At 71.0% G+C, this 57,671-nt stretch carries 47 protein-coding genes and 1 tRNA gene (1 of these 48 running past the window's edge); 25 read left to right on the forward strand and 23 right to left on the reverse strand.

Features of this window, described 5'->3' with window-relative positions; genetic code table 11:
• Positions 1-910 precede the first annotated feature (910 nt).
• From FB455_RS20115 to FB455_RS20135, 5 genes are all read left to right on the forward strand, one after another.
• Positions 911-5,617, forward strand: a complete 4,707-nt coding sequence (locus tag FB455_RS20115) for a DEAD/DEAH box helicase (protein WP_013284933.1) — start codon at positions 911-913, stop codon at positions 5,615-5,617.
• Positions 5,614-7,134 (forward strand): nuclease-related domain-containing DEAD/DEAH box helicase, encoded by a 1,521-nt coding sequence (locus FB455_RS20120; RefSeq protein ID WP_013284932.1) that lies wholly within the window; start codon positions 5,614-5,616, stop codon positions 7,132-7,134. Before FB455_RS20115 ends, FB455_RS20120 begins: the two co-directional genes overlap by 4 nt.
• Positions 7,131-10,298, forward strand: coding sequence for a helicase-related protein (locus tag FB455_RS20125; RefSeq protein ID WP_013284931.1), 3,168 nt, complete (start codon positions 7,131-7,133; stop codon positions 10,296-10,298). Before FB455_RS20120 ends, FB455_RS20125 begins: the two co-directional genes overlap by 4 nt.
• On the forward strand, positions 10,279-12,135 hold the full coding sequence (drmB, locus tag FB455_RS20130; RefSeq protein ID WP_013284930.1) for a DUF1998 domain-containing protein: 1,857 nt from the start codon (positions 10,279-10,281) through the stop codon (positions 12,133-12,135). Before FB455_RS20125 ends, drmB begins: the two co-directional genes overlap by 20 nt.
• Positions 12,136-12,367: 232 nt before the next feature.
• Complete coding sequence (locus FB455_RS20135) at positions 12,368-13,675, forward strand: restriction endonuclease (protein ID WP_205413695.1); 1,308 nt, start codon at positions 12,368-12,370, stop codon at positions 13,673-13,675.
• Between the two features lie 411 nt (positions 13,676-14,086).
• Here the strand turns inward: FB455_RS20135 and FB455_RS20145 are convergent.
• Together FB455_RS20145 and FB455_RS20150 are read right to left on the reverse strand one after the other, a co-directional pair.
• A tRNA-Val gene (locus FB455_RS20145) sits at positions 14,087-14,161 on the reverse strand.
• Between the two features lie 50 nt (positions 14,162-14,211).
• The gene (locus tag FB455_RS20150) at positions 14,212-14,751 is read right to left on the reverse strand and encodes a TIGR02611 family protein (protein ID WP_174361703.1); all 540 of its coding nucleotides are present in this window, start codon (positions 14,749-14,751) and stop codon (positions 14,212-14,214) included.
• 273 nt (positions 14,752-15,024) lie between these two features.
• On the opposite strand from FB455_RS20150, the gene FB455_RS20155 reads away from it, so the two are divergent.
• Positions 15,025-15,456 (forward strand): SsgA family sporulation/cell division regulator, encoded by a 432-nt coding sequence (locus tag FB455_RS20155; RefSeq protein WP_007457244.1) that lies wholly within the window; start codon positions 15,025-15,027, stop codon positions 15,454-15,456.
• A gap of 76 nt (positions 15,457-15,532) precedes the next feature.
• On the opposite strand, the gene FB455_RS20160 is transcribed toward FB455_RS20155, so the two are convergent.
• A complete protein-coding gene (locus FB455_RS20160; RefSeq protein WP_030275212.1) occupies positions 15,533-16,309 on the reverse strand; it encodes a glucose 1-dehydrogenase in 777 nt (258 codons plus the stop codon).
• Between the two features lie 187 nt (positions 16,310-16,496).
• Here FB455_RS20160 and FB455_RS20165 point away from each other — a divergent pair, with 187 nt between their 5' ends.
• Both FB455_RS20165 and FB455_RS20170 read left to right on the forward strand, forming a co-directional pair.
• Complete coding sequence (locus FB455_RS20165; protein WP_013284926.1) at positions 16,497-17,414, forward strand: helix-turn-helix transcriptional regulator; 918 nt, start codon at positions 16,497-16,499, stop codon at positions 17,412-17,414.
• Positions 17,415-17,421: 7 nt separating this feature from the next.
• The gene (locus FB455_RS20170; protein ID WP_013284925.1) at positions 17,422-17,877 is read left to right on the forward strand and encodes an RrF2 family transcriptional regulator; all 456 of its coding nucleotides are present in this window, start codon (positions 17,422-17,424) and stop codon (positions 17,875-17,877) included.
• A gap of 1 nt (position 17,878) precedes the next feature.
• Here FB455_RS20170 and FB455_RS20175 read toward each other — a convergent pair whose 3' ends face one another.
• Positions 17,879-18,490: a malonic semialdehyde reductase gene (locus FB455_RS20175; protein ID WP_013284924.1), complete on the reverse strand. Its 612-nt coding sequence runs from the start codon at positions 18,488-18,490 to the stop codon at positions 17,879-17,881.
• Entirely contained in the window at positions 18,487-19,050 is a 564-nt protein-coding gene (locus FB455_RS20180; RefSeq protein WP_013284923.1) for a flavin reductase family protein, read from the reverse strand. Before FB455_RS20180 ends, FB455_RS20175 begins: the two co-directional genes overlap by 4 nt.
• A 373-nt stretch (positions 19,051-19,423) precedes the next feature.
• Between FB455_RS20180 and FB455_RS20185 the strand changes: the two genes are divergently transcribed.
• Positions 19,424-19,603 carry a DUF4236 domain-containing protein gene (locus tag FB455_RS20185; RefSeq protein WP_013284922.1) on the forward strand — a complete coding sequence of 60 codons (180 nt, stop codon included), beginning with the start codon at positions 19,424-19,426 and terminating at the stop codon, positions 19,601-19,603.
• A 112-nt stretch (positions 19,604-19,715) separates the two neighbouring features.
• A complete protein-coding gene (locus tag FB455_RS20190) occupies positions 19,716-20,234 on the forward strand; it encodes a potassium channel family protein (RefSeq protein WP_145754577.1) in 519 nt (172 codons plus the stop codon).
• Here FB455_RS20190 and FB455_RS20195 read toward each other — a convergent pair.
• Together FB455_RS20195 and FB455_RS20200 are read right to left on the reverse strand one after the other, a co-directional pair.
• Positions 20,200-21,102 (reverse strand): hypothetical protein, encoded by a 903-nt coding sequence (locus FB455_RS20195; protein WP_145754580.1) that lies wholly within the window; start codon positions 21,100-21,102, stop codon positions 20,200-20,202. The two genes, FB455_RS20190 and FB455_RS20195, sit on opposite strands and share 35 nt — an antisense overlap.
• A gap of 48 nt (positions 21,103-21,150) precedes the next feature.
• On the reverse strand, positions 21,151-21,672 hold the full coding sequence (locus FB455_RS20200; protein WP_013284919.1) for a VOC family protein: 522 nt from the start codon (positions 21,670-21,672) through the stop codon (positions 21,151-21,153).
• 50 nt (positions 21,673-21,722) lie between these two features.
• Here FB455_RS20200 and FB455_RS20205 point away from each other — a divergent pair, with 50 nt between their 5' ends.
• A complete protein-coding gene (locus FB455_RS20205) occupies positions 21,723-22,193 on the forward strand; it encodes a MarR family winged helix-turn-helix transcriptional regulator (protein ID WP_013284918.1) in 471 nt (156 codons plus the stop codon).
• 48 nt (positions 22,194-22,241) lie between these two features.
• Entirely contained in the window at positions 22,242-23,804 is a 1,563-nt protein-coding gene (locus tag FB455_RS20210) for a tetratricopeptide repeat protein (protein ID WP_145754582.1), read from the forward strand.
• A gap of 4 nt (positions 23,805-23,808) precedes the next feature.
• On the opposite strand, the gene FB455_RS20215 is transcribed toward FB455_RS20210, so the two are convergent.
• Both FB455_RS20215 and FB455_RS20220 read right to left on the reverse strand, forming a co-directional pair.
• Positions 23,809-25,212: a sensor histidine kinase gene (locus FB455_RS20215; protein ID WP_145754585.1), complete on the reverse strand. Its 1,404-nt coding sequence runs from the start codon at positions 25,210-25,212 to the stop codon at positions 23,809-23,811.
• Positions 25,209-25,865, reverse strand: coding sequence for a response regulator transcription factor (locus tag FB455_RS20220; RefSeq protein WP_013284915.1), 657 nt, complete (start codon positions 25,863-25,865; stop codon positions 25,209-25,211). Before FB455_RS20220 ends, FB455_RS20215 begins: the two co-directional genes overlap by 4 nt.
• 95 nt (positions 25,866-25,960) lie before the next feature.
• On the opposite strand from FB455_RS20220, the gene FB455_RS20225 reads away from it, so the two are divergent.
• Positions 25,961-27,070, forward strand: coding sequence for a LolA family protein (locus FB455_RS20225; protein WP_145754588.1), 1,110 nt, complete (start codon positions 25,961-25,963; stop codon positions 27,068-27,070).
• 241 nt (positions 27,071-27,311) lie between these two features.
• Complete coding sequence (locus FB455_RS20230; protein ID WP_486481560.1) at positions 27,312-29,531, forward strand: HelD family protein; 2,220 nt, start codon at positions 27,312-27,314, stop codon at positions 29,529-29,531.
• An 855-nt stretch (positions 29,532-30,386) separates the two neighbouring features.
• Here the strand turns inward: FB455_RS20230 and FB455_RS20235 are convergent.
• Positions 30,387-30,809 (reverse strand): hypothetical protein, encoded by a 423-nt coding sequence (locus tag FB455_RS20235; protein WP_041784166.1) that lies wholly within the window; start codon positions 30,807-30,809, stop codon positions 30,387-30,389.
• A gap of 285 nt (positions 30,810-31,094) precedes the next feature.
• Here FB455_RS20235 and FB455_RS20245 point away from each other — a divergent pair, with 285 nt between their 5' ends.
• Complete coding sequence (locus FB455_RS20245; protein ID WP_013284911.1) at positions 31,095-31,469, forward strand: hypothetical protein; 375 nt, start codon at positions 31,095-31,097, stop codon at positions 31,467-31,469.
• Between the two features lie 61 nt (positions 31,470-31,530).
• Here FB455_RS20245 and FB455_RS20250 read toward each other — a convergent pair whose 3' ends face one another.
• The 3 genes from FB455_RS20250 to FB455_RS20260 form a co-directional block, all read right to left on the reverse strand.
• Positions 31,531-32,511 (reverse strand): sporulation protein, encoded by a 981-nt coding sequence (locus FB455_RS20250; protein ID WP_013284910.1) that lies wholly within the window; start codon positions 32,509-32,511, stop codon positions 31,531-31,533.
• A gap of 103 nt (positions 32,512-32,614) precedes the next feature.
• Positions 32,615-33,391: a DeoR/GlpR family DNA-binding transcription regulator gene (locus FB455_RS20255; protein ID WP_047894228.1), complete on the reverse strand. Its 777-nt coding sequence runs from the start codon at positions 33,389-33,391 to the stop codon at positions 32,615-32,617.
• A gap of 34 nt (positions 33,392-33,425) precedes the next feature.
• The gene (locus FB455_RS20260) at positions 33,426-35,435 is read right to left on the reverse strand and encodes a beta-galactosidase (protein WP_013284908.1); all 2,010 of its coding nucleotides are present in this window, start codon (positions 35,433-35,435) and stop codon (positions 33,426-33,428) included.
• Positions 35,436-35,678: 243 nt separating this feature from the next.
• Here FB455_RS20260 and FB455_RS20265 point away from each other — a divergent pair, with 243 nt between their 5' ends.
• Genes FB455_RS20265 through FB455_RS20280 form a run of 4 tightly spaced genes read left to right on the forward strand, consistent with a single transcriptional unit; the run spans position 35,679 to position 41,113 of the window.
• Positions 35,679-37,046, forward strand: coding sequence for an ABC transporter substrate-binding protein (locus FB455_RS20265; RefSeq protein ID WP_255368090.1), 1,368 nt, complete (start codon positions 35,679-35,681; stop codon positions 37,044-37,046).
• Between the two features lie 22 nt (positions 37,047-37,068).
• Positions 37,069-38,025: a carbohydrate ABC transporter permease gene (locus FB455_RS20270; protein WP_071096136.1), complete on the forward strand. Its 957-nt coding sequence runs from the start codon at positions 37,069-37,071 to the stop codon at positions 38,023-38,025.
• Positions 38,022-38,903, forward strand: coding sequence for a carbohydrate ABC transporter permease (locus FB455_RS20275; protein ID WP_013284905.1), 882 nt, complete (start codon positions 38,022-38,024; stop codon positions 38,901-38,903). The genes FB455_RS20270 and FB455_RS20275 overlap by 4 nt, the downstream gene beginning before the upstream one ends.
• The gene (locus tag FB455_RS20280; protein WP_145754594.1) at positions 38,900-41,113 is read left to right on the forward strand and encodes an alpha-galactosidase; all 2,214 of its coding nucleotides are present in this window, start codon (positions 38,900-38,902) and stop codon (positions 41,111-41,113) included. Before FB455_RS20275 ends, FB455_RS20280 begins: the two co-directional genes overlap by 4 nt.
• Before the next feature lie 65 nt (positions 41,114-41,178).
• Here FB455_RS20280 and FB455_RS20285 read toward each other — a convergent pair whose 3' ends face one another.
• The 3 genes from FB455_RS20285 to FB455_RS20295 form a co-directional block, all read right to left on the reverse strand.
• A complete protein-coding gene (locus FB455_RS20285; protein WP_145754598.1) occupies positions 41,179-41,712 on the reverse strand; it encodes a hypothetical protein in 534 nt (177 codons plus the stop codon).
• Positions 41,713-41,826: 114 nt separating this feature from the next.
• On the reverse strand, positions 41,827-42,393 hold the full coding sequence (locus FB455_RS20290) for a hypothetical protein (RefSeq protein ID WP_145754601.1): 567 nt from the start codon (positions 42,391-42,393) through the stop codon (positions 41,827-41,829).
• Positions 42,394-42,540: 147 nt separating this feature from the next.
• A complete protein-coding gene (locus FB455_RS20295) occupies positions 42,541-43,929 on the reverse strand; it encodes a cellulase family glycosylhydrolase (protein ID WP_145754603.1) in 1,389 nt (462 codons plus the stop codon).
• Between the two features lie 307 nt (positions 43,930-44,236).
• Between FB455_RS20295 and FB455_RS20300 the strand changes: the two genes are divergently transcribed.
• Positions 44,237-45,199 (forward strand): TIGR03557 family F420-dependent LLM class oxidoreductase, encoded by a 963-nt coding sequence (locus tag FB455_RS20300; RefSeq protein WP_013284900.1) that lies wholly within the window; start codon positions 44,237-44,239, stop codon positions 45,197-45,199.
• A gap of 200 nt (positions 45,200-45,399) precedes the next feature.
• The gene (locus tag FB455_RS20305; protein WP_071096147.1) at positions 45,400-46,053 is read left to right on the forward strand and encodes a GAP family protein; all 654 of its coding nucleotides are present in this window, start codon (positions 45,400-45,402) and stop codon (positions 46,051-46,053) included.
• Here FB455_RS20305 and FB455_RS20310 read toward each other — a convergent pair.
• The 6 genes from FB455_RS20310 to FB455_RS20335 all read right to left on the reverse strand — a co-directional run bounded on the left by FB455_RS20310 (position 46,040) and on the right by FB455_RS20335 (position 51,314).
• Positions 46,040-46,837 carry an endonuclease/exonuclease/phosphatase family protein gene (locus tag FB455_RS20310; protein WP_047893575.1) on the reverse strand — a complete coding sequence of 266 codons (798 nt, stop codon included), beginning with the start codon at positions 46,835-46,837 and terminating at the stop codon, positions 46,040-46,042. The two genes, FB455_RS20305 and FB455_RS20310, sit on opposite strands and share 14 nt — an antisense overlap.
• Positions 46,838-46,841: 4 nt before the next feature.
• Positions 46,842-48,332 carry a phosphatase PAP2 family protein gene (locus FB455_RS20315; RefSeq protein ID WP_123111185.1) on the reverse strand — a complete coding sequence of 497 codons (1,491 nt, stop codon included), beginning with the start codon at positions 48,330-48,332 and terminating at the stop codon, positions 46,842-46,844.
• A 77-nt stretch (positions 48,333-48,409) separates the two neighbouring features.
• Positions 48,410-49,411, reverse strand: a complete 1,002-nt coding sequence (locus tag FB455_RS20320) for a YihY/virulence factor BrkB family protein (RefSeq protein ID WP_013284895.1) — start codon at positions 49,409-49,411, stop codon at positions 48,410-48,412.
• Entirely contained in the window at positions 49,404-50,411 is a 1,008-nt protein-coding gene (locus FB455_RS20325; protein ID WP_013474571.1) for a diacylglycerol/lipid kinase family protein, read from the reverse strand. Before FB455_RS20325 ends, FB455_RS20320 begins: the two co-directional genes overlap by 8 nt.
• 91 nt (positions 50,412-50,502) lie before the next feature.
• Positions 50,503-51,078 (reverse strand): Clp protease N-terminal domain-containing protein, encoded by a 576-nt coding sequence (locus FB455_RS20330; protein WP_013474570.1) that lies wholly within the window; start codon positions 51,076-51,078, stop codon positions 50,503-50,505.
• A complete protein-coding gene (locus FB455_RS20335; protein ID WP_030275209.1) occupies positions 51,078-51,314 on the reverse strand; it encodes an HTH domain-containing protein in 237 nt (78 codons plus the stop codon). The genes FB455_RS20330 and FB455_RS20335 overlap by 1 nt, the downstream gene beginning before the upstream one ends.
• 98 nt (positions 51,315-51,412) lie before the next feature.
• On the opposite strand from FB455_RS20335, the gene FB455_RS20340 reads away from it, so the two are divergent.
• The 4 genes from FB455_RS20340 to FB455_RS20355 all read left to right on the forward strand — a co-directional run bounded on the left by FB455_RS20340 (position 51,413) and on the right by FB455_RS20355 (position 56,520).
• Positions 51,413-52,213, forward strand: a complete 801-nt coding sequence (locus FB455_RS20340; RefSeq protein WP_013284891.1) for a PP2C family protein-serine/threonine phosphatase — start codon at positions 51,413-51,415, stop codon at positions 52,211-52,213.
• Positions 52,214-52,296: 83 nt separating this feature from the next.
• On the forward strand, positions 52,297-53,127 hold the full coding sequence (locus FB455_RS20345; protein ID WP_013474567.1) for a universal stress protein: 831 nt from the start codon (positions 52,297-52,299) through the stop codon (positions 53,125-53,127).
• 127 nt (positions 53,128-53,254) lie between these two features.
• Positions 53,255-55,657, forward strand: coding sequence for a phosphoketolase family protein (locus FB455_RS20350; protein ID WP_013474566.1), 2,403 nt, complete (start codon positions 53,255-53,257; stop codon positions 55,655-55,657).
• Complete coding sequence (locus FB455_RS20355) at positions 55,654-56,520, forward strand: universal stress protein (protein WP_036311903.1); 867 nt, start codon at positions 55,654-55,656, stop codon at positions 56,518-56,520. The genes FB455_RS20350 and FB455_RS20355 overlap by 4 nt, the downstream gene beginning before the upstream one ends.
• Position 56,521: 1 nt before the next feature.
• Here FB455_RS20355 and FB455_RS20360 read toward each other — a convergent pair whose 3' ends face one another.
• A protein-coding gene (locus FB455_RS20360; RefSeq protein WP_013284887.1) for a heavy metal translocating P-type ATPase crosses the window boundary here: on the reverse strand, positions 56,522-57,671 show its final stretch. Its footprint extends 1,199 nt past the window's final position; only the last 1,150 of its 2,349 coding nucleotides appear in the window; its start codon lies off the right edge, out of view; it ends in the stop codon at positions 56,522-56,524.

The raw sequence follows: 57,671 nt of genomic DNA on the forward strand, positions 1-57,671 counted from the left end.
CTTGGTCGTCTTGAAGGATCGACGCGATGGCCGTCTCTCATCTACGCAACACGCCCATCACGGGCAAGTCGTACACCACTCCCGTGGACGCAACCTGATCATCACGCCGCCGGGCGAACCACCAATACATCGTTCCTGGTGGCGGGAAGTCTCGCGGTAAGGCGCGGTAGTCCTCGAAGCGCTCAGTAGCATGCAGCCGCAGCGCACCCCCGGGTGACTCATCGATCCGACAGAAGGCTTCTGTCGTGCCTGGGGCCGCTGGCTCCCGATCTGCGCGGCGAGTTCCTTCGGCACGACAATCAGCCACGAGGAGCCGCGCAGCAGGCGACGGCACTCATTCACTGCGCTCACGTTTCCGCTGCTCCGGTGGACAGTTTTACAGGAGTACGCAGTCCTCGACGATATTGTCGTCGCCGGTTCGCGGCTTTCGCGTCCTGCCGAGCAGACGCCACCGGACCGGCAACCCAGGCTACCTAGAGGTGCCATTCGATCGGGCACTATTCCTGGAGACACTGCATCAAACGCAGAATTCTTTAATCGCAGATGACTCTCAACCGAAGCAGAACCTCAATGAGCCATCGACAAGACTGTCGGGTCAAATCATCACCGAGCAATGACACGTAGGAGAATTGTCCGCATCGCCGCTATTGTGGCGATAAGTATAACCATGGTCCAGAAAGATCAGCCGAACGGCTGAAGTGCTGCTCACTATCGCAACGATTAACCTCTTGCGGTCGGATACCATGCTTTGGCTGTAAGAACGGGGTGAAGCCATCGTGCGCACTGTCCTCAATCCGCGCGTTCACCGGTCGGTTGGCTTCGTCACCACGTTGGGTGCGGGCGTGAAAGCGGATACCACCGGTCTGAGTGGGTGCGGGTGGCACCACAGCCTGGGGAGTGCTAGTCAATCGTGATCGAGCAGCTTTGGGCGCCTGAACCAGCGCTGGCGCAGGAAGTGAAGACCCTGTTTGACAGCACTATCGAGTCCTACCGGGTCAAGCCAGACTTACTGACGGAGCACGCCAATCACGAGGAGTCTATCCGAGTCGGCGGATACGCCAATCGGACTCTCCTCGAACTCGTCCAGAACGCCGCAGATGCCATGGCGGGGAACACCGACTCGGACGAGAATACGGGCCGGGTCGAGATCGTCCTGGATTCGGTAGGGGGTGCCCTCTATTGCGCTAACGGCGGACGCCCGTTCTCCAAGAGAGGGCTCACCGCCATCACGCATGCCCACTTGAGCGGCAAACGTGGGGACGAGATCGGGCGATTCGGCCTTGGGTTCAAGTCCGTCTTGGCGGTTTCGAACACGCCGCAGGTCTTCAGCCGTTCCGTGTCGTTCGAGTTCAACTCGCCTGAAGCGCGCTCCGCCATCGCTGAAGTCGGCTCCGGTGCGAAGCGTTACCCTGCGCTGCGTACAGCCACCACGATCGACGCGATGGCAGCGTTCGGCCACGATCCTGTGCTCCGCGGCTTGGCCGAGTGGGCCGCCACCATCGTCAAGCTTCCCAACGTGTCGAGCATTCCTCGCCTTCGCAAGGAGATCATAGAGTTCTCGTCGCACTTCCTTCTGTTTGTCGGGGCCGTCAGGGAGGTGCGCCTCCGGATCCTCGGTGCCGATCATTTCGAGGCGACTCACACCTCCCGTAACCTCGGTGACGGCCTCTTCAAGATCGAGCGCTCCGGCGGCGAGTACGAGGAGTGGTACGTCGAGGACCGGATGCATGCGCCGTCCGCGGAAGCTCGACGCCAGGTCGGCGAGGCGGTCTCGCGATCGGAGGTCAAAGTTACCGTCGCGATCCCTAAGAGGCGCGGCAGACGGTATCAGATTGGCCAATTCTGGTCCTACTTCCCGCTGAAGGACAAGACGTCGGCCTCCGCCCTGTTCAACGCGCCGTGGAGCGTGAACGACGACCGGACGACGTTGCTCCGAAACGATTACAACCGCGAGATGCTCGTAACGCTTGCGGAAATGTTCGTGCAGATGGTGACACGCGTGCGCACGGTGGAGGATCCGGCCGCGCATCTTGATTATCTGCCCGCACGGGGTCAGGAAGAGCTCTCGTTCGGTGACGAGGTCCTCTGCAGGCAGGTCCCTCACAAGTCGATTGGACGGGAACTCGTTCCTGACGCGTCGGGACGCTTGACTCGGGCCGAGACCCTGAAGCCCTTGGACTTCACGATCGGCGTCTCCGAGACTGTTCACGAGGCATGGATCATCTCTCCGAACACTGGATCCGACGTTCCGCACTGGAAGTGCTACAGCTTGCAGCAGCGGATCACACGTCTGCGCCAGCTGTTCGCGGCCGCGCACGGCAATCAGCTGGACGCCACCGAGAACGACATGAAGCGGACGTTGGCGGCCATGCCGAAGCGTGGGATCCTATCTTGGCTGCGGGAGTGGGCGGAGGGGGCCGATCCAGTGTCGGCTGCCAACGCCTTCAGGTTCGTATGCAAGCAGCGCAACATCGAAGGCGTCGAGAACGCCAAAGTGATCCCGACCACCGGCGGCCTGCGAGCGCTGAACGACAGCACGGCGGTCTTCCTGCGCCGGGAGGAGGGCCTCGAATTCGAGAGGTCCGTCTTCGTCCTCCCTGGCTTCCTCTCCCAACCCGGCGTTGAGGCACTGCTGCGGCAGGCGGGGTTCCGAGACCTCGACCCTCTGGCCATTCTCACCGCGCGTATCGCGCAGCTCCCTGCGACCGCCGGCGATCGGGAGTACACGGAGCTCTGGGATTCCGTGACCGCACTGCCCGTCAACGTCGCGGTGAAGACTCTCGAAGGTCACTCGGACACGGTCAAGGTGCCGACGCGTGACGGAGCTTGGGCATGGGCGAGCCAGGTGATCGACGTCGATGTCGACGTGTCCGACGTGCCGGGCGTCAGGGCGTTGGACCGCAAGCGCTGTCTGCCACAGGCGGCCCATGCTCTCGGCGTCGTCCGTGATCCGGTAAAGAGCTACCCCGTCGAGGACGAATCGCGCCTGGAGGACTACCTCGGATGGTTGTTGGAGCAGGTCAACGCGTTACAGGGTCCGGGTGAGCGTCCTGTCGAACGTGTCGAACTGCTCCACGGCGCCGGGCCGGGACCGTTCTCCATGCTGTTCGTCCTGCGAGACGCCAGCGCCTCGGCCCAACTGCGTGCGCACTGGACCACCGCGCTGCTGCAGGCCGGGGATCTCACCTGGACGTGCGAGGACGTCGACTCGGGCGTCACCTACACCGTGCACTCGCCCGTGCGATGGGCGGCAGACAACGCTGGACTCGTCCACACGACCCGTGGCTACCTGCCGCCCTGCGAGGTCGCCGCGCCGTCACTGGTCCGTTACGAGAGACTGCTTCCGCTGTTCCGGGGACCGTCACAGGTCGCCGACACGCTGGAACTGCCGAATGAACTCGCGACGGTGCCCGGTCCTGTACTGAAGAAGGCGCTCGCCGAGCCGCTGTTCCCGCCGGGCATCTCCGACGACGTGCTCGTCGACTTCACCCTCGCCGTGTCACGGATCGCCTATCCCGGTGCGCATGCCCCGACGATCCCCGCCAAGATCGGACGCCGAACCGAGTCAAGGCCCCCCGGTGCGGTGTACCTCGCGACGTCGGACGAGCAGGAGGCGTTCCTCTCCTCGCGTCAGCGTCCCTACCTTCGCGCTCGGCCCGAGCAGACCTCGGAATTGGTAGAGGTGGTCGGATGTCGCCGGTTCGAAGACAGCTTCGCCTTCTCGATCATGGTCGAGGGCGAGCAGGACGCGGTGCCGATCGTCGACGTCTTCACTGGATTGCGCACGACGACCGTAGCGAGGAAGGTCGAAAACGCGACTCTGACCCGAGCAGTCCAGATCATCAAGAGGGTGACCACGGAAGACGGCGTCGAGGACCAGGCTCTGGACTGGCATCTCGACGGGTTGAATCTCACTGCTCGCAGTGATGCCGATCAGCCGCGGCTGCTCTCGTTCGTCAACGACGCGTTCGACCTGCGCTTGACCAGCGCCGAACGTGAGCAGGTCCTCAAGACCGGTCTAAATCACAAACTCGAAGAGCTGCGTCAGCGTGCCAAGGCCGCCCGGGACGACGCCGAACGGCTCGACATCTACTTCGGTCCGGACGACCTGCAGGAGGCGTTGCCGACCGGCTTGTGGCAGGCACTCGAGGCTCAGGAATTGATCCACGACGAAACCTCCGTCGCCGAGCTGTTCCTGACGGTCTACGGCTCGGACTCCATCAAACAGCTCGCGGAGAACTTCCGACGGGAGGGCTTCACCGACGTACCGACCGAGTGGGCGGGCCGTTCTACCACGATCTCCTGGTTGCGCAAGATGGGGTTCGGTCCCGAGTACGCGGGACGCCGGAATCAACGTCAACCCCAGGAGTTCGTCGTCCCCGGTGCGGTGAAGCTCAACGAACTGCACCCCTTCCAAAAAAAGATCAGCGCCCAACTCCGCGACGTCCTCACGCTGCGGGAGGCGAGCGGTCGTCACCTCAAGGCGATGGTGGAACTCCCGACCGGGGCAGGAAAAACGCGCGTCGCGACGGAGACCGTGCTGCGCCTGTTCATGGAGGGCCGCCTCCAGGGTCCCGTCCTGTGGATCGCGCAGTCGCAGGAGCTCTGCGAGCAGGCGGTGCAGACGACCAGCCTGGTCTGGCGGGGCCTGGGGGACGAGCGTCCACTGACAATCGGACGCCTATGGGAGGGCAACGACGTTCACGAGCCGGACACGGAGTTCAGCTTCATCGTCGCCACCGACGCCGAACTCGACGTCGGCGTTATCCGTGACCCCGACTACGACTGGCTGAGGCAGGCCTCCGCCGTGATCATTGACGAGGGGCACCGGGCCGGTGGATCCGAGCGGTACACCCGGATTCTGAACTGGCTGGGCGTGGCCGGCCGTGGCTGGGAACGCCCGTTGGTCGGACTCTCCGCGACACCGTTTAAGGGCGCCTCCGAGTCCGCCACCAAGGCGCTCGTGAGTCGTTTCGGTGGCCGCAAACTCGAGGCGTTCGAGCAGGACAACGCCTACCGCAGGCTCGCCGAACTCGGTGTGCTGGCGCGGGTCCGACACCGCGTACTGCCGGGCATCCACGTCGATCTGCAGCCGGACGAGCGCAAGGACGCCACGAGCCTGCGCAGGCTCAAGCAGTCCGTCATGGATCGCATCGGCCGGGACCAGGCCCGCATGTCGGTACTCGTCGATCACATTCTGAGCCTGGACCCGGATTGGCCGGTACTGGTATTCACCCCGAACGTCCTTTCAGCACAGGTGCTAGCGGCGACCCTGCGGTATCGCGACGTCACCGCTGCGGCCGTTAGCGGGCAGACCGGTAGGCAGGAGCGCCGCGACATCATCGAGAAGTTCAAGAACGGTCAGATCAGAGTTCTCGCCAACTGCGACCTTCTGATTCAGGGTTTCGACGCCCCCGGGGTCCGAGCGCTGTACATCGCGCGTCCGACGTTCAGTCCCAACGCCTACATCCAGATGGCCGGGCGCGGTCTGCGGGGACCAAAGAACGGCGGGAAGGAAGAGTGCCTCATCGTGGACATGGCAGACAACTTCGGTGATCTCACCGAGATGCTTGGATACCGCGAGTACGAGGCTCTCTGGCAGGAGCATCAGCCGTGATCCTCGTTCCCGACCTGACCGACATCGTCAAGAACGCCGAGAGCGACGCCGAACGTCGGGTGGCGCGCCTACTACGAGAGGCGACCGGTGATCTGGACGCAGTCGCCTTCTACTCCGTGAAGTTGCGCTCGCACGCCTACAAGCAGCAGGCCGAGGCGGACTTCGTCGTGCTGTGGAAGAAATGCTTGATCGTCGTCGAGGTCAAAGGCGGTGGGGTCAGGAGGCACGACGGCGTCTGGTACAGCGTCGACCGCCGCAACGACTGGCACAAGCTGTCGAGCTCGCCGATGGAGCAGGCGCAGTCGGCGATGTACGCCCTGCGCGACATCCTGCGGGAGGAGGGAGTCGGTTGGTTCGCGCATGAGGCCGTTGTCATCACCCCGGACATCGATACACCGCCACACTCGGTGGAGTGGCAGCCGAGCCACTGGTTGGCCAAGGACGAAATGACGGTCGAGGGGTTGACTCAGGCTCTCGACACGATCACAGGTGCCGCCCGCAGGCCACCCGCTGGCCAACGGATCGCCCGTGCCGATGATCTGCGTACACGTCTGTTCGGCGAGTTCACCAGGATGCCGGTGATCGACGCGCAGCGGGGTGCGGTCATCGAGGAGCAGAACCGTGCCACCGCCGGCCAGGCACGGGTGTTGGCCGCGTTGGCCCGCAACCCCCGGGTCATGGTGTTCGGTGGTGCCGGCACGGGTAAATCCCTGGTGCTGGTCGAGGCCGCGAAGCAGGAGTCCGGTGAAGGCCGATCCGTGCTGATCACCTTCCACTCGCCGGAGCTGCTGCAATTCTTCGCGCCGCACGTCGCCAGCCGTGACATCGCGGTCCTGCCATTCGTGCAACTGACGTCCGACCAGGTGTACGACGTCGTCTTCATCGACGAGGCACAGGATCTGATGGATGCCGAGATGATGGACCGGCTCGACGCGGTCGTCGTCGGCGGACGCGACCGCGGCCGTTGGCGGATGTTCCTCGACTCGAACAACCAGTCACACGTCGACGGCGGCTTCGACGACGACGTGTTCGAGCTCGTCGCCTCCGAGGCCCTCTCGGTCGACCTCGAACTCAACGTCCGGAACACGCAAGCAATCGTGCACATGGTTCAGGAATACCTCGGCGCGGATGTCGGCGATCCAGGCATCGTCCACGGCGAGAAGGTCCGGTGGCACACCTCTGACGGTGCGGCCGCTGTCGCCGCCGCCGAGACCGTGGCGGAACAACTGGTGGCCGACGGTGTCCGACGCAAGGACATCTGGATCATCAAGACCGATTCCACGGCGGCGCCGACCGTGACGCCGCAAGGCTTCACTCTGACGAGCCCTCGGTACGCCAAGGGCCTCGAGGCGGAGAGCGTCGTGCTGTGCGACCTGCCCGAGTCCTTCGACGATGCGGGCACCGCCGCCTTCTACGTGGCAGTGACCCGGGCGCGTGTCTCGCTGGACATATTGGTGACCAAGGACGACCGGCGGCGCCTCCAACAATTGGTCCGACAGCGTTTGGTGAAGAAGTGACCCTGACCAAGGCACAAGACGCGGCACTGACGCATCTACGCCACGCATACGTCGGTCCGGACTCCGGTGAGGAGGAGATCCTCACCAACCGGCCCGACCGGCAGTACGCCGTCGGGATGCTGTTCCCGATCGCCTCGGCGGCGCCGGTCGCGGATCAACCGCCGTTCGGCGCGCCGCTCGAATCGGATGTGCCCGCCGGAGACGTGGAGGAGGACGGCGCCGGTGTGCCGCTCGCCGAGGAATGGCGGCCGTCCTCGGTTGCGATCTCTTTCGTCACCGACCGGTCCGCTGTGACCTGTGATCTGTCCGGTGGCACCTATCAGCCCGTCACCGGTGACGGGCCCCCGCGTTGGCAGCGCAAGCCGTTCCGACTCGACGCGATCGAACTCGGCCCTCAAAGGCCACTGCACGAGCTTCAGGCGGGCGAGGTTCCGATTGAGGTCGGGTCCCGGTGGCGCCGGTACGGCGACGCTCATCTGGTGACGGTGCACGTTCGGATACGCAAGCAGTCCACCGGGAACGACCGGCTCGACATCGAATCGATGCTGTTCCAGGTGGCGCTCAGGGTCGAACCCGCGGTCGACGGTCGGATCTTGGAGTATCGGGGGTCGACCGCGGTCAGCCTTGACAGTGAGGCGGCGGAGCTACGGCTGCGGTTCAGGGACAAGAAGGTTTACGCCGTCGGACACGGAATGGCCGCGGACTGGGACTTGTCCGGGAACGGCTGTACGGCGGTCCGCCTCGAGGCCGTGCCCGCGTTCGTGGTGCCCGCAGTCGCGACGACCGGGTTCGCAGCGGGGACCGCGGAGGCCGAGGCTCTGGGTCTCGACCATCTCGCACGGATCGACACACACCCCGACGAGGTCCTACCGTCGCTCGACGCCTTCGTCACCGCATTCGAGGTATGGGTCCAGCAGCAGGAGAACTCTACGAGCGCGTTCGGCGCGGACGCCCACGTCGCACGAGCGATCACCGACCGCGCCCGCGCGGCTCTTCACCGGATGCGGGCCGGTGTCGACCTGCTCCGCGACGCCCGGCAGGAGACGCTGAGAACGGCCTTCTCGCTCGGCATGGCGGCCATGCGACTACAAATGCGTCAGACGGCGCTGCGTGACGACAGAGATCCGAGCGAGCCGCAATGGCGCCCGTTTCAACTCGGCTTTCTGCTGGTGGCTCTGGCATCGACCGTGGACGAAACCCACGACGACCGGGAAGTGGTCGACTTGATCTGGTTCCCCACCGGCGGAGGCAAGACGGAGGCATACCTGGGCTTGGCAGCGATCGAGATCTTCCGTCGACGGCTCGCGCACGGTGTCGCAGGAGGCGGCACCGCGGTGATCACCCGCTACACGCTGCGGCTGCTCACCGCCCAGCAGTTCCAACGGGCGGCGTCGCTGATCTGCGCGATGGAACTGCTGCGCCGTGACGGCGGCCGAGCTAAGGGCATGGCCCGCTTCTCCATCGGCCTGTGGGTGGGTAACGAGGTGACACCGGGCACGAGGACCGATGCGAAGGCCGCACTCAACCGATTGCACAAGGCCGCACGGCCGGAGGAGGCGAACAGCTTTCAGGTCGAGGGCTGCCCGTGGTGTGGCGCCGCGCTGGTGCCGAGGAAACAGTCCGCGGACAAGACCCTGTACGGGATGCGGCTCGTCGGCAGGGACGTCGTCATCCACTGCACCGATGGGAGCTGTCCGTTCCACGACGAGCTCCCCGTCGCCGTCGTCGACGAGGTCCTCTACGACGAACCGCCCACCATCCTGCTCGCCACCGTCGACAAGTTCGCACGCCTGCAGTTCCGACCCAACGCTGGAACACTGCTCGGCCTGGACACACCGTTCCGGCAGCCGTCGATGATCATCCAGGACGAGCTGCACTTGCTGTCGGGACCACTCGGTACCACGGTTGCCGTCTTCGACGCCGTCATCCAGATGCTGCTGAGCAGATCCGGCACGCCACCAAAGGTCATCGCATCGACCGCGACCATCCGCGCGTCACAGGAACAGGTGCAGGGACTGTACGGGCGTGCCGTCGCCCTCTACCCACCGGCAGGCCTCGACGGGGATCAGACCTTCTTCTCCAAACCGGTTGAGAGCGGTGAAGGGCGCCTCTACGTCGGTCTCATGCCGCAGTCGCTGTCTCAGGTGTCCGCAGTCATCTCCACGGCCGCTCCGCTGATCGAGATTCCGGAGGTCCTCGCCCAAAGGCAGGACACGGGCGCGACGCGCGACTCCTACTGGACCGCAGTGATGTATCACAACAGCCTGCGCGAGCTCGGCCGCACGGGAACCCTGATCGTCGACGACGTCAACGGACGACTCGAACCACGGGCCGACCGTTTGAAGCTGCCGTTCCGGCGGGTGCGCGCCGACCGCGTTCTCGAACTGACCAGTCGCCGCGGACCGGAGGAGCTTCCCAACGACCTGCGGGAACTCGCGCAGAGCATCGACAAGACCGATCAGGCCGTCGACGTCGTGCTGTCATCCAACATGTTGTCGGTGGGTATCGACATCCCTCGCCTCGCGCTGATGCTGATGGTCGGCCAACCGAAGACCACCGCCGAATACATCCAGGCCACCAGCCGCGTCGGTCGTGGCCGCAACAACGGCATAGTCACGACGTTGTTCCGGTCGAACCGGGCACGCGACCGATCGCATTTCGAGACGTTCCGCGGCTACCACGAAGCCCTCTATCGCAACGTCGAACCGACGAGCGTGACACCCTGGTCGCTGGCCTCTCGTGCTCGCTCCATACGTGGCGCCCTGGTGGCGCTCCTACGGCACTCCATCAAGGCTCTGGCAGCCAACGACGCGGCATCTCGCCTCGACCTCGACGACGAGGACATGTGCCACACGATCGAACACCTGGTTGACACCTTCGTCTCTCTTGTCAGCCGATCGGATCGCCTCGAGGCCGACGAGACCGAAGAGGAGCTGTGGCGGCTGCTGCGTGATTGGGACCGCCGCGCCAGATCCGCGCGAGAAGAAGGCACGAGTTTGCGATACGAACGTGGCAAGGCGGACGAGCCGGCCCTTCTCAGACGGTTTGAGCAGAGCGGCGAGGGCTGGCTGGTCGCCGACTCGATGCGCTCGGTCGAACCGAACGTCGCCGTCCATGTACGCGAGCCGATGGAGGAGGTGCGGTATGGAACCCATCGTGCATGACCTACGGCTGTCCGAGACGATCAGCCCCTTCGGCGTGGGCGCAGTCGTCGACGTGCGCGGTGAGTCCCTGATCGCACCCGACACCTCCTGGTGGGACCGCAAACGCGCTCCCAAGATCAGCTGCGAGCGCCTCTCGGCGAAACTGCATGGGGCTGTCCTGCGGCAGCCACCGGCACACGCCGGACGAGCGGCCAAGGAGACGGCGAGTCTGCTGTACTTCCGGTTCCCCGAATGGCGGTTCTGCGAGCGTTGCACGAAGCTGTCCATGCTCACCGGCAAGCACAAGGGCCGCTGGACCAACAAGTGTGACTGCGGCGGCACCCTCGTACCGATGCGGTACGTCGCGGTCTGCGAGCAGGGCAGCCACCTGCAAGACATCCACTGGTTCAAGTGGGCGCACCGTGGGCACGACGCCGGCATGACCGAGGCAGTGCGGCACTGCCGCGCCTACAAGGAACTCCGGTTCGTCCGCTCTTCGCGTCACGGCGAAGGCCTGACATCACTCCGCGTCGTCTGCAACGGCTGCAAACGAGACCGCGCCCTGTCCGATCTGACAGGGAAGGACTCGTTACACCGCGACGGCCTCCGATGCGACGGCAAGCAACCATGGGAGAACGAGAACACCGGAGACCCGTGCGAGCACCACCTTAAGGCCGTCCAGCGCGGCGCCACCGGTAACTACATGGCGGAGCGGCTCTCGGCGCTCGATATACCTGAGGAGGTACCGCAATTCATTGGCAAGAAGGACGAGATCCGCAGCCACGTCTACTTCGAGAAGGTCGTCGCGGACAATGGCGGCCCGCAGGCGGACATGGTGGCCGGTTGGATCGCCGACGAGCTCGGCGTCTCGAAGGACGACGTGCTGCGACTGGCCGCGGGTGACGACGAGCCCGACGACGCCCCGCTCCTGGAGCTGAAGGACGGCGAATGGGCCGCGTTCCTGAAAAAGCTCGACAACGGAAGAGACCACAGCGGCGGCGACTTCATCGTCGACGGCTGGAGGATCCGATCTGATAGCGCATGGCCCCCCGCCCTCACTGACGGGCTGGTAGCCGTCGGCCAGGTTCGGCGCGTACGCGAGGTACGCGCGCTCAAAGGCTTCAGACGCCACACGGCCCAAGCCGACTTCATCAGCGCGGACCTCGGCCCAGACCGCAAGAGAAGACCGGTGTTTCCCGCCGTCGAGATGTTCGGTGAAGGAATCTTCCTCCGCTTCGACGAGGCCCGCATCGCCGCATGGGAGAGCCGACCCGAAGTGCAAGCCCGCGCGAGGATCCTGATCGATCGGCGCGAAAGCAGCCCCTGGGCGGACCGACTCGACGTCCCGGAGCCGCGATACATAGCGCTGCACACCATCGCGCACCTGCTGATCCGACGGCTCGCCTTCGCCAGCGGCTACTCCTCCGCCTCCCTCCAGGAACGCATCTACGCCAACACCGATCGTCCCGATCACACCGCTGGCATCCTCATCTACACGGCCGCCGGCGACGCACAGGGCACACTCGGCGGCCTCGTTCGCCTCGGCGAACCCGATCGGATCCTTCCGCTGTTGCTGGCGGCTCTCGGGGACGCGGACGTTTGCTCGAACGACCCCGTATGCATCGAAAGCGACCGGCAAGGCGTATCCCAGCTGAACCTGTCCGCCTGCCACGGATGCGCGCTCGTCAGCGAGACATCATGCGAGACCGCCAACCGGCTGCTGGACCGTCAGCTCGTCCTCGGCGGCGGGGACGTCCGCGGCCTGCTCGACGACGTCCTGGATCAGGTAAGAGGACTGGTGGACCAGCAAGCCACCAAGGCGCTGAACCGGGCCGGGTCCTGGCATCGTGCACACTGATCACCGGACAGCCCTTGGTTTGCGATCTTCTCCCCTCGACAAGAGGAATGATCGATCAAGGGCTGTCCTCATGATCAGCCGGGGTCGATGCCGCCGCCCAGCGGGTTGAAGCTCAAGTTAGCTGAGGACCCGGAACTGCCATTGATTACGGCGATCCGACTGCTGGCCAGGAGCTGTCGGGGACGCGAGCCCGTTGTTCCTCGGCCACGTAACACGCGGCAGAATACATGGCGTGATCACGTCTCTCCCCCGCCTGATGCGAATGAACGCGGTGCTCAGGTACGGGCGCGTAGCTATCGATCTGCCTATCGCCGATGGCTACCCGAACCTGCATTACCTGTCGACCGGACCGATCGGGACGCGTGTCCTACTGGAGAGCGGGATCAACCCGGTGCGATCGATCGGCGCTCAGGGGCGACAGCGGCGCCCCGTCATCGCGCTGCGGTCTAGTCCATGGAAGGCCGGCGGTGAAGACACGCCGTGGCACGACGTCTTTGACCTAGACCACGGGCATGTTCGCTACTTCGGCGACCACAAGGTCAGCACCGACGGCCCTCTGGGAAGCACGACGGGAAACAAGGCGCTCTTGGAGGCGTGGCCGCAGCATCGAGGCAGCACGCCCGAGACCCGTGCTGCCGCCCCGCCCCTGCTGCTATTCCGTTCCGTCTCCGTGGGTCGCGCCCTGAAGGGGTACATCGAATTCTGCGGCGTCGCCGTGCTCGACCGACTGGAACACGTCGTCCAACGCGACCCGTCCACCGGCCAAAGCTTCGCCAACTACGCTTTCGACCTGACGGTGCTCAGTCTGGCAGAAGAAGCAGAAGCGATCGACTGGCGCTGGATTGACGACAGGCGCGACCCAGGGCTGTCCCTACAGGAGACACACCGGCACGCGCCCCGCTCTTGGCGACGCTGGGTCGAGCACGGCGATCCGATCCTGCCTCGCCTCCGTCGTCGGGTCGCGACGTCGAGAGTGCGCTCCAAGTCTGACCAGCGGCCTGAGGCGGGCAGCGTCGAGGCACAGATCCTCCGACGCATCTACGAGTTCTACCAAGGCCGGCAGCATCGCTTCGAACTGCTGGCTGCCCGGGTCGCCGCCCGTGTCTTCCGCGGCCAGGGAGCCGTCTATCACGAGGGCTGGCTAACACGGGGAAGCGGAGACAGGGGGGTGGACTTCGTTGGGCGGCTAGACGTAGGCAGCGAAGATGCCATTACCTCGCTCGTCGTCCTCGGACAAGCCAAATGCCGTCTCGACAAGTCCGTGAGCGCCGAAGAGCTAGCCCGCGTGGTTGCACGACTGCGCCGCGGTTGGATTGGAGCCTATGTAACCATCAGCGACTACAGCCGAAACGCCCAAGAAGAGATGATGGATGACCAGTATCCCATCGTGCTGATCGACGGACGCCGGCTCGCCGAGGAGGTACGCCGCATGGCCAGCGACAGCCACGGAGGCAACCTGAACACATTCCTCAGCGAGCTTGCGAGTGGCTACGAGGAGGCCGTCACCTCACGCCGGCCCGAGGAGATCCTTTCCCTCTAGTTTTACGACCAAGCGGCTGGCGCTCCACGGTGCCAGGAAAGAGCGGCAGCCGCTTGCGTCGGAGCCGCCAACAGCACGGCCAAGAACTCGGCCATGGCTTCCGAAGTGACCCAGCCGTACGATGAGGAACTGGCCAGACAGCAGACAGCAGACAGCAGACAGCAGACAGCAGACAGCAGACAGCAGACAGCAGACAGCAGACAGCAGACAGCAGACAGTCGCAGACGCAGACGCGCGACGAGAACACCCGCCGCCGGGCGCTCCCACCGACGAGCGATCTTCAGGAGACACGGACGGCCCTCACTGCCTCGCCAGGCCCCTGCTCCCAATCTGCTCCCAATTTAAGGGGCGACAGCGGAGAAGCCCGTTACCGGTGATTCCGGCTACGGGCTTCCTACCTGCCTATATTCATGGTGGGCGATACTGGGATCGAACCAGTGACCTCTTCGGTGTGAACGAAGCGCTCTCCCGCTGAGCTAATCGCCCTCAGCGCGCATGACTCTACCCGATCACCCGCCCGGACCAAAAACCGGCCCTCAGTGCGTCGCGAGGTAGTGCAGCGCCTCCGCCACCACGTCGATGCCGAAGCTGTACTTGAGCGACAGCCACACCACCACCGACACGAACGCGAGCCCGACCGCGCCGAGCACGAACCGCACACCCAGTGACCGCATCTTCACCCAGCGCGTCCAGGAGTTGACGTGCCGGCGGGTGAACGCGAGCAGCCGTCGCGCCCAGTGGAACTCGACCGCCCAGACGCCGAGGCCGGCGATGACCAGCAGCCAGCCGGGCCCGGGCAGCGGGATCAGCGCGACACCGACTGTGACGACGATGGCGCCGAGGATGCCGATGAAGATCTTCAGGGCGACGCGACCGGTGGGGTTGGCGCGGATGAGGTCGAGCGTGGTGTGCAGGCGTCCGCGCCAGCCCCGTCGCCGCCGGCGCTGCTCCATGAGAGCGCCTTGCGACCGCCCTTCCACCGGCACCTCGTACCCCCGACTTTCGGCTGCTCGGGCCGCACCTTTCGGCGATTCGGCCGTGGTCCGCGACGTCACCGAGGAGCCCCTCGTGACCATTTCCACCCCCAGTGTCGCGCGGGACCGTCACCCCTGCTCACGACTGGACGTTACCGGAGTAAGTCGACGACTGAACCACCCGTTGCCGGGCGGAACGACGGAGTGGGCGGAACCCGAAATTCTACGCGGGGCCACGCGGTCCCGGGGGCTTTCGGAACCCCTTCCCACCACTGGGTGAAGTCAGCGTATGGCGGAGCGTAGCCAGGAGCAGCACCTGAGTATGGGAAAAGCGGGACACGCGCGTTCCGCAGCGGTGCCGGGGGGAGAACGTCCATGAGTGTCATCCGACCGACGACCGTAGAGGTCGAGACGTCGCTAAGGCTCGTCGCGCCTGACGCCACCGCCTTGCCGGTGCGTGCCAGTCTGCGTTACGACCCTGCTGACCCGTATGCGGTCCATGTCCTGTTCCATGCCGAGTCCGCCGGCGGCGAGGCGGTGAGCTGGTCGTTCGCTCGCGAACTGCTGGTCACCGGGCTCGACGAGCCGGCCGGCATCGGTGATGTGCGGGTCTGGCCGTGGGCCACCCCGCGCGGCGACTTCGTCGCGCTGGCGCTGTCGTCGCCGGACGGCAACGCCCTGTTCGAGGTTCCGCGCAGCGTGCTGGTGCGCTTCCTGCGCCGGACCTACGTCGTCGTCCCGCGCGGCCGCGAGGCCGAGCACCTGGACGTCGACACCGCGGTGAACCGGCTGCTGGCCGGTCGCTGACACGGCGACACCCGGGGCCGCGCGGATCTGCCGAGTCCGCGCGGCCCCGGGCCGTCTCCGACCCGGGGGTACGCCCTCAGCCGCGCGTGGTGATCCCGCCGTCGACCGGGATGACCGCTCCGGTCAGGTATGCGCCCGCCCGCGACGCCAGGTAGATCGCGGTGCCCGCCATGTCCTCGGGGCGGCCGATCCGGCCCAGCGGCACCTGCTGCTCGATGGCCGCGCGCGAGTCCGGGTCGTCCAGCGCGAACGCCATCATCTTGCTCTCGAACGGTCCGGGCGCGATCGCGTTGACGGTGATCTGCTCGCCGGCGAGCTGGTGGGCGAGGCCACGGGTGAGCATGTGCACCGCCGCCTTGGTGGCCGAATACGCGTACACCTCCATCCACGGCACCCGGATGCCGTCGATCGACCCGATGTTGATCACGCGGGCCGGGTCGTCGGCGCCTGCTGCGGCGCGCAGTTGCGGCAGCAGCGCGGTGGTGAGCCGGAAGACGGCCTTGACGTTCACCGCCCAGAGCTTGTCGAAGGCGCCCTCCGGGTACTCCTCCAGCGGCGCACCCCAGGTGGCGCCCGCGTTGTTGACCAGCACGTGGAGCCGGTCGTGGCGCTCCCGCACGGCCTCGGCGAGCGCCAGCGCGCCGGCGTCGCTGCCCAGGTCGGCGGGGATCGCCTCGCAGTGGCCCTCGGCGGACAGTTCCTTGGCGACCGACTCGCACACCTCCGCCTTGCGCGAGGAGATGATCACCCGGGCGCCGGCCCGGACGAAGCCCCGCGCGATCATCAGCCCGATCCCGCGTGAGCCGCCTGTGACCAGGACCGTCTTGCCGTCGACCGAGAACAGATCCGTCATGCCCATCCCATCGCCGTCTTCCGGCCGCGGGCCGGTCGGCCGGGGCCGCGTGGCCGGGTGCGGAGCGCACGCCGGCCCGGGTCTTACCGATCGGTAACCTAACCGTCCGGCTCGGCTGCCGACAAGAGCGGCCCGAGCGGGTGAAACCGTCGAGATGCAACGTGCGCGCGGGCCGGTTACCGTCGGGATGATGGTCACTACCGGTCAGCCCTCCCCGGCCACCCGCACCGGCCTGCCGGAGTTCCGCCCCGGCACCGACGAGATCGTCACCGGTGTGCTCGGCGACCTCGCCGCCGAGCCCGGCTGGCCCCGCCCGGTCCTGCTCGACCGCGATCTGCTGATCCTGGTCACTCACGGCCACGGCACCGCCGAGCTGGACTTCCGGCCCGTCCCCTGCCGTCCGGGCACGCTGCTGCGCGCGCATCCCGGCCAGGCGCTGCGGTTCGTCGGCGCCCAGCTCGACGCGACTGTGGTGAGCTGGCGGCCGGACGCGCTGCGCGGCCTCGACGTCGACCCGGACGCGGTGCCCGCCCACCGTCAGCTCGCCGGCGAGGACGAGGACGCGGTGATCAGCGAGGTGAGCCAGCTCGCCGTGGACGCCGACCGGCACGCGCTGGTACCGGCCGCCGCGGCGCTGCTGCGCCACCAGCTCGCCGTGCTGCTGCTGCGGCTGAGCCTGCTGCCGCACCCGGGCGACGGCGCGACGCCCCGGGCTGAGACGGAGACGTTCCGGCGGCTGTGCCGCGAGGTGGAACGCGGCTACCGGCACACCCGCCGGGTGGAGGACTACGCCGCCCAGATCGGCTGCTCGGTGCGTACCCTGACCCGGGCCTGCCTGGCGGTGACCGGCCGCAGCGCCAAGCAGGTGATCGACGAGCGGGTGGCGTTGCAGGCGTGCCGGCTGCTCGCCGCCACCGACGAGTCGATCGCCGCGATCGGCCGGGAGCTGGGTTTTCCCGAGCCGACGAACTTCGGCCGCTTCTTCACCCGGGAGGTCGGGGTGAGCCCGGGGACGTTCCGGGCCGAGCGCGAGCGCCCGCTGGCCGTCCGTCTGGTGCGACCCCGGCCGCCCGCCGACTCCCCCGTGCCGGGCGGCCAGGCATGATGGCACTGTGCAGATCTCCGCGCGCGGCGACTACGCGGTCCGGGCAGCCCTGAGCCTGGCCACCGCGTACCCCACCCTGCTGTCCACCCAGGCCATCGCGGCGGAGCAGGACATGCCGCGCAAGTTCCTCGAAGCGGTGCTGGCCGACCTGCGCCGGGCCGGGGTCGTCCGGGCCCAGCGCGGCGCCGAGGGCGGCTACACGCTGGCCCGGCCGCCGCGGGAGATCACCATCGGGCACGTGTTGCGCGCCGTCGACGGTCCGCTCGCGGGGGTACGCGGGCTGCGCCCCGAGGAGACCCGGTACGAGGGGGCGGCGGAGAATCTGCCCCGCCTCTGGGTGGCGGTACGCGCGTCGGTGCGCCGGGTGGTCGACGAGGTGAGCCTGGACGAGCTGGTCAGCGGCCGGCTGCCGGCTCACGTGCGCAAGCTGACCGCGCAGCCGGACGCGTGGGAGCCGCGCTGATTCACAGCGTGCCGACGACCTCCTCGTAGGGCAGGCGCGGCAGCCGTTCCCGCCAGGCGTCCGGCGCCGGGCGGCCGATGTTCATCAGCAGCAGCACCCGGTGCCGCCCGCCGGGGAAGAACTCGCGTTCCACGCCTGCGGCGTCGAATCCGGCCATCGGTCCGGCGGCCAGCCCGGCGGCGCGTACGCCGACCAGCAGGTAGCCGATCTGGAGCGCGGCGTTGAACCGGGCCTGCGCCTCCCGGCCGGCCGGGTCGCCGGTGAACCAGTCGCGGGCGCCGGGGCGGTGCGGGAACAGTTCGGGCAGCCGGTCGTGCCAGTCCACGTCGGCGGCGAGCACAGCGGTCAGCGGCGCGGTCGCCGTCTTGTCCCGGTTGCCGGCGCTGACGTACGGCAGCAGCCGCGCCCGTGCCTCGGCGGAGCGCAGCAGCAGCACCCGCAGCGGCTGGGCGTTCATCGCTGTCGGGCCGTACCGGATCAGGTCGTGGACGGCGCGGACCTGCTCGTCGGCGACCGGCTCGTCGGTGAACGCGTTGGCGGTGCGGGCGGCCCGGAACAGCAGGTCCTGGGCGGCCCGGTCGAGCGCGATCAGGTCGTCGGCGGCGGCGGTCACCACGCCTCGGGCCAGTCGCCGAGCGTGGTGGTGTAGCCGCCCCGGTGGTGCAGCAGCGGGTCGCCGTCCTCACCCGCGCCGAGCGCGAGCGGCTCGCCGAGCAGGATGGTGTGGTCGCCCGCCTCGATCCGGCGCACGACCCGGCACAGCAGCACTGCCAGCGCGTCGCCGATCAGCGGCACGCCGAACGGCCCGATGGTCCAGCCCGGGTGGGCGGTGAACCTGTCGATGCCGCTGGTGGCAAAGATCTGCGCGATCTCCTGCTGGCCGGAGGCGAGCAGGTGCACCGCGACGTGTTCGGCCTGCTCGACTGTGGGCCAGCTCGACGACGCGCGGCCCAGGCAGACCGAGACCAGCGGCGGGTCGAGCGACACCGACGTGAACGAGGTGGCGGTGAAGCCGGCCGGCGGCAGGTCCGGCCGCATCCGGTTGCCGCGCAGGCCCGGTGTGGTGACGACGGTGACCGTGGACGCCTGGCGGCGCAGCAGGCCGCGGAACGAGTCGACGTCGACCGGGCGCAGCTCGACGGTGGCGGCGCCGGGCCGGTCCACGGTGGTCACGACGCCACCAGCTGTCGGCGCGACGGTGAGTGCAACCGGTCCACGAGAGCCTCCAGTCCAGGGGTAGCAGCGGCGGCACGGTGTTCTCTCCCGATACCCCCGGATGAGGGATGCGATGCGGGGCGACCAGCACTCATGCTGCCGACCGCTCTCCGCGCCGGTCAACGTCCTTCCAAAGAGTGAGACTTTCGTCGCTGGCATTGTTACTACCCGCCACCACCAGCATTTACGACTCCTTAACACCTACCCGTTGGATAGAGATTTTGCCGGGTGACGGTCCCACCGTCCAGAGCGGACCGGGCATGGTTTCACGAATCGTCGATCCGGGCATGTTCCAGATCGCAGAGGCAGGGAGACGAAGGAGGCACCCCCGATGGGCGTCCAGTTCCGCAAGCGCAAGAAGTACGGACCGCTGATCCTCCACTTCACCCAGAACGGCTTCTCGTCGTGGAGCATCAAGATCGGCCGCTGGTCCTGGAACTCGAACACCCGCGCCCACCGCGTGGACCTTCCGGGGCCGCTGTCCTGGAAGCAGGACAAGACCCGGGCCTGACCACCCGGACGTGGATCGGGGCGCCGGCGACAACGCCGGCGCCCCGATCGTCGTACCGGCCGGGTTCGCGGTTCCGCCGACCACGGCGTCCCGGTGACCGGAGAATCGCCGCATGGCGGACGTGTCCCTGCGGCGGTTGCGACGGCGGGCCGTCGCGGCCTGCGCCCTCATGCTGGTCGGCTACTTCCTGGTGCCGGTCGAGGCCGATCCGAACGGCCTGCGGCTGGCCCTGCGCTCGATCGGCACGGCGGTCCTGGTGGGGGTGATCGCGTTCCTGGTCACCGGCCAGGTCCGCCGCCAGCTCGTCCGGGACCAGCCGACCGGCCGGGACGAGGACCGGGCGCTCACCCGGCTCGCGGTCGCGCTGATCGCCGGGCTGCTGGTCTTCGCGCTCGGCGACTACGTGGTCGCGAACACCCGGCCCGGGGAGTTCGTCGGCCTGCGGACCCGCGTCGACGCGCTCTACTTCGCACTCGCGACGCTCACCACAGTCGGCTACGGCGACGTGCACGCCCAGGGTCAGATCGCCCGGGTGGCGGTGTGCGCGCAGATGGTGTTCAGCATCGGTGTGGTCGCCACCGGGGCGTCGATAGTGGTCAAGCAGATGACCCAGCGGTCGGCACGGCGCTGATCGACACGTCCCCGCCGAGCCGGCCGTGCTCCGGGTCGCGGGTCACCGCGGCCGAGGCGAGCAGCGAGGTCAGCGCCCGGTTGACGTCGGCGGCCCGGTAGACGGTCGAGGTGGTGGCGAAGCGGCGCAGCTCGGTGACCGTACGCGGGCCGGAGCGGGCCAGCTCGGCCAGCAGTTCCCGGCGCAGCGGACCGGGCTCGGGGTCGAGCGAGATGTCGAGCAGCCGGCCCTGCGGGTCGGCCGGGTCGCGGTAGCGCACGCCGGCGTACTCGTCGACCGCCCAGAGCGCCTCCTTGACCGCCTCCAGCCCGTGGTCGGAGCCGGTGCCGTAGCCGAGCAGCCGCGCCGGGCCGTCCCCGTCGGGCACCAGCTCGACCTCGGTGACGAGCGGGAACCCGGCGTCGGTGAGCGCCGGGCGCAGCGACCGGCCGGGCGCGGTGACGAGCAGCAGTTCGGCCGGGCGCCCGGACGCGGCGGCGGCGAGCAGGGCCGGGTCCGGGTCGGCGCCGTCGGCCACTGTGAGCAGCGGCGCACCTGCCGCACCGGCCGCCTTGAGCGCCACCGGCAGCCGGTCCGGGCCGCCCGGCACGAGGTGCACGGCGACGTCGGCGGGCAGCGCGGCCTCGGCGGCGCCGAGGCGTACCGGCAGGTCGGTGCCGTCGTCGGCCACCACCAGCACGGTCAGCCGCCGCCCGCGCAGCCGGTCGGCGAACTCGGCCACCACCCGCAACGCCTCCTCGGCGCCGGTGGCGTCACCTCCGGCGTACGCGAGCGCGAGCGTGGCCCGCCGCGCCCGGTGCAGCGCGGCGGGGAGCCAGTGGTCGAGCCGGCGGACGAGCAGCTCGCGCAGGACGGCGTCGGTGGACATGGTGCCGTTTCTACCGCACGGCGCGGCGGGTCCGGCCGTGAACCCCGCTCAGACCGGGACGGAGATGCCCACGCCGCCGCGCGTCTGCCCGCCGTAGCGCTGCCGCTCGCGGTCGAGGTCGAGCCGCCCGATGCGGGTACGCGCGGCGAGCGCGGCGTCGTCGAGCAGGTCGGCCGGGACGATCCAGACGATCTCGAACTCCAGGCCGTCCGGGTCGCGGCCGTAGAGGCTCTTGGTGGTGCCGTGGTCGGACGCGCCGACCAGCGCTCCGGCGGCGGAGAGGCGCTCGGCGGTGGCGCCCAGCTCGTCGAGCGTGTCCAGCTCCCAGGCCAGGTGGTAGAGCCCGACGGTGGCCCGGCCGGCCTGGGACGCCCCGGCCGCCGCCCCGATCTCGAACAGCCCGAGGTCGTGGTCGTTGGTGGAGTCGGGCGCCTGGAGGAAGGCGGCGCCGCGGAAGCCCTCGGGCGTCATCGGGACCCGGCGGAAGCCCAGCACGTCGCTGTAGAAGGCGACGCTGCGCTCCAGGTCACTGACGTAGAGGACGGCGTGGTTGAGTCGGTGGATGCCCATGCCACCGACCGTACCCCGATTTTGTTGAGCGTTCAACTATCGGCGCTATGATGGGCGTCATGACCCGGTGGCTGGACCCCGACGAGCAGCGGACCTGGCGCGCCTTCCTGACCGCCTCCCGGGCGCTGATGGAGACACTCGACCGCGAGCTGCAACACGACGCGGGCATGCCGCACGCGTACTACGAGATCCTTGTCCGCCTCTCCGAGGCCCCCGGCCGGCGGCTGCGGATGAGCGAGCTGGCCGAGCTGACCGGCTCCTCGCGCAGCCGGCTGTCGCACGCCGCCGCCCGGCTGGAGGCGTCCGGCTGGATCCGCCGGGAGGACTGCCCCACCGACCGGCGCGGGCAGGTCGCCGTACTCACCGACGAGGGCTTCGCCACCCTGGCCGCCGCCGCGCCCGGCCACGTCGAGGGGGTACGCCGGCACCTGTTCGACGCGCTCAGCCCGGCCCAGGTCGACCAGCTCCGCCGGATCAGCGAGACGCTCGCCGACCACCTGACGGATTCGGGACCAAACTGATCCACTGCGGGTCTTGTACATACCGTCGCCGGACGAGCACGATGGGGCGTGTCCTCCGGCTTCGCTGACCTGACCGTCCAGGCGCACCAACTGGTGTCCGAAGGCGACCTCGACGGCGCGCAACGGCTGCTCGCCGACGCGCTCAGCGACGCGGATCCCCGACCCGGCAACGCCTCCCCCGAGCTGGCCGAGGCAGCCGGCCTCCAGGCCCGGGTGCTGGTCGCGCTCGGCGAGCCGCACTCCGCCCGTGGCTGGGCCGCGTTCGCGTACGCGGCAGCCACCCGGCTGTTCGGCCGCTCCGACGAGCGCACCGTCACCGCCGCCGCGACGCTCGCCGCGGTGCTGCACCGGGTCGGCAGCGACGCCCGGGCGGCCCGGCTCTACTCCGACGTCATCATCGAGCTGACCGCCCGCGACGGCCCGGAGTCCCAGCGGGTGCTCGCCGCGCACGCCGACCTGGCCACCGTGGAATACGCGCGCGGCCAGTGCGAGGTGGCCCGCGACCGGTTGCAGGACGCCTGGGAGCTGCACCGGGAGGTCTACGGCGACGGCCACCCCAGCGGCATCAAGATGCTGGCGAAGCTCGGCGCGATGGAACGCGACTGCGGCCGGTACGCCGACTCGCACGAGCACCTGACGCTCGCCGAGGAGCTGTGCCGGCTGCACCTGGACTCCGACGACCCGCTCGCCGCGCAGGTGGCCGGGCTGGCCCGCGCCGCCGCCGACCCGGACCACGTCTGCCCCGCGCCCGCCCCGGTTCCCGAGCCGCCGCCCGCCCGGACCACGCCTGTGGTGCCCGCCGCCCGGGTGCCCCCGCCGGCCGAAGGGCCGCACGACCTGCCGCCGTACTCGCCGCCCGCGCTCGACGAACCGGTCGAGACGCCGCTCTACCACCCGCCCGGACGGGCCGCCGAGACCGCGCACGTGCCGACGCCGCGTACCGCGCCGGAGGCCGACGGGTTCGACGACTACCCGTGGCCGCCCGACGAGCCGGCCGAGCAGCCGTGGCGCCCGGACGCCGACCCGCTGCCGCCCACAGTGGTCGGTCTCGCCGACGACCAGGCCGGGGTACGCCGCGTGCCGCCGCCTCCACCCGAGCCGCCGTCGCGCTACCTGCCGGTGCACGTGCCCCGGCCACCCGTCGCGGAGCGGCGCGCCCGGCCCTGGCTGCCGCTCGTGGTGCTCGGCGTCGCGGTGGCGCTGCTGCTCGGCACCGTCGCGGTGATCGCCGGGGTGTCCCGGGTGGACGACGGCCGCGACGCCCCGCCACCGGCCACCAGCGCTCCGCCGCCCACCTCCGCCGGTCCCGTGCCGTCCACTCCCGCAGTCGCCAAGCCTGGCACGCCGCCCGGAAGGTTCACACTCACCGACCGGCGCGACAGCATCGTGCTGAGCTGGACGTACCCGGCCGGCGCGGAAGGGCCGGTGGTGGTCGCCGGGGGCCGGTCCGGGCAGCCGCAGGGCACGTTCGCGACGCTGCCCGCCGGGTCGGCCGACTACATCGCCTACGGGCTCGACCGCACCACCGACTACTGCTTCACTGTGGCACTCGTCTGGTCCACCGACACGGTCGCGCGCACCGGCCCGGTCTGCACCAAGCGCCGCCGCTGACCGCTCACTCCGCGTCCGGCTCGGCCAGCGCGGGCAGCCGTACCGTCGCGCGCAGCCCCGGCGCGGCGGCGCCGGGCGTCGCGTCGGCCAGCTCCACCGTGCCGCCGGCCCGCCGTACCAGCTCACGCACGATGGCCAGGCCCAGGCCCGCGCCGCCCGCGTCGCGGGCCCGCGCGTCGTCGAGCCGGGTGAACCGGGCGAACACCCGCTCACGGTCCGTCGCCGGGATACCCGGCCCGTCGTCGGTCACCGTGATCAGGTGGTACGCCCCGTCCGGCCCGCTCACGGCCAGTTCCACGGCGGAGTACGCGTGCCGCAGCGCGTTGTCCACCAGGTTCACCAGCACCCGGCGCAGCTCCCCCGCGTCCCCCTCGACCCATCGGGGCGCGTCCGGCGGCGTCAGCCGGACCGGCGGCGACGGGTAGCGGGCGGCCACACCGCGCAGCAGCTCCCCCAGCTCCACCGGGCCGACCGGGGACGGCCGGGCGTCCTGCTCGTCGAGGCGGGCCAGCAGCAGCAGGTCGTCCACCAGGCGGCTCAGCCGCTCCGTGTCGGCGAGCAGGTCGTCGGCGACCGCCGGCCAGTCGGTGTCGCCGCCGAGACGCCGGGCCACCTCCAGCTCGGTACGCATGTTCGTCAGCGGGCTGCGCAGCTCGTGCGCGGCGTCGGCGACGAACGCGCGCTGGCGGTCCCGGGACGCGGCCAGCCGGTCCAGCATGTCGTTGAGCGTGACCGCGAGCCGGTGGATCTCGTCCTGCCCGGCCGGTACGGGCAGCCGCTCCGCCCCGGCCCGCCCGGTGATCTCGGCGGCGCCGCTGCGCAACTGCTCGACCGGCCGGAGCGTCGCGCCCACCACCCGCCAGGCCACCACGCCGAGCCCCGCCACCAGCAGCGGGAAGCCCACGAGCAGCAGGTTGCGGACCACGTGCAGGCTGTGCCGCACGTCGGTGAGCGACTTGGCGACCAGCACCGTACGCGGCTCCTGCGCCGTGCCGGCCGGCACCGTGACCACCCGGACCGGGCCGGGCATGCCGGCGCGCCGCCCGTCGACCACCAGCCGCTGCCGCTGCCCGGGACGCAGCTCGTCCGGGCCGAGCATCGGCACGAGGCGGTCCGCGTCGATCGAGGCGGCCCGGATCCGGCCCTGCGCGTCGACCACCTGCACCCGCAGCTGCCCGCCCGCGACAGGCAGCGGGTCCGGCAGCGCGTCCTCGGCGGTCAGCAACGCGACCGCGTCGGCGGTACGCAGCGCCTCCTCGTCGACCGACCGTTGCAGCGTCCAGCCCAGCGCGCCCAGCAGCAGCGTCCCGCCGAACGCGAACCCGACCGCCAGCCCCACCACGCCCAGCGCGAGCAGCCGCGCCCGCAGGCCCAGCCGCGGCAGCGGGCCGCGTATCCACCGGCTCATGTGGCCAGCCGGTAACCGGCGCCGCGTACCGTCTCCAGCCGCTCCCGGCCGATCTTGCGGCGCAGGTAGCCGACGTAGACCTCCACCGCGTTCGGCGCGGTGTCGACCGAGGCGTCCCAGACGTGGTCCAGCAGCTCGGTCTTGGAGACCACCTCGCCGGGGCGGCGCATCAGGTAGTCCAGCAGCGCGTACTCGCGGCTGGTCAGCACCACCTCGGTGTCGGCCCGGGTGACCCGGCGGCGGGCCGGGTCCAGGCGCAGGTCGCCGACGGTGAGCACGGTCGGCCGCCGGGGCGCGCCGCGGCGCAGCAACGCCCGCAGGCGGGCCAGCAGCACCACGTACGAGAAGGGCTTGGTCAGGTAGTCGTCGGCGCCGCAGTCCAGGCCGTCGGCCTGGTCGTACTCGCCGTCCTTGGCCGACAGCATCAGCACCGGCAGCCAGCGCTGCTCGGCGCGCAGCCGGCGCACCACCTCGTACCCGGACAAACCGGGCAGCATCACGTCGAGGATCATCGCGTCGTACTCGCCGTGCCGGGCCGCGTCCAGCCCGTCCGGGCCCGTGGCCGCCACGTCGACCACGAAACCCTCCGCCGACAGGCCCCGGCGCAGCGCCGCCGCGAGCCGCGTCTCGTCCTCCACCACCAGCAACCGCACCGGTCAAGGGTGCCACCATGGGGTCACCCGTAGGGGATCTCCTCAGCGTGGTCACAGCGACGGTCGCGCAGCATGGAGCGCAGGAGGTGCACACTATGTCAGTGATGAAGAACCGCGCCGTGCTGCGCTGGCTGGTCCCGGTGACCGCGGGGGTCGCCGTGATCGGCGGTGGCGCCGCCGTCGGCACGTTCGCCGCCGGCGCCGACCCGGCACTGCCGCCGCGCAGCGCCGCCCAGCTCCTGGAAGACCTGCGCACGTCCCGCCTGGACGGGCTCTCCGGCACCGTGGTGCAGCGCGCCGACCTCGGCCTGCCGCCGATCGCCGCGCTCGCCGGCCAGGCCACCGGCAACGACCTGGCCGGCCTGGTCTCCGGTACGCACACGCTACGCGTCTGGTACGGCGGCGAGGACCGGCAGCGGCTCGCGCTGGTCGACACGCTCGGCGAGCAGGACATCCTGCGCAACGGGCGGGACGTCTGGACCTGGAACAGCCGGGAGAACACCGCGACGCACCGGAAGCTGCCGGCCGACGCGCCGGAGCGGGCCACCGTGCCGGCCACCCCGGCCGACGCCGCGGACCGGGCGCTGGAGGCGATCGACCCGACCACCGCGGTCACCGTCGGCCGCACCGCCACGGTCGCCGGGCGGGACGCGTACGAGCTGGTGCTCACGCCGCGCGACAAGGCGTCACTGGTCCACCAGGTCCGGATCGCGCTCGACGCGAAGGAGCACGTGCCGCTGCGCCTGCAGGTGCTCGCCGACGGGCAGGACGAGCCGGCGTTCCAGGTGGCGTTCACCCAGGTCGACTTCCGCACGCCGGAGGCCGACCAGTTCCGGTTCAACCCGCCGCCCGGCGTGAAGGTCACCGAGGCGACCGAGGGCGAGCGACCCGGACCGGCCGGTAAGCGGTTCGACAAGAAGGACGCCGAGAAGCCGGACGTCCGTACCGTCGGCACCGGCTGGACCACAGTGGTGGTCGCCAAGATCGGCGACGCGGCGACCGGCGGCGGCGCGAAGCCCCGCGCGGACGCGCCGGATGCCCAGATGCTGGGGCAGGTCCTCGGTGACCTGCCGAAGGTCAGCGGCGACTGGGGCAGCGGCCGGCTGCTCAGCGGCAAGCTGTTCAGCGTGCTGCTGACCGACGACGGCCGGGTGATCGCCGGTCTGGTCACGCCGGAGCGGCTCTACGAGGCCGCAAAGGGCTGAGAATCGCCGTGCCCGGGGCTCGGTCGGCTGACGCCGGCCGGGCCCCGAGTCGTGTCCGGGCTTGGTCTGGTGGCTGCCGACGCGCTATCTTTCTCAGTTCAGGCACAAAAAAGGAATGGCTTCTGAATGCCATTCCTGCGGCAATTTTAGTCAATGAGGAGCCGGATTGTCAACGCACTCCGACGTGTCGGCTGACCTGCGCCAGGACGACGAGATCGGCCGGGAACAGGAATACGTCTCGATGCTGTACGACCGGCTGGACGGCATGCGGGAACAGGCCGCCCGGCGGCTCGACGAGGAGTTGCGCCACACCGGTGGCACGCAGCAGGCCCGCTCGCAGCGCGACTCGACCGTCGCGATGTACGCCGACCAGGTCGAACAGTTCTCCGCTGTGGAGAGCGGCCTGTGCTTCGGCCGCCTCGACGGCGACGACGGCGCGGTCCGCTACATCGGCCGGATCGGGATCTTCGACTCGTCCGGCGACTACGACCCGCTGCTGATGGACTGGCGCGCCCCCGCCGCCCGGCCGTTCTACCTGGCCACCGCCGCCAACCCGCAGGGCGTACGCCGCCGGCGCCACCTGCGCACCCGGGACCGGAAGGTGACCGGGCTCAACGACGAGGTGCTCGACATCGCCGCCGCCTCCCCCACCGCGCACGAGGAGGTGACCGGCGAGGCGTCGCTGCTCGCCGCGCTCAACGCCGGGCGCACCGGCCGGATGCGCGACATCGTCGAGACCATCCAGGCCGAGCAGGACCGCATCATCCGCGCCGACCTGCCCGGCGTGATGGTGGTCCAGGGCGGCCCCGGCACCGGCAAGACGGCCGTGGCGCTGCACCGGGCCGCGTACCTGCTCTACACCCACCGCCAGCAGCTCTCCACCCGCGGCGTGCTGCTGGTCGGCCCGAATGCCACGTTCCTGCGCTACATCTCCCAGGTGCTGCCCACGCTGGCCGAGACCGGCGTGCTGCTGCGTACCCAGGCCGACCTGTTCCCCGGCGTACACGCCCGCCGCGCGGAGCCGGCCACCACCGCGGCGCTGAAGGGCCGCGCGGTGCTGGCCGACGTGCTCGCCGCCGCGGTCCGCGACCGGCAGTGGGTGCCCGACGAGCCGGTCACCATCGAGCTGCCGCAGCGGGAGGTGCTGACGCTCGACCCGGAGACCGTGCGGCAGGCCCGGGACCGGGTACGCCGCACCGGCCGCCCGCACAACCTGGCCCGCGCCCTGTTCGACGTGGAGATCGTGCACGCGCTCGCCGACCAGGTGGCCGAACGGATCGGCGCCGACCCGCTGGGCGGGGACAACCTGCTCTCCGAGGCCGACCGCGCGGAGATCCGCCGCGAGCTGCGCGAGGAGCCGGAGATCCGGGCCGCGCTGGACGAGCTGTGGCCGGTGCTGACCCCGCAACGCCTGCTCGCCGACCTGTACGCCTCGCCGGAACGGATCGCCACCGCCGCGCCGATGCTCACCGACGACGAGCGGACCGCGCTGCACCGCGAGCCGGGCGGCTGGACGCCCGCCGACGTGCCGCTGCTGGACGAGGCCGCCGAGCTGCTCGGCGAGGACGAACGCGCCGCCGTGGCCCGCCGGGAGCGGATCCGGGCGCTGGAACGCGAGTACGCCGAGGGCGTGCTGGAGATCTGGCGCGGCTCCCGCTCCATCGACGTGGAGGACGAGGCCGACGGCGGTGAGATCCTCGGCGTCACCGACCTGATCGACGCGGACCGGCTCTCCGAGCGGCAGGAGGAGTCCGACCGGCTCACCACCGCCCAGCGCGCCGCCGCCGACCGGAACTGGGCGTTCGGGCATGTGATCGTGGACGAGGCGCAGGAGCTGTCGCCGATGGCCTGGCGGCTGCTGATGCGCCGCTGCCCGAGCCGGTCCATGACGATCGTCGGCGACGTGGCGCAGACCGGCGCGCTCGCGGGCACGCCGTCGTGGGGCGAGGCCCTGGCGCCGTACGTGGCGGACCGGTGGCGGCTGGAGGAGCTGACTGTCAGCTACCGCACCCCGGCCGAGATCATGGCGGTCGCCGCCGACGTGCTGGCCGAGATCGACCCGGCGCTGCGGCCACCCCGCTCGGTACGCGCCACCGGCGTACCGCCGTGGGACCGGACCGTACCGGCGGACCGGCTGGTCACGGAGCTGGTCGAGGCGACGGCCCGGGAGGCCGCGTCGCTCGGTGACGGGCGGCTCGGCGTGCTGGTGCCGACCGGGCGGGTGGCCGAGCTGGGCGGCGCGGTGGTGGCGGCGCTGCCGGAGGCGACGGTGGGTGAGCAGCCGGAGCTGGCGAACCGGATCGTGGTGCTGACCACCGAGCAGGCAAAGGGCCTGGAATTCGACTCGGTACTGGTGGTCGACCCGGCCCGGATCGTCTCCGAGTCCCCGAGGGGCCACAGCGACCTCTACGTGGCCCTGACAAGAGCCACCCAGCGCCTAGGCATCCTCCGCACCCCCTAACTCCCTTGTCCCGCCCGCCCTCCGCCCGCCCTCCGCCCGCCCTCCGCCCGCCCTCCGCCCCGTCGATCATGAAGTTGACGGCGATGTGGATCTCCATTTCCGCCGTCAACTTCATGATCGACCGGCCCGGGCACGTGCTGCCCGACGTCCCGCCGGGCGCACCCTCCCGCGCTCCTCGCGCCCCTGCCCCTGCCCCCGCCCCTGCCCCCGCCCCCGCCCCTGCTCCGCGATCATGGAGTTGCGGCCCCGGAAGGATCGACAAAGCGGACATCTTTCGGGCCGAGAGTGCAAGATCGGCGAGTGAGGGCGGGGTGTGTGCCGGGTTAGGCACGTGTCCCGTCGGCCTGTTCCCGCCAGATCGGGGAACTGGCGGGCGCCTGCGCCAGATCGGGGACGTTGCTATGTCACGCCCGCTCTGACCACACCACTTCCCCGAGGTGGCGACGCGTGCACCAGATCGGGAAGTGGCGGCACCCTGCGCCTCGACCACACCACCTCCCCGAAGTGGCGACGCGTGCACCACCTCGGGGAAACGGCTACATCCCATCCACCCCGACCGCACCACTTCCCCGACGTGGCGGGACGCCGTCAGCGCGAGCCGGGAGAAAGCCCCACGGTCGGGTAGGGCGGGAGCGGGTCGGGCGAACAAGCCACTTCGCCGAAGTGGCGACGCGCGCGCCAGATCGGGGACGTTGCTATGTCACGCCCGCTCTGACCACACCACTTCCCCGAGGTGGCGGCGGCAGCGTCCGCACGAAGTGGACGTCACACCGGGAACGGGGCTGGGGAGGGGAAGCGCAGACACGGGACGGCGGGGCGGCCGGAGGCCGTCCCGCCGTCCCCGCCGTGACTCGGTCAGCCTGGGTTGGGGCGGTTGTTGGTGAAGTTGCCCACCTGGGCACCCGTGGCCGAGTTGTCGCTCGTGGAGCCGCCGGCCGGGGTGCTCAAACCACCCGTGCTCGCGTCACCGGTCGTCGTCGGCGCCACCTTGCCCGGGTGCTTCTCGGGCTGGCGGGCCAGCCGGCGCACACTCGCCGGGCCGGCGGTGCCACCTGTCGTGGTCACCGCTCCCTGGCCCCGGGTCGGTCCGCCGTCGCGCAGCACCGTCGGGTCGACGGGTACGTCCGCCGGGTCGTCCGGGTCGAGTTCCTGCCGCATCCGCTCGACGTCGGTCTGGGGCACCGTGACCTCGTCCAGCGCGCCCTCGCCGTACACGCCTCCGGCGACCCGCTGCTCAGCCTGCCGGGCGGCGTCCTGCCGCATGTCGTCCTCACGCACGTCAACCACCTCGCAGCTCTCTCGGGGTATCGGTGGTGCGTGCCCGAGGGCGGGTGGCTGAAACCGGAACCGGCGGCGGGAGGACCGGTGTGCGCCCGGGTGTCCGGTTCCGGCCGCGAGCCGAGCGCGACGGCCATTCGACGGTGACCGGCGGTTACCTTGTCTCCGGCCCCGGGTAGACCCAGGGTGCCCCCGCCACAGAGCGCGAACCGCGCCGTGGCCGACCTGCGGTAGCGGGGCGAGGGTGTGCAGGTTAACGACTCATCAAATCCTGAGGAGGACCAGATGAGCACGCAGGCTGCATCCACCAGGCCGATGAACCGGCCGATGTCCGACGTCCAGAACCGGTCGAGCATGCAGGACACGTCGACCCGGCAGATGCCGTCGATGCACGACGGTCACCGGGAGAACATGCCGTCCCCGGGTACGGAGACGAAGCAGGCGTTCCTGACCACCGAGTTCTGGGTGTACGCCGCAGCGGTCGCGGTCGTCGTGATCGCCGCGTTCTGGCGAGGCGCCGCCACCAACGGCCTGAACATCAACAACCCGAACCAGGCCTGGTGGTACCTGACCGCGCTGACCGGCGCGTACCTGGTCAGCCGTGGCCTGTCGAAGGCGGGCAGCGCGCGTCGCTCCGGCAAGGAGCGCCGGGGGCGTTGACCCCCCGCCGCGCTAACGGCGACGCCCCCGGGATCCGTCCCGGGGGCGTCGTCGCATGTGCTCACTCCCCGCCGAAGTCCCCGAAGTCGTCGCCGCCGTCGAACGCGTCATCGAGCATCTCACCGGCGATCATGCCGCCGGCGACACCGAGCGCGGCGCCCGCGACCACGCCGCCCATGCCCGGGCCGCGCCGCCCGTGGCCGTGGTGACCCGGGTAGCCGTGGCCGCCGCCGTGCGGCATCCCGAAGCCCTGGGCCCGCAGGCTGCCGTAGCGGCCGGTGGTCTCCCGCAGCCAGCCGTCGACGACCTGCACCCAGTCGGTACGGGCGGCGTCGCTGTGCGGAATCGAGTACCTGCCGATGACGTCGTGCCCGGGGCTGAGGAAACCGCCGCGCTTGTCGCACTCCAGGATCACCTCGACGCCCTGCTGGCTGGTCACGAACGTCAGCTCAACCTCGGTGACGGTCTGCGCGTACTGCGGCGCGGCGAAGAACTCGATCTCCTGGTAGAACGGCAGCGTCTGCGGCACGCCGTAGATGTGACCCCGCTCCAGGTCGGCGTGCTTGAACCGGAAGCCGAGCGCCTGGAACGCCTCCAGGATCCGCTCGTGGATCGGCAGCGGGTGCACGGACACCTGGTCCAGGTCCGACTTGTCGACCGCGCGGGCCACCGCCAGCTCGGTGCGCAGGCCCATGGTCATGCCGTGCAGGCGCTGGCCGTACACGTCGGTGATCGGGGTCTCCCACGGCACCGGCATCTGGAACGGGATGGAGAGCTGCTGCTTCGGGGCCAGCTCGAAGGCGCCGCTGACCGGCATCCGGTGGAACTCCATCACGCCCGCGAACTCGTGGTCGCCGCTCTCGATCTCGACCCGGGTCACCAGACCGATGTTGATCTGCTCGATGCGGGCCGGCGCGTCGCCGCCGACCAGGTTCACGTGCCCGTCCAGGGTCAGGCCCGGCCGGGTGTTCGGGTTGCTGAGCACCGTGTCGACGGTCGGGCCGCCCACGCCGAACGCGCTCAACATCTTCTTGAAGACCATCGGTCACTCCCGTGCAACTGCGCTCCGACATGGACCGTCGGGCACTTCGTCAGGGCACCCTAGACGGCGGGGCTGAGAAGTGCCTGTGAGGCACGCCGCGGTGTCAGTCCGCGCGTACCACCACCAGCTCGCCGACCTGCTCACCGAGCTGCCGACGGGCCTCCGGCGGCAGGCCGCCGTCGGTGATCAGCACGTCGGCCTCCTCCAGCGGCGCGATGGTGGCGATGCCGATGGTCTCCCACTTGGTGTGGTCGGCCAGCACCACGAGCCGCCGGGCGGCGCCGATCAGCCGCCGGTTCACCGCCGCCTCCAGCAGATTGGGCGTGGTGAAGCCGGTACGCGGGCTCATCCCGTGCACGCCGAGGAAGAGCAGGTCGACGTTGAGCGCGGCGATGGCCGCCTCGGCGACCGGGCCGGTGAGCGCGTCCGACGGGGTACGGATGCCGCCGGTCAGCACCACCGTCTGGTCGGCGCGGGGGTTCTGGTAGAGCGCGTCGGCCACCGGGATCGAGTTGGTGACCACTGTCAGTCCGCGTACCTCGGCCAGCCGGGCGGCCAGCGCGGCGGTGGTGGTGCCCGCGGACAGCGCCACCGCCATCCCCGGCTCGACCAACTCGGCGGCCCGTTCCACGATGGCTCGCTTCTCGGCCTGCTGGCGTACCGACTTGGCGGCGAAGCCGGGCTCCTCGGTGGAGCCGGGTCCGGCGAGCGTCGCTCCGCCGTGCACCTTGTCGATCAGGCCGCGGTCGGCCAGCACCTCCAGGTCGCGGCGGATCGTCATGTCGGACACCCCGAAGCGGCTGACCAGGTGACTGACCCGGACGCCGCCGCTCTGGCGGATCAACTCCAGGATGGCGCTCTGCCGTTGCTGGGCGAGCATGGGGACCTCCTCGGCGCGAACGGCAGGGTACCGGTCAGGCGGTCGCGGGCACCGGCGCGGGCTCCTCGCGGACCACCGCCACCTCACCCGCCGGCACCTCCAGCTCGCCGTCGCAACGGGCGCCGCCGAGCAGCTCGACGCCGCTGACCGCCAGCCGGGCCGGTTCGGTGGTGTGGTTGACCACGAACAGCCAGCTCCGGTCCGCCGAGCGGCGGCGGACCACCTCCACCCCGGCCGGCGCGCGCACCGGCGGACGTACGCCGGTCTCGGCGAGGAGCCGGGCCACCAGCCGGTCGGTGGCCTCGTCGTCGAGCCGGGTGCCGACGTACCAGGCGGCGCCCGCGCCGACCGCGTGCCGGGTCAGCGCCGGCACGCCCGGCAGGGGCCCGTCGGTGTACGCGGCCAGCACCTCGGCGCCCTCGGCGTGCAGCCACTCGGTCCACACGTCGGCGCGGGCGCCGTCGTCGAGGCGTACCGTCTCGCCTTCCCGCAGCGGGAAGAACTCCTCGACGCGTACGCCGAGCAGGTCGCGGAACGCGCCGGGGTAACCGCCGAGCCGGATGTGGTCGTGCTCGTCGACGATGCCGCTGAAGTAGGTGACCACAGCGGTGCCGCCGGCCTCCACGAACCGGCGCAGCGAGTCGGCGTCGGCGTCGCGGACGAGGTAGAGCGTGGGCGCCAGGACGAGCCGGTAGCGGGACAGGTCGGCCGACGGGTGCACCACGTCGGCGGTGACCCCGGCCCGCCACAGCGCGGCGTGCAGCGCCGACAGCCGGTCGGTGTAGGTGACGTCGACGCTCGGGTGGGAGTCGAGTTCGGCACCCCACCAGGCCTCGTAGTCGAACAGGATCGCCACGTCGGCGTCGACGCGGCTGCCGCGTACCTCGGCGAGCGCGCGCAGGTCGGCGCCGAGCCGGCAGACCTCGCGGAACACCTTGGTGTCCGGCCCGGCGTGCGGCACCAGCGCGGAGTGGAACTTCTCCGCGCCGGCCCGGGAGGCCCGCCACTGGAAGAACAGCACGCCGTCGGCGCCGCGCGCGACGTGGGCGAGACTGTTGCGGCGCATCTGGCCGGGCGTCTTGGCCACGTTTCGGGGCTGCCAGTTGACGGCGCTGGTGGAGTGCTCCATCAGCAGCCACGGCGCGCCACCGGCGACGCCCCGGGTGTGGTCGGCGGCCAGCGCGAGGTTGACCTGCGGCTGCGGGTCGGCGGCGGTGAGGTAGTGGTCGTTGGAGACGACGTCCACGTCGGAGGCCCAGGAGTGGTAGTCCAGGTACTTGATGCCGGTGCCGATCATGAAGTTCGTGGTGACGGGCTGCGGGACGAGCCGGTTCAGCAGTTCCCGCTCGGCGCGCAGCTGGGCGCGCTGCTCGTCGGAGGAGAACCGCAGGAAGTCCAGCTGCTGCGTCGGGTTGGCGAACGTCGGCGCGGTACGCGGCGGGTTGATCTCGGCCCAGTCGTGGTAGCGCTGGCTCCAGAAGGCGGTGCCCCAGGCCGCGTTGAGCGAGTCCAGGTCGCCGTAGCGCTCGCGCAGCCAGCCGCGGAACGCCTCGGCGCTGACGTCGCAGTAGCAGTGCACGTTGTGGCAGCCGAGTTCGTTGGAGACGTGCCAGAGCACCACGGCGGGGTGGCGCGCGTACCGGCGGGCGACGGCCTCGACCAGGGCGAGCGAGTGGTCCCGGAACACCGGTGAGCTGGGGCAGTACGCCTGCCGGCCACCGGGCCAGAGCACCGTGCCGTCGGCGCGGCGGGGCAGCGTCTCCGGGTGCCGGTGCGCCAGCCACGGTGGCGGGCTGGCGGTGGCGGTGGCCAGGTCGACGCTGATGCCGCCGTCGTGCAGCAGGTCGATCGCCCGGTCCAGCCAGTCGAAGACGTACCGGCCGGGGGCGGGCTCCAGCAGTGCCCAGGAGAAGATGCCGACCGAGACCAGGTTGACCCCGGCCCGTCGCATGAGTTCGACGTCCTCGGCCCACGTCTGCTCGGGCCACTGCTCCGGGTTGTAGTCCGCGCCGTACCAGATGCCGTCGCCGTGCCAGTTCCGCATGACAGCAGAGGGTGCCCCCGAACAGCACCCAAGTCAACACTTTCCAACATCGACTGAAGTTCCAACGTTTACCGACTCTTTGCCCTGCCTCACCGCCGACAGCGTCGTCTTTTTGCCCTCTTGACAGCGCCGCGCCAAGGGGTAGCTTCAAGCGCCACCGGCTGTTTGTGTTCGGACGTGTGGATTCTCGGTGGATCTGCCGCGGCCGACACGAACACCGCTCACCGCCAACGATCACGGTCCATGAGCGCAGCGCACCTCTTCCACGCAGGAGGCACCATGTCCCGTCCCCGCTCGCAAGCCGAATACCTCGCCCGGCTCGTACCCCCGTCCGTCGCCGGCCTGAACCGGCGCTCGCTGCTCGCCGGCGCGGCCGGCGCGGGGGCGCTGCTCGGCACCGGTCTGCTCGCCGGCTGCGGCGACTCCGACTCCGGGTCCGGCGGCGACGCCAAGAGCGTCTCCCTCGGCTCGAACCAGTCGGACCCGAAGCCCAAGGACGTCGTCGCCAAGGTGATGGACGGCTTCAAGACGTCCTCCGGCGTGACGGTCAACATCAACACGGTCGACCACAACACGTTCCAGGAGAACATCAACAACTACCTGCAGGGCAAGCCGGACGACGTGTTCACCTGGTTCGCCGGCTACCGGATGCGCTTCTTCGCCGCCAAGGGCCTGGCCGGTGACCTCAGCGACGTGTGGGGCAAGCTCGACGGCTACTCCGACGCGTTCAAGAAGGCGTCCACAGGCGACGACGGCAAGCAGTACTTCGTGCCGGCGTCGTACTACCCGTGGGCGGTCTTCTACCGCAAGTCGGTGTGGCAGCAGCGCGGCTACGAGGTGCCGAAGACGCTGGACGACCTGAACACGCTCGGCGCGCAGATGAAGAAGGACGGCCTGAACCCGATCGCGTTCGCCGACAAGGACGGCTGGCCGGCGATGGGCACGTTCGACATCCTCAACCTGCGGATCAACGGCTACCAGTTCCACATCGACCTGATGGCCGGCAAGGAGGCGTGGACCTCCGACAAGGTGAAGAAGGTCTTCGACACCTGGGCCGGGCTGCTCCCCCTGCACCAGCCGGACTCGCTCGGCCGCACCTGGCAGGAGGCCGCGCAGTCGCTGCAGCAGAAGAAGAGCGGCATGTACCTGCTCGGCCTGTTCGTCGGCCAGCAGTTCAGCGGCGCCGACCTGGAGGACCTGGACTTCTTCACGTTCCCCGAGATCGACTCCACGATCGGCGCGAAGGCGCTGGACGCCCCGATCGACGGCTACATGATGGCCCGCAAGCCGAAGTCCAAGGACGCGGCGCAGAAGCTGCTGACGTACCTCGGCTCGAAGGAGGCGGCGGACATCACCGTCAAGAACGACCCGAGCACGCTTGTCGCCAACAGCGGCGCGGAAACCGGTGCCTACACCGCGCTGCAGAAGAAGGCCGCCGAGCTGGTCGGCTCCGCCACCGAGATCGCCCAGTTCCTCGACCGGGACACCCGGCCGGACTTCGCCTCCACCGTGATGATCCCGGCGTTGCAGCAGTTCATCAAGGACCCGAAGGACATCGGCGGGCTGCTCACCAGCATCGAGAACCAGAAGAAGTCGATCTTCACCAGCTGACGGCGGAAGGGGGAAGGACATCATGTCCGACCTGCCCCTGATCCAAGCGGATCGCGCCGTGCCGCCGCCGGCCGCGACCACCACGAACGGTGGTCGCGGTCGCCGGCTACGGCTCCTGTCCCGCACCGACCGCGTGGTCATCACGCTGATGGTGCTGGTACCCCTGTTGCTCGTCACCGGGCTGGTCTGGCTGCCCGCGGTGGCGACGGTGCTGCTCTCCGGCACGAACTGGGACGGCATCGGCCCGATCTCCGAGATCGAGTGGGTCGGGGCCAAGAACTACGACGACGTGGTGAACATCTACCCGCCATTCGTCCCCGCCGTGCAGAACAACCTGCTCTGGCTGGCCGCGCTGTTCGTGGTGGCCACCCCGTTCGGCATGTTCCTCGCCGTGCTGCTCGACAAGGAGATTCGCGGCAGCCGCTTCTACCAGACCGCGCTCTACCTGCCTGTGGTGCTGTCGCTGGCGCTCATCGGCTTCGTCTGGCAGCTCATCTACAGCCGCGACCAGGGGCTGCTCAACGGCGTGTTCGGCGGCGAGACCGACTGGTACGGCGACCCGGACGTCAACATCTGGGCCGTACTGGTGGCGGCCGGCTGGCGGCACGTCGGCTACATCATGCTGCTCTACCTGGCCGGCCTCAAGGGCGTCGACCCGTCGCTGCGCGAGGCCGCCGCGGTGGACGGCTCCTCGGAGACCAGCACGTTCTTCCGGGTCGTCTTCCCGGTGCTGCGCCCGATCAACATCATCGTGCTGGTGGTGACGGTGATCGAGTCGCTGCGCGCGTTCGACCTGGTCTGGGTCATCAACAAGGGCCGCAACGGGCTGGAACTGATCTCCGCGCTGGTCACCCAGAACGTGGTGGGCGAGGCCAGCCGGATCGGCTTCGGCTCCGCGCTGGCGACCATCATGCTGGCCGTCTCGCTGGTCTTCATCACCATCTACCTCTGGACCGTGATGCGGGAGGACAAGCGATGACCGCCGTCTCCGCCGGCCGCCGCCGCCCCGTGCGGCCCGCCCGGGTCGTCCTGCACCTGTTCCTGGGTACGGTCGCCGTGGGCTGGCTGTTCCCCATCCTCTGGGCGGTGCTCACCTCGTTCCGCTCCTACGAGTACACAGCCGCCAACGGCTACGTGTCGCTCGGCGGCTGGACGGTCGACAACTACGTCACCGCCTGGCGTACCGCCGAGTTCGGCAAGCACTTCCTCAACTCGGCGTACATCACCGTCCCGGCGGTGCTGCTCACGCTGTTCCTCGCCTCCTGCGTGGCGTTCGTGATCGCCCGGTTCAGCTGGAAGCTCAACATCGCGCTGCTCGGCCTGTTCACCGCGGCGAACCTGCTGCCGCAGCAGGCGCTGCTCATCCCGCTGTTCCGGATGTTCACCGAGATCCCGCTGCCGGCCTGGATGAGCGACTCGGAGCTGCTGTACGACAGCTACTGGGGGCTGATCCTGGTCAACGTCGCGTTCCAGTGCGGCTTCTGCGTGTTCGTGCTCAGCAACTACATGAAGGCGCTGCCGCACGAGCTGTACGAGGCCGCGATGGTCGACGGGGCGAACGTGTGGCGGCAGTACTGGCAGGTCACGATGCCGCTGTGCCGCCCGGCGCTCGCCGCCCTCGCGACGCTCGAAGTCACCTGGATCTACAACGAGTTCTTCTGGGCCACTGTGCTCATGCGTACCGGCGACAAGTTCCCGGTCACCAGTTCGCTGAACAACCTGCGCGGCGAGTTCTTCACCGACAACAACCTGGTCTCGGCCGGCTCGGTGCTGGTCGCGATCCCCACCCTGGTGATCTTCTTCCTGCTGCAGAAGCAGTTCGTCCGGGGTCTGACGCTGGGAGCCTCCAAGGGATGACGATCGTCCACCTGCGCCGAGTGCGGACCAGCCTGGTGCTCGACGCCCGCGGCCCGGGGCTGCCCCGGGTCGTGCACTGGGGCGCCGACCTCGGCCCGCTGCCCGACGAGGACCTGCCCGCGGTCGTCGACGCCACGGTGCCGCCGGTGGTGCCGAGCAGCTTCGACACGCCCACTGTGCTGTCGCTGCTGCCCGAGGCGAGCGCCGGGTGGAGCGGACGTCCCGGTCTCGCCGGTCACCGCGACGGCCGGGACTGGTCGACGGCGTTCCGCCTCACCGGCCTCGACGTGTACGACGAGCCCGCGGCACCGTCGCCCGCCCTGTTAGGAGGGGCCCCTTTACATGCACCAGGCGTTAACAAGGGGCCCTTCCTTCCCTCCGGGCGGGTGGAGGTGCGGGCGGCGGACCCGGGCGCGGGGCTGAGCCTGACCGTCGAGATCACGCTGGACGCGGCGGGCGTGCTGACGCTGCGGCACCGGCTGCGCAACGACGGCGACGGCCGGTACGAGGTGCGGGAGCTGACACCGGTGCTGCCGGTGCCTGCGGTCGCCACCGAACTGCTCGACCTGACCGGCCGCTGGTGCCGGGAGCGCGCGCCGCAGCGGCACCCGTGGCCGATGGGCGCCTGGGTACGCGAGGGGCGGCACGGCCGCACCGGCCACGACGCCACGTTGTTGCTGGTCGCGGGCACCGCCGGGTTCGGTTTCCGGCACGGCGAGGTGTGGGCGGTGCACACCGCGTGGAGCGGCGACCACGTCACCGCCGCCGAGCGCCGTCCCACAGGTGAGTCCACGCTCGGCGGCGGTGAGCTGCCCGCACCCGGCGAGATCGTGCTCGGGCCGGGCGAGGAGTACGCCACTCCCCTGCTCTACGCGGCGCACTCGGCCGACGGGCTGGACGGGCTCAGCGACGCGCTGCACACCCACCTGCGGGCCCGCACGTCGCACCCCCGCACGCCGCGACCGGTGACGCTGAACGTGTGGGAGGCGGTCTACTTCGACCACGACCTGGACCGGCTGCGGGCGCTGGCCGACGCGGCCGCCGAGGTCGGTGTGGAACGCTTCGTGCTGGACGACGGCTGGTTCCGTGGCCGACGACACGACCAGGCCGGGCTCGGCGACTGGTGGGTCGACGGCGAGGTCTGGCCGGACGGGTTGCAGCCGCTGATCGACCACGTACGCGGGCACGGCATGCAGTTCGGGCTCTGGGTGGAACCGGAGATGGTCAACCCCGACTCCGACCTGTTCCGCGCCCATCCCGACTGGGTGCTCCAGGCGCCGGGCCGGCTGCCGCCGCCGTGGCGGCACCAGCAGGTGCTCGACCTGGCCCACCCGGACGCGTACGCGTACCTGCTCGAACGGCTCGACGCGGTGCTGAGCGAGCACGACGGGCTCGCATACCTGAAGTGGGACCACAACCGCGACCTCACCGAGGCCGGGCACGCCGGGCGGCCCGGGGTGCACGCGCAGACCCTCGCGGTCTACCGGTTGCTGGACGAGCTGCGCGCCCGGCACCCGGACGTCGAGATCGAGAGCTGCTCCTCCGGCGGCGCGCGCGTCGACCTGGAGATCCTGCGCCGCACCGACCGGGTCTGGGCCAGCGACTGCAACGACGCGCTGGAACGGCTGTCCATCCAGCGCTGGACCGGCCTGCTGCTGCCGCCGGAACTGATCGGCACGCACATCGGCCCGGAGCGCTCGCACACCACGCACCGCGTGCACGACCTGAGCTTCCGCGCGGTCACCGCGCTGTTCGGCCACCACGGCATCGAGTGGGACATCACCGCGATCGACGCCGGCGAACGGGCCGAACTCGCCGCCTGGGTGGCGCTGCACAAGCGGCTGCGCCCGCTGCTGCACACCGGCCGGGTGGTCCGGGTCGACCACCCGGACCCGGCCGTGCAGGCCCACGGCGTGGTCGCCCACGACCGCAACCATGCGGTGTACGCGGTCAGCCGGGTCGCCACCTCCGCGGCGCAGGTGCCGGGCGCGGTGCGGCTGCCGGGGCTGGACCCGCAGCGGCGCTACCGGATCTGCCCGCCCGCCGGAGTACCGGAACCGGCCCTGCTGGAGCTGTCCCCGCCGGGCTGGCTGGCCTGGCCGGGCGACGGCATCACGGTGAGCGGTTCGGTGCTGGGCACGGTCGGCGTGCAGCTCCCCGCCCTGCACCCCGAACAGGCCCTCCTCCTGGAGGTCACCGTCGTCGGCTGAGAGACGCCGGCAGCGGTGACCGGCCGTTCAACCGCGGGAGCCTACGCGCCCGGGACGTTCGTGGGTCACCGGCGCCGCCGCGGGACGCGGGTCGAGGTGGCCGCAACCCCACCGGCCAATGGACGGGTCACGGTGGCCGGGCCGGACTCGCCGGTCGAGCGCCACAGCTCGTGGAGCGTGGGCCACCAGTCGGGCTGGCTCTCCACCACCTCGGCCAGGACGGGGCTCTGCTCCAGCATGTGCGCGGGCCACCGGTGCCAGGAGTGGGCGAATCGGAAGTCGGGCAGCAGCCCGGCCACCTGCAGCTCGCACTCCAGCACGTCCGCGAGTAGCTCCGCGAGGGTGATCACGACGGACCGGTCGGTGTCGGTCGGCGCGGAGGGCTTCCGGTCGAAGAAGTATGCGCGAAGCGGCGGATTCTCCAACAGGCGGTCGTGCCAGGCGCGAGACAAATTGTTCACTTCCATCAGCGCGGTGGCCGAGCCGATGCCGTTGTTGATGCGGCTCTGTTTCGCCACCTCCCGCGTCTGCACGGCGGAGAAGCACAACGACACCGCGACCAGCATCAGACTGACGAAGCCCAGAATCGTTTCCCACATGTCCCCGCCTTTCAAGGAGTACGACTCTCCTCACGCTAAGCGGAGAGCGCAACACCCTGAGTCACCAATTTCCGGCCACGTTCCTCCCGACGGCGATCAGCGGTCCGGCCGTCCTCAGGCGGCGGCGCGACGGACGGTGTCCCGCAGGGCCAGGGCCACTGCGGCGAACAGGGCCGCGCCGCACCCCACACCGGAGATCAGGCCGACGGTGCCGGCGCCCGCGCCGAGCGCGTGGGCGAGGAACCCGGCCAGGCCGAGCGCTGTCATCACGGCGCCCAGCCAGTGGTAGAGCGGCATCCGCCAGACGTGGGCGAGGCCGAAGAAGTGCACGCCGACGACCACCGCCACCCAGGCGACGGCCACGGCGGGGCGGTCCAGCACGTTGTTGATCACGGACAGGCCACCGAAGAGCGCGACCGCCTCCAGCGCCACCACCAGCCAGTAGCGGCGGTCCATGAACCCGGCGGCCTCCCGCTGCGGGGCGGGCGTCTCCCGGCCGGCCACCCGGAACAGCGTGACCAGGAGCAGCGCGGCCACCAGCAGGCCGGCCACGCGCACCACGAGCGGCCAGGGCGCGGGCAGGCCACCGCTGTTGACCAGCACGAACACGGTGCCGAACGAGACGGCCACGAGCGAGCCGATCACCAGCCCCGACGGTCGCCCCCTGGTCCCCGTGCTCATGACGTCGCCTCCGGTCCCTCGCGCTCGCGCCTCGACCCGCGATCAAGGGCGTGGCGTCTGTACCCGCGCCCGGACGCGGCACAAACCCCTTGATCACTATGCCGGAGAGCGGTGGCCGGGCCCGCGCGGGCCCGGCCACCCGGTGAATCAGCTCGCGGTGCAGGTGACCGCGGGAGTGGAGTTGGTGCCGGTCCAGCTGCCGATGAAGCCGAAGCTGGTGCTCGCGCCGGCGCCGAGGCGGCCGTTGTAGTCGACGTTGCGGGCGGTGTACGCCGACCCGCTGTTGCTGACGCTGGCGTTCCACGCCTGGGTGACGGACTGGCCGTTGGCGAACGTCCAGCGGACCGTCCAGCCGGTGATCGCCGCGGCTCCGGCGGTCACCTTGACCTCGCCCTGGAAGCCGCCCTGCCACGAGTTCGCGACGGTGTAGGTGGCGGTGCAGCCACCGGACGGCGGGGGCGTGGTGGTCGGCGGCGGGGTCGGGCTGGGGCTGCTCGTCGGCGTCGGGCTGGTGGTCGGGCTGCCGGTGGGGCTGGCGGTCGGGGTGCTGCCGGCGTACACCGACGCCTCGCGGGACGTGGCGGCGATGCCGTTGGCGCCGTTGAAGATCCGCTGACCCCAGCTGGTGAGCTGGGCCGGGTTGAACGCGGTGGTCATGTCCAGGTACTCCACGCCGCCGCCGTTGCCGCTCCACGACCAGCCGAGGTAGCCGATGCCGTTGGCCTGGGCGTACGCCATGATGGCGTCCTCGTCCGGGTTGCCGTCGGAGTGGTTGAAGCCGAACTCGCCGACCACGATGGGCAGCCCGGCGGTACGGAACCGGCCCAGGTAGTCGCTGATCTCGGCGGCGGTGTCGAACACGCCGTACATGTGGATGGAGAAGACGGTGTTGCGCTGCGGGTCGGCGGCGAACACGGTGCCGGCGTTGTCGCGCATAGTGAACGTCCAGTCCTGGCCCCAGTTCGGCGCGTCCACCATGATCGTGTGGGTCAGGCCGGCGGCGCGCAGCCGCTTGATCGCGTTCGACGTGTCGGTGGTCCAGGCGCTGTAGCCCTGGTTGCCGAACGGCTCGTTGCCGATGTTGACGATGACGTACTTCTCCTGGCCCTTGAGCACGTCGGCGATGCTCAGCCAGTAGTCGGTGGCCTTCGCCAGCGTGGTGGCGGCACCGTCCTCGCCGTACCCGGTGGTGTCGTGCACCTCCAGCACGCAGATCATCCGGTTGGCCTTGCACAGCGAGATCACGTTCGCCACGTCGGCGGCGCTGTTCTTCGTCCAGCGGTCGCCGCTGGACAGGACGACCCGGACGGTGTTCGCGCCGAGCGCCTTGATGTTGGCGAAGGAGCTGGTCTGCTGCGGGTACCAGGTGTGCGCGTGGTTGACCCCGCGCATCACGAACTCGACGCCGTTGGCGTCGTAGAGCCGCCCGTTGGAGACGGAGAACCCGGTGGCGGCGTGGGCCGGCTGCCCGAGGGCGAAGACGGCGGCGAGGGCCGTCAGCAGGGCGGCGCCCGCGACGGAGAGCAGTTTCTTCATGGCTGTCCTCAGGGGAAGGTCTCCCCCGTGCCCGAGCGGGGGTGCGGTGACGGTGACGAGGTGGTGGCGACTGAGCCCGGTAGTCGCCGCCCGGTTCCCGAACGGACGCAGGCATCAGCGTAGGGCGATGGAAGGCATTAGGCAACCGGTTAAGCGGGGCAAGCCGGGAGGCGGCGAGGTGCGACCGCGGCAATTCGACTGAACCGGTTAAGAAGCCGGGGCACGTCAACCGGGGAAGCGGACAGCAGGGTTGACCCCCGCCGGGCGGGGTATCCGGGGACGATCCGCCCCGGGAAGGAGACGTGCCATGGTCAACGTCGGTTACACCCTCATGTGCGAGCAGGCCGGCCCGAAACAACTGGTCGACCACGCCGTACGCGCCGAGGCCGCCGGCTTCGACCATCTGGTCATGTCCGACCACTACTACCCCTGGCTGGAGTCCCAGGGCCACTCCCCGTACGCCTGGTCGGTGCTCGGCGCGGTCGCCCACGCCACCAGCCGGGCCGAGCTGATGTCGTTCGTGACCTGCCCGATCCGGCGGTACCACCCGGCGGTGGTGGCGCAGAAGGCCAGCACCATCGGGGTGCTCTCGGACGGACGGTTCACGCTCGGTCTCGGCGCCGGGGAGAACCTCAACGAGCACGTGGTGGGCGGGTGGCCGCACGTGCAGCAGCGGCACGAGATGTTCGAGGAGGCGCTGCAGATCATCCGGCCACTGCTCAACGGCGAGACGCTGACGTTCTCCGGCAACCACTTCGACGTGCCCGACGCGTACGTCTGGGACCGGCCGGAGCGGCCGGTGCCGATGGCGGTGGCCGCGTCCGGGCGGCAGTCGGCCACGCTGGCCGCCGAGTACGCCGACGCCATGATCGCCACCGACCCGCTGTCCCACCTGATCGACATGTACGAGGAGGCGGGCGGCGCGGGCCGCCCCCGCTACGGGCAGGTCGCCATCTGCTACGGCCCGGACGAGGACGAGTGCCGCAAGATCGTGCACGACCAGTTCCGCTGGTTCGGTCTGGGCTGGAAGGTCAACGCCGACCTGCCCGGCCCGGAGTCGTTCGAGGCGGCCACCCGGTTCGTCCGGGAGGAGGACGTGGCCGAGGGCATCTCCTGCGGCCCGGACACCGACCGGCACGTCGAGGCGTTCAAGAAGTTCGTCGACGCCGGCTTCACCCACGTCGCGCTGGTCCAGGTGGGCGGCGACACCCAGCCGATGTTCCTCGACTGGGCCCAGGAGGAACTGCTGCCCCGGCTGCGCGAGCTGTGACCGCCGCACCGCTACCTCCCCCGCTGAGGAGTTGACGCCATGCGTATCGGGAACACCGAGATCCGGCCCGCCGGGGGCGGGCTCGGCTGCCTGCTGATGATCCTCTTCTCGATCGTCGCCTCGGTGGTGCTCACAGTGCTGCTCAACCTGGTCCTGTAGAACCCGGCCCGGCGCGCGCGACGGCGACACCAGAATGGGGCATGCCCCTGCTGACCGCGCTGCCGCTGGCGCTGGAGATGGTCGCCGGGTCGAAGCTCGTCAGCGCCGTCGTCCTCGCCTCCGGCCGCCACCCGCGGCGCAGCTCGGCGGCCTTCCTGAGCGGTGTGGCGGTCGGCGTCCTCGGGCCGCTGACGCTCTGGTACGCGGCGTTCCGGGTGGTGCGGCACACCGCCGTGCACGGCATCGGGGCAGGCGGCAGCCGGCGGCTCATCGACTGGATCGTGCTGGGCCTGCTGGCGGTCCTCATGGTGGTCACGTTCCGCAGGCGGCGGCGCGACCGGCCGTCCGGGTGGCTGCGCCGGTTGCAGGACCCCCGGCCCGCGTACGCCTTCGGTCTGGGGCTGGTGCTCGCCGTCGCCGTACCGAGCGACGAGCTGGTCATGGCGTCGGTCGCGGGAAGCATGGCCGGGCACGGCCGCCCGTGGTGGCATCTCCTGCCGTTCGTCGCGCTCACCGTGCTGCTGCTGGCCCTGCCGCTGCTCACGCTGCTGCTGTCCGGCGAGCGCGCGGAGCGTCTGCTGCCCGCTTTCCGCTCCTGGACCGACAGGCACTCCTGGCTGGTCAGCGAGACGGTCATCCTGATCTTCGCGGCCTTCGTGGTGGCCGACCTGGCGGGGTCGTTCAGCCGGCCGTGAGGTCCACCTCGGCCAGCACCGGATAGTGGTCCGAGGCCGAGTCGGCGTCACCGTCGCGGACCACCCGCACCGCTCGTACCCGGTCGGCCAGCGCCGGAGTGGCGAGCAGGTAGTCCAGCCGCATCCCGGCGAACTCGGCACCGCCGTGCCGGGTCGGCACGGTCAGGCCGCCGGGTTCGTCGCCGCCGGACCGCGGCCACAGATCGACCAGACCGGCGTCGAGCAGCCGGGCCACCGCGCGGGTGTCCACGGTACGGCCGTCGCGGCGCAGGTGCCGCCGCCGGTACGGCGTGGCCAGCCCGGCCAGCCGGGCGGTGTGGTCGGCTGTGGGCTCCAGCGTGTTCAGGTCCCCGGCGAGCAGGGCCAGCGCTCCCCCGGTGCGCCGGAGCGCGGCGGCCAGCCAGTCCGCCTCCATCCGCCGCCGCCCGCCCGAGTAGGGGTTCAGGTGCGTGCTGAACACGGTGAGCGGTCCCGCGCCGGTGGCGACCTGCACCCGGGCGGCGGCGTGGTGGAACGGGCGGCGGACCCGGCCGGCGCGCAGCACCCGCAGCGGCGGGCGGACCAGCACCGCCACCGGCTGGCCGAAACAGGACCGGGCCAGGTACGGCGTCATCCCCAGCCGCCCGGCCAGGCCGCCCAGCGTGGCGTCCATGCCGCGCAGTTCCTGCAGGGCCAGCACGTCGGGGCGCTGGGCGGTGACGACCGAGACGATCCGGTCCCGGCGGTCGGTGCCGTCGCCGTCCCGCCCGCCGGTCCGGATGTTCCAGGTCATCACCCGCAGCATCGGCTCAGTCCGGCCGCGCGGCCTTGGCCAGCTCGTCGTCCAGCTCGTCGACCTGTTCGGACTCGATCGCCGGCCGGTTGCCCTCGTACACGTCGGCGTTGGGCCGGATCACCCAGTACAGCAACGACAGCCAGAGCGCGCCGAGCAGGATCGCGCCCATGAAGTCGGTCGGGTGGTGCATGCCCCGGTACATCCGGGAGGTGGCCACGCCGACCGGCATCAGCACCGCCAGGCCCACGAACAGCCACCGCCACCACCTGTCGGTACGCGGGAACACGATGACCGCCATGGCCACCCAGAGGCAGATGGTCGCCGCGATGTGCCCGGAGGGGAACGACGAGGTGGGCATCTGCCCGTCCAGGTTCTCCACCGGCGGACGGGGGCGGTCCACCACCCGGGCGCTGGCCAGGAACAGGCTCAGCTCGCCGAACATCGCCAGCACCACGTACAGCACCGGCCGCCACCGCCGCCACACGGCCAGCACGATCGGGCAGAACACCAGCGACACCAGCAGGATCGCGTGGGTGTCGCCGAACTTGCTCCACCACCAGCTCAGCTCCGTGAGCGCGTCGGTGTGCCGCTCGGCGAACCAGCGCGGCACCTCGGTGTCGAGCGAGTCGAAGAACGTGCCCTTGGCGTGGTAGCTGACGAACATGCCGAACGCGTAGAGCACCCCGAAGACGAGCACCCAGCCGACCAGCAGCTCGGCGATCGCCGAGCGCGGGTGCTCCAGCACCTTCTCCTCGTCCGGCGCGAGCGCCAGGTCCTCGCCCGCCTCCGGCTCCAGGCCCTCGCGCAGCGGCGGCACCGGCCGGCCGCGCTCGCGCCGCCACAGCCGGAAGGCGTACGCGGTGACGCCCAGCCAGGCCGCGCCGAGCAGCCAGCCGCCGATCACGTCCGACACGAAGTGCACGCCCAGCGCGATCCGGGTCAGCCCGACCAGGAAGATCAGCAGGGCGGCGATGCCGATGGCGGGCTTGCGCCAGCGCGGCGACATGGCCGGCAGGAACACCAGCAGCAGCGCCCCGTACGCGACGAACGAGCCGAGCGCGTGACCACTGGGGAAGCTGTTGCCCGGTGCGCTGGCGATCGGCACGTCCACCACCGGGCGCAGCCGCCCGACCAGCGCCTTGAGCGACGGGTCGAGGATCAGCCCGCCGGCGCCGGTGACGATCAGGTAGACCGCCAGCCGGGACTGGCGGCGGATCAGCAGGCCCACCACCGCGATGGTGACCAGCCAGATCAGCACCGGCCGCCCGCCCAGGTCGGTGATCGCCTGGAGCACTGTGACCAGCGGGCCGTGCGGGGCCACGAGGTTGTTGAACCACTCGGCCGTCTCGTGGTCGGCGTGGTAGAGCGGGCTCCACCGGAACCGGACCAGCATGAGCAGCACGCCGAACCCGACTCCCGCGCCGGCCACGGCGAGCAGACCCGCGAGGCTCCGCTCCGCGAAATGGCTGAGCGGCCGGCTCCCGGCTTCCTTGACCGCGGTCACACCGCACCTCCCTCGTTCTTCTGCGAGGCGCGCTGTACCCGATCGGCGTGTTCCGTACACGCCGGACCGGCGTGGCGTCAGAGCGAGGTCATCTCACCGGTGTCGAACAGCTCCGCCCGCTGCGCCTCCGGCTCCCACAGGTCCGGCTGGGCGGGCTCCTCCACCCCGATGCGCATCGCTTCGAGCTGCGCGGCGAACGCCAGCCCGCCGAACAGCGCGATCCCGGTGAGGTTGGCCCAGAGCAACAGGGCCATCATGCCGGTCAGCGCGCCGTAGGTCTGGCCGAATCCGCCGCTGTACTTCACGTAGGCGGCGAGCAGCAGGCTGGCCAGCCACCAGATCGCGATGGCGATGGACGCGCCGAAGAAGAGCCAGGACAGGCCGGGCTGGCGGCGTCGCGGGGCGTGCCGGAACAGCACCGCGACGGCCAGCACGGTGAGGCCGAGGCTCAGCGGCCAGCGGATCACGTCCCACCCGGCCATGGCGACGTCGCCCCACTCGTAGTGCCGCCGTACCGACTCGCCCATCGCCCGGCCGCCGACCAGGATCAGGAAGCCCGCAAGCGCGGGTACGCCGGCGACCACCGCGAGGACCGCGGCGCGCAGGTACTTCGCCAGCGCCGGGCGGTCCCGCTCGACGCCGTAGATCCGGTTGGCGCCCCGCTCGATCTGCGCCATCGTGGTGGTCAGCGCGACCAGCCCGGTGAGCAGACCGAGGGTCAGCGCCAGCTCGCCAGCGTCCTCGGTGCGCTCGCTGTCGGTCAGCAGGTCCTGCACCATCGCTTCGCTCTGGCCGGGCGTGATGGCCAGCACCGTGTCGGCGACGACCTTGCCGCCCTCGTCCACACCCAGGTCGGTGATCAGGCCGGTGAGCGCGATCAGGAACGGCACCACGGCCAGGCAGAGCTGCAACGCCAGCGCCCGCGAGTGGCTGAACCCGTCGCCGTAGCGGAACCGGATGAACGCGTCCCGCAGCAGGCACCAGCCGCCGTGCCGGCGCAGTGTGTGCCAGGCGTCGTCGGCGGACAGCTGGTCCTCGGTCATCAGCCGGGTCTCGGGGACCAGCTTCGTGCTACTCACGGCGGGCCTCCTCGACCAGGTGCTCACCGCGCTCGCCGACCGCGTCGGCGTCCACCGCCAGGTCGGGATGCTCCTGCGGGCGCGGTACGCAGAGCCAGAGCGACTCGGGGCGGATGGTGGCCTTCAGCGACCGGCCCGGCTCGATCAGGTCGCCGTCCAGCTGCCGGGGCTGCGCCCGGGTGCTGGTGATCTCGACCGAGCGGGCCCGGAACACCTCCATCCCCGGCACCCTGTCGCGGCGGCGCAGCACCGCCCAGCCCATGGCGAGCCAGTGGCGCAGCGTACGCGGCGTCAGCACCGCCACATCGAGCCAGCCGTCGTCCGGTTCGGCCTCGGTGAGCAGGCGTACCCCGCCCTGGAGACGCCCGACGTTGGCGACCAGGACCGAGCGGGCCCGGCGGCGCAGCGGCGGCTTGCCGTCGATGCGCACCGAGACCCGCATCGGCCGGTCGCGCAGGTGGCGGGCGGCGCCCACCACGTACGCGGGCCAGCCGATCCGCTTCTTCGTGGTCTCCGAGGTGGAGTCGAGCATCTGGGCGTCGAAGCCCATTCCGGCCATCACCGCGAAGCACTTGTCGCCGACCACGCCGACGTCGAGGCGGCGCATCCCGCGCTCGACGGCGACCTCCAGCCCGGCGGCCAGGTCACCGGAGAGGCCCAGGTTGGCGGCCAGCAGGTTGCCGGTGCCCTGGGGCAGCACCGCGAGCGCCACGTCGGTGCCGGCCAGCGCGGTCACGCAGGCCATCACCGTGCCGTCGCCGCCGCAGGCGAAGACGACCTCCGCGCCCGCCTTCACGGCCTGTTCCGCCTGCCCGCGGCCCGGGTCCTCGACCGTCGTCTCGTACCAGGTCGGGGCCGGCCACCCGGCGGCGGCGAGCGCGCCGTCCACGGTGCGGCGGAACTCGTCCAGGTCGGCCACCTTCACCGGGTTGACCACCACTGCCGAGCGCGGGGTGCGGTTCTCCGCGTTCACCGGGCGCTTGTCGTCTGCACCGTCCACGGCGTCAGTGTGCAGGACACGGGGCGTGACGGCGACCCGGCGGAGCGGGACGTTGCGAGAACCGCAAACAGGTTTGAAAACCGGGTGCGGGTCAGGCCGCCTCGCGCAGCGCCGCGTCGACGCGCCGCCGCAGGTCGTCGATGTCCACCCCGGCCTCGGTGAGCACCACGGCGGCCGGGCCGCCGCCCTCGCGCAGCAGGCCGAGCAGGATGTGTTCGGTGCCGATGTGCCGGTGGCGCAGCCGCAGCGCCTCGCGCAGCGACAGCTCCAGCACCTTCTTGGCGCGGGGCGAGAACGTGCCGTGGTGCGACCCGCGACGCCACCACCGGCGCGGGCGCGGGGTCGCCTCGCGCAGCGCGTCGGGGCCGAAGGACTCCTCGATCCGGGCCACTATCGCGGCGAGGTCGATGCCGATCTCGCGCAGCGCCGCGGCGTCCGCGGCGCCGAGACCGTCCACGCCCTGGGCGGTGTGGCGGGCCACCGCGGCGCGCAGAACCTCGGCGTCGACGCCGCCGGCCGCGAGCAGCCGTACCGCCAGGCTGTCGCGGTCGGCGAGCACGCCCAGCAGCAGGTGCTCGGTGCCGACCGGCCGCCGCCCCTCGGCGCGGGCCTCGTCGAGCGCGTGGTGCACCACGGCACGGGCCCGGTCGGTGAATCGTTCGAACATCACGCCTCCCAGCTCTCGCGCACCGCCGGCCGCCCGGCGTGCTTCTTGTGGACCGCCTGCCGGCTGACCTCGAGGGCGTCGGCGATCTCCTGCCACGACCAGCCCTGTCGCCGGGCGTTGTCGACCTGGATCACCTCGAGCCGTTCGAGCAGCCGGCGCAGGGCGAGCACCGCGCGCAGGCCGACCTTGGGGTCGGTGCTGCCGGCCGCCGCCGCGAGTTCCGTCGCTTGACTCATGCTGTCAATGTAGGTTGACAACACCTCTCGCGTCAACCCTGGTTGACAGGCGACCCGGCCTGCCGCTGTCCGGCCCGTCCCGGTGTTACGGTCCGCTGGTGTTCCGCCGCCGCCCGCTGGACCGGCCGGTCGAGTCCGCGCGCCGGCTCACCGCCGGCCGCCTCACCCTGGAGATCGCCGGCGGCAGCGTGGTCGGGCACCGCTACCCGGAGAACTACGACGTGCTGCACGTCGACCCCGAGCTGCCGCTCGCGGTGATCTGCGACGGGATGGGCGACGGCGAGGGCAGCCGGGTGGCGGGCACGACAGCGGCCCGGACGTTCACCGCGCGGGTCCGCGCCGGCTGGCCCGCCGTCGGCGCCGCGGCGCTGCGGGCCGCCGTGGCCGAGACCCAACGGCGGGTACGCCAGGCCGGCGCCGCGCAGTCCGGCCTGACCGGGTGCACGCTCACCGCGCTCGTGGTCGAGCCGGACGGCGAGCAGGGCTGGCTGGTGCAGCTCGGCGACTCGCGGGCGTACCGGCTGCGCGACGGTCTGCTGGAGCTGGTCACCGTCGACCACACCATGGCCTGGCTCGGCCTGCTGCACGGCTGGTGGCCGGCCGACTCGCCGGAGGCGGCGCGGGCGCGCTACCAGCTGCTGCGCTACGTCGGCCACCCGGACCGGCCCGAGCCGGACCTGCTCGCCGTGCCGCTGCGCCGGGGCGACACCTGGCTGCTGTGCACCGACGGGATCAGCGACCAGCTCGGCTACCACCGGCTGCGCGACCTGCTCTCCGCGCGGCGCGACCCGGCGCGCACCGCCGAGGCCCTGCTCGCCGCCAGCCTGGACGAGGGCGGCGAGGACAACGCCACAGCCGTCGTGCTGCGCGTCCACCCGGCGCTGCCCGCCCCGCGCTGACCGCCAGTTCCGCCGACCCGCTCCGGCGCACCCGGTCCCACGACTACGGTGGGTGAAAAGCAGGGGTCGGGAGGTGAGCCGGGGTGGCCGCACCCAGCCACGGCGCGGTGGTGGTCGGAGTCAGCCGGTCCGAGGCCGATCTGACGGTGGTCCGCACGGCCGCCGCCGAGGCCGCCGCCCACGACCGGCCGCTGCACCTGCTGCACGCGTTCAACTGGGCCGCGACGCCCGGCCCGGCCCCGGCCGGCGGCACCCGCACGGACGCGGAGAACGTGCTGGAGCACGCCGGACAGGTCGTCGCCGAGTGCGCGCCGGAGGTGCCCGTCAGCGGCCGGATCGTCGAGGGCTCGCCGGTCGAGGCGCTGCTGCGGGTCGCCGACACCGCATTCATGATCGCGCTCGGTGACGGGGGCATGTCCGCCCACCCGGACCGCGTGCCGGCCGACACGCCGGCAGTGGACGTGGCCGCCCGGGCGGGTTGCCCGGTGCTGGTCGGGCGCACCCAGCCGGCGCCGCCCGGGCCGCTGCTCGTCGGCTTCGACGGATCGCCCAGCTCGCAGGCCGCCCTCGCGTACGCCTTCGACTGCGCGCAGCACCGCGGCGCCCGTCTGCTCGCCGTCCGGGTGATCGAGCCGGAGTCCGGCGACCGCGACGACGGGCGGCTGGAGGAGGCGGTCACCCGGCAGGCCCGGCGGTATCCCCGGGTCACCGCCGGCTGCGAGACCGTCCACGGTGAGCCGAGGTCCGTCCTGCTCGACCGGTCCCGCGCCGCGCAGCTCGCGGTGGTGGCCGCCTGGGGAGACGGGCCGGTAGGGTCCACTCTGGGCGCGGTCAGCCAGTCCCTGCTCTACCACTCGCCGGCCCCGCTGATCGTCGTACGGGGCATCCCCGCGGACGCCGGGGACGGGTCATGACGCCCGCGCGAGGCGGGACCTACGGCCCTGACCGGCGACCCCCGATGGGACGAGGCTGGACGCGCCGGGGAAGAAAATGTGGTCCCCGAGTGGCAGCCGACCCCGAGCCACGAGAGGCTAAGGCAGCATGGACACCGCGGTGAACCTGCACAGCCCCCTGACCGAAGACGAGTTGCGCCGGCTGGACGCCTACTGGCGTGCGGCGAACTACCTGACCGTCGGCCAGATCTATCTGCTCGACAATCCGCTGCTGCGCGAACCGCTCAAGCCCGAGCACGTCAAGCCGCGCCTGCTGGGCCACTGGGGCACCAGCCCCGGGCTCAACCTGCTCTACACGCACCTCAACCGGGTCATCGTGAACCGGGACCTGTCCGCCATCTTCGTCACCGGCCCCGGCCACGGCGGCCCGGCGCTGGTGGCGAACACCTGGCTGGAGGGCACCTACAGCGAGCTGTACCACCACATCCCCCGGGACGAGACCGGCATGCAGCGGCTGTTCCGGCAGTTCTCCTTCCCGGGCGGCATCCCGAGCCACGTGGCGCCGGAGGTGCCGGGTTCGATCCACGAGGGCGGCGAGTTGGGGTACGCGCTGAGCCACGCGTACGGCGCCGCGTTCGACAACCCGGACCTGCTGGTGGCCTGCGTGATCGGCGACGGCGAGGCGGAGACCGGTCCGCTGGCCGGAAGCTGGCTGTCGAACGTGTTCCTCAACCCGGCCCGCGACGGCGCGGTGCTGCCGATCCTGCACCTCAACGGCTACAAGATCGCCAACCCGACGGTGCTGGACCGGATCCCCCGCGAGGACCTGCGGGACATGATGCGCGGCTTCGGCTACGAGCCGTACGTGGTCGAGGGCGACGACCCGGCGACGGTGCACCAGCTGCTGGCCGCCACGCTCGACCGGGCGGTCGACGAGATCACCGCGATCCAGCGCCGGGCCCGCTCCGGCGAGCACGTCGAGCGTCCCCGCTGGCCGATGATCGTCCTGCGGACGCCGAAGGGCTGGACCGGGCCGTCCCGGGTCGACGGCAAGCAGGTCGAGGGCACGTTCCGCGCCCACCAGGTGCCGATCTCCGAGGTGCGGGACAACCCGGCGCACCTGGCCGAGCTGGAGCGCTGGCTGCGCAGCTACCGGCCGGAGGAGCTGTTCGACGCCACCGGCGGCCCGGTCGCCGAGGTGGCCGACCTGCCGCCCACAGGTGACCACCGGATGAGCGCCAACCCGGTCGCCAACGGCGGCAGGCTGCTGCGCAACCTGGAGCTGCCGGACTTCCGCGACTACGCGGTCGACGTACCGACGCCGGGTGAGCCGATGGCCGGCGCGACAGGTGTGCTCGGGCCCTGGGTCCGGGACGTGATCGCCCGCAACCCGGAGACGTTCCGCCTGTTCGGCCCGGACGAGGTCGCCTCGAACCGGCTCGGCGCGGCGTTCGAGGTGACCGACCGCGCGTTCGTGGGCGCCGAGGTGCCCGGCGACGACCACCTCTCCCCCGACGGCCGGGTGATGGAGGTGCTCTCCGAGCACCTGTGCCAGGGCTGGCTGGAGGGCTACCTGCTGACCGGCCGGCACGGCATCTTCACCAGCTACGAGGCGTTCATCCACATCGTCGACTCGATGGTCAACCAGCACGCCAAGTGGCTGAAGGTGACCCGGAACATCCCCTGGCGGGAGCCGGTGGCGTCGCTGAACTACCTGCTGTCCAGCCACGTGTGGCGCCAGGACCACAACGGCTTCTCGCACCAGGATCCGGGCTTCATCGACCACGTGGTGAACAAGAAGGCCGAGGTGGTCCGGGTCTACCTGCCGCCGGACGGCAACACGCTGCTGTCCACGATGGATCACTGCCTGCGCAGCCGGCAGTACATCAACGTGGTGGTGGCCGGCAAGCAGCCCGCGCCGAACTGGCTGACCATGGACGAGGCGATCCAGCACTGCCGCCGCGGCCTGGGCATCTGGGACTGGGCCAGCAGCGACGACGGCACCGAGCCGGACGTGGTGCTCGCCTGCGCCGGTGACGTGCCGACGCTGGAGACGCTCGCCGCCGTCGACCTGCTGCGCCGGCACCTGCCGGACCTGAAGGTGCGGGTCGTCAACGTGGTCGACCTGATGCGCCTGCAACCGCCGTCGGAGCACCCGCACGGCCTGCCGGACAACGAGTTCGACACCATCTTCACCCGCGACAAGCCGGTGATCTTCGCGTACCACGGGTACCCGTGGCTGATCCACCGGCTCACCTACCGCCGGACCAACCACGAGAACCTGCACGTGCGCGGTTACAAGGAGGAGGGCACCACCACGACGCCGTTCGACATGGTGATGCTCAACGACCTGGACCGCTTCCACCTGGTCATCGACGTGATCGACCGGGTGCCGGGGCTGCGGTCGCGCGCCGCGCACCTGCGCCAGGACATGGTGGACGCCCGCCAGGCCTGCCGCGACTACACCCGCCGCTACGGCGAGGACGACCCCCGGGTCGCCGAGTGGCGCTGGATCCGCGAGAACGATCCGGCCGTGAGGAGTGGGGAATGAGCGGCGAGGAGATCCTGGTCGGCTACGACGGGTCCGCCGACGCGGCGGTCGCCCTGAACTGGGCGCTGGACGAGGCGGGCCGGTCGGGTCGGCCGGTACGCCTGGCGTACGTCTTCGAGTGGCTGACAGTGACCGGCTGGATCGGTCCCGGCGTGGCGCCGGGGGTGTGGCCGGACGAGGCCGCCCGGCAGCAGGTCGACGAACTGGTCCGCAAGGCGGCGGCGGACGCCGCCGCCGAGCGGCCGGGCCTGACCGTGCACGGCGAGGTGTTCGACGGCCCGCCCGCGCTGGTGCTCCAGGAGCGGTCCGCCGACGCCGGGATGCTGGTGCTCGGCAGCCGGGGCCACGGCGGCTTCGGCGGGCTGCTCGCCGGTTCCACGGCGGTCTCGGTCGCCGCGCACGCCCACTGCCCGGTGGTGGTGGTCCGCGACGGCCAGGCCGCCACGTCCGGGCCGGTGGTGGTCGGCTCGGACGGCTCGGAGTCGGCGCTGCGGGCGCTCGGCTTCGCCGTCGAGCGGGCCGCGCAGCGGGACGTGCCGCTGCGGGTGCTACGGGCCTGGGAGCCGCCGGGCGACCGGTGGGTGCCGCCGGACTTCGACCCGGAGCAGGTCGCCGCGAGCGAACGGGCCGCCGCCGAGGCGGAGCTGGCGCCGTGGCAGGAGAGCTTCCCCGACGTGCCGGTCGAGATCGAGGCGGTCCCCGGCAGCGCGTCCGCGCTGCTGGTGGAGGCGAGCCGGTCGGCGCAACTCGTGGTGGTCGGCAGCCGGGGCCGGGGCGGCCTGCGCGGCATGCTGCTCGGCTCGGTCAGCCAGCAACTCATCCAGCACTCGCACTGCCCCGTGGCTGTGGTACGCGAGCGCTGACTCAGCGGCCGGGCGCGGTGGAGCCCTCCTCCGGGTTGAGCGAGAAGTAGTCCTCCTCCTCCTGGGCCAGATGCAGGCGCAGCACCGCGTCCAGGCCGTAGAGCGCGGCCAGCAGATCGGGCACCTCGTCACGGCGCAGCCGGCCGTCCGGCTGCGCCGTGAGGTGCCCGCCGATCCGCTCCACCAGCCGCACGATCTCCACGTGCGCCCGGCTCATCGTGGAGGTCGCCTCGTCGCTGCCGAGCGGCCCGGCCAGCGCCGGGTAGAGCTGCCGGTCCTCGGCCGCCTCGTGCGGCAGCACCTCGTCGACCAGGCGCCGGTGCACCTCGCGCAGCGCCGGCAGGCACGCCGGATCGTCCGGGCGGGTCGCCACCATGTCGGCGGTGTCCCGCAGCCGGGCCAGCACGTCGCGCACGCCGCCGTGCTCGCCCGCGTACCGGTCGAGCAGCTCGCGTGTGTGCGCCGGCAGGTCCCGCCGCCGCAGGCCGCCGCCGAGCGCGCGCAACGCGTTGAGGATCACCAGGACGTCGATGCCCTCCTGGAGGAACGCGCCGGCCACCGGGGGCAGCCGGCCCGCCGCGGCCACCAGCATCGCCAGCACCGCCAGCCCCATCCCGACGGTGGCGCTCTGCACCGCGATGCGGCGGGCGTACCGGGCGATCTCGACGGCGTCGGCGAGCCGGTCCAGCCGGTCCACGGTGAGCACCGCGTCGGCCACGTCCGCCGAGGCGGTCGCCCCGGTCGCGCCCATCGCCACGCCGACGTGCGCCTCGGCCAGCGCGGGCGCGTCGTTCACGCCGTCGCCGACCATCACAGTCACCGCGCGCGCCGACTCCTGGCGTACCCGATCGGCCTTCTCCTGCGGCGAGCACCGCGCGATCACGTCGTCCACGCCCACGATCTGCGCCACCTGCCGGGCCGTGCCCGGGCGGTCGCCGGTCACCATGACCAGGCGCTCCAGGCCCGCCTCGCGCAGCCGCCGCACGGTCCGCCGGGCGTCCGGGCGGACCGGGTCCTCCAGCAGGATCGCACCGAGCGGCCCGTGGTCGTCGCTGACCCAGACCGCGGAACGCCCGGCCCGTTCGGCGCGTTCACCGAGCCGGCCCGCCCACTCCGGCGGTTCCCCGGCGAGCTGACCGACGTGCACCATC

This window comes from Micromonospora sp. CNZ296, assembly GCF_007827635.1.

What these genes read in the sequence shown, in the direction of transcription:
- FB455_RS20355 (WP_036311903.1), top strand. Translation starts at nt 55,654, where the DNA reads ATGAGCGGCGAGGAGATCCTGGTCGGCTACGACGGGTCCGCCGACGCG.
- FB455_RS20335 (WP_030275209.1), bottom strand. Translation starts at nt 51,314, where the DNA reads ATGAGTCAAGCGACGGAACTCGCGGCGGCGGCCGGCAGCACCGACCCC.
- FB455_RS20300 (WP_013284900.1), top strand. Translation starts at nt 44,237, where the DNA reads ATGGTCAACGTCGGTTACACCCTCATGTGCGAGCAGGCCGGCCCGAAA.
- FB455_RS20310 (WP_047893575.1), bottom strand. Translation starts at nt 46,837, where the DNA reads ATGCTGCGGGTGATGACCTGGAACATCCGGACCGGCGGGCGGGACGGC.
- FB455_RS20155 (WP_007457244.1), top strand. Translation starts at nt 15,025, where the DNA reads ATGAGTGTCATCCGACCGACGACCGTAGAGGTCGAGACGTCGCTAAGG.
- FB455_RS20350 (WP_013474566.1), top strand. Translation starts at nt 53,255, where the DNA reads ATGGACACCGCGGTGAACCTGCACAGCCCCCTGACCGAAGACGAGTTG.
- FB455_RS20215 (WP_145754585.1), bottom strand. Translation starts at nt 25,212, where the DNA reads ATGAGCCGGTGGATACGCGGCCCGCTGCCGCGGCTGGGCCTGCGGGCG.
- FB455_RS20245 (WP_013284911.1), top strand. Translation starts at nt 31,095, where the DNA reads ATGAGCACGCAGGCTGCATCCACCAGGCCGATGAACCGGCCGATGTCC.
- FB455_RS20280 (WP_145754594.1), top strand. Translation starts at nt 38,900, where the DNA reads ATGACGATCGTCCACCTGCGCCGAGTGCGGACCAGCCTGGTGCTCGAC.
- FB455_RS20195 (WP_145754580.1), bottom strand. Translation starts at nt 21,102, where the DNA reads ATGTCCACCGACGCCGTCCTGCGCGAGCTGCTCGTCCGCCGGCTCGAC.
- FB455_RS20160 (WP_030275212.1), bottom strand. Translation starts at nt 16,309, where the DNA reads ATGACGGATCTGTTCTCGGTCGACGGCAAGACGGTCCTGGTCACAGGC.
- FB455_RS20330 (WP_013474570.1), bottom strand. Translation starts at nt 51,078, where the DNA reads ATGTTCGAACGATTCACCGACCGGGCCCGTGCCGTGGTGCACCACGCG.
- drmB (WP_013284930.1), top strand. Translation starts at nt 10,279, where the DNA reads ATGGAACCCATCGTGCATGACCTACGGCTGTCCGAGACGATCAGCCCC.
- FB455_RS20190 (WP_145754577.1), top strand. Translation starts at nt 19,716, where the DNA reads ATGGCGGACGTGTCCCTGCGGCGGTTGCGACGGCGGGCCGTCGCGGCC.
- FB455_RS20250 (WP_013284910.1), bottom strand. Translation starts at nt 32,511, where the DNA reads ATGGTCTTCAAGAAGATGTTGAGCGCGTTCGGCGTGGGCGGCCCGACC.
- FB455_RS20205 (WP_013284918.1), top strand. Translation starts at nt 21,723, where the DNA reads ATGGGCGTCATGACCCGGTGGCTGGACCCCGACGAGCAGCGGACCTGG.
- FB455_RS20230 (WP_486481560.1), top strand. Translation starts at nt 27,312, where the DNA reads ATGCTGTACGACCGGCTGGACGGCATGCGGGAACAGGCCGCCCGGCGG.
- FB455_RS20290 (WP_145754601.1), bottom strand. Translation starts at nt 42,393, where the DNA reads ATGAGCACGGGGACCAGGGGGCGACCGTCGGGGCTGGTGATCGGCTCG.
- FB455_RS20270 (WP_071096136.1), top strand. Translation starts at nt 37,069, where the DNA reads ATGTCCGACCTGCCCCTGATCCAAGCGGATCGCGCCGTGCCGCCGCCG.
- FB455_RS20285 (WP_145754598.1), bottom strand. Translation starts at nt 41,712, where the DNA reads ATGTGGGAAACGATTCTGGGCTTCGTCAGTCTGATGCTGGTCGCGGTG.
- FB455_RS20185 (WP_013284922.1), top strand. Translation starts at nt 19,424, where the DNA reads ATGGGCGTCCAGTTCCGCAAGCGCAAGAAGTACGGACCGCTGATCCTC.
- FB455_RS20255 (WP_047894228.1), bottom strand. Translation starts at nt 33,391, where the DNA reads ATGCTCGCCCAGCAACGGCAGAGCGCCATCCTGGAGTTGATCCGCCAG.
- FB455_RS20225 (WP_145754588.1), top strand. Translation starts at nt 25,961, where the DNA reads ATGTCAGTGATGAAGAACCGCGCCGTGCTGCGCTGGCTGGTCCCGGTG.
- FB455_RS20295 (WP_145754603.1), bottom strand. Translation starts at nt 43,929, where the DNA reads ATGAAGAAACTGCTCTCCGTCGCGGGCGCCGCCCTGCTGACGGCCCTC.
- FB455_RS20150 (WP_174361703.1), bottom strand. Translation starts at nt 14,751, where the DNA reads ATGGTCACGAGGGGCTCCTCGGTGACGTCGCGGACCACGGCCGAATCG.
- FB455_RS20260 (WP_013284908.1), bottom strand. Translation starts at nt 35,435, where the DNA reads ATGCGGAACTGGCACGGCGACGGCATCTGGTACGGCGCGGACTACAAC.
- FB455_RS20305 (WP_071096147.1), top strand. Translation starts at nt 45,400, where the DNA reads ATGCCCCTGCTGACCGCGCTGCCGCTGGCGCTGGAGATGGTCGCCGGG.
- FB455_RS20165 (WP_013284926.1), top strand. Translation starts at nt 16,497, where the DNA reads ATGATGGTCACTACCGGTCAGCCCTCCCCGGCCACCCGCACCGGCCTG.
- FB455_RS20200 (WP_013284919.1), bottom strand. Translation starts at nt 21,672, where the DNA reads ATGGGCATCCACCGACTCAACCACGCCGTCCTCTACGTCAGTGACCTG.
- FB455_RS20275 (WP_013284905.1), top strand. Translation starts at nt 38,022, where the DNA reads ATGACCGCCGTCTCCGCCGGCCGCCGCCGCCCCGTGCGGCCCGCCCGG.
- FB455_RS20265 (WP_255368090.1), top strand. Translation starts at nt 35,679, where the DNA reads ATGAGCGCAGCGCACCTCTTCCACGCAGGAGGCACCATGTCCCGTCCC.